The organism is Enterobacter cloacae complex sp. P42RS, assembly GCF_014930595.1.
Lineage (GTDB): Bacteria > Pseudomonadota > Gammaproteobacteria > Enterobacterales > Enterobacteriaceae > Enterobacter > Enterobacter bugandensis.
In genome coordinates, this window is the sequence record NZ_JADBRK010000023.1 from 1 (window position 1) to 56,710 (window position 56,710).

56 protein-coding genes, 1 tRNA gene and 1 pseudogene are annotated in these 56,710 nt (G+C 56.0%); 41 read left to right on the forward strand and 17 right to left on the reverse strand.

Features of this window, described 5'->3' with window-relative positions; genetic code table 11:
* The 4 genes from IM314_RS19805 to IM314_RS19820 all read right to left on the reverse strand — a co-directional run.
* The coding region (locus tag IM314_RS19805; RefSeq protein WP_193359403.1) for a hypothetical protein at positions 1-620 on the reverse strand (620 nt) is incomplete at its 3' end.
* Positions 617-1,909, reverse strand: a complete 1,293-nt coding sequence (locus IM314_RS19810) for an integrase arm-type DNA-binding domain-containing protein (RefSeq protein ID WP_193358984.1) — start codon at positions 1,907-1,909, stop codon at positions 617-619. The genes IM314_RS19810 and IM314_RS19805, both read right to left, overlap by 4 nt.
* A gap of 186 nt (positions 1,910-2,095) precedes the next feature.
* Positions 2,096-2,167: transfer RNA gene (locus tag IM314_RS19815), tRNA-Arg, on the reverse strand.
* Positions 2,168-2,242: 75 nt separating this feature from the next.
* Complete coding sequence (locus tag IM314_RS19820) at positions 2,243-3,172, reverse strand: formate/nitrite transporter family protein (protein ID WP_041908869.1); 930 nt, start codon at positions 3,170-3,172, stop codon at positions 2,243-2,245.
* 315 nt (positions 3,173-3,487) lie between these two features.
* On the opposite strand from IM314_RS19820, the gene mlaA reads away from it, so the two are divergent.
* Positions 3,488-4,240, forward strand: a complete 753-nt coding sequence (gene mlaA / locus IM314_RS19825; protein ID WP_041908870.1) for a phospholipid-binding lipoprotein MlaA — start codon at positions 3,488-3,490, stop codon at positions 4,238-4,240.
* Between the two features lie 106 nt (positions 4,241-4,346).
* Positions 4,347-5,676 (forward strand): annotated as a pseudogene (locus IM314_RS19830) (IS4 family transposase).
* Positions 5,677-5,722: 46 nt separating this feature from the next.
* On the opposite strand, the gene fadL reads toward IM314_RS19830, so the two are convergent.
* Entirely contained in the window at positions 5,723-7,003 is a 1,281-nt protein-coding gene (fadL, locus tag IM314_RS19835) for a long-chain fatty acid transporter FadL (RefSeq protein WP_041908871.1), read from the reverse strand.
* Between the two features lie 372 nt (positions 7,004-7,375).
* Between fadL and IM314_RS19840 the strand changes: the two genes are divergently transcribed.
* From IM314_RS19840 to sixA, 4 genes are all read left to right on the forward strand, one after another.
* Entirely contained in the window at positions 7,376-7,660 is a 285-nt protein-coding gene (locus tag IM314_RS19840) for a YfcZ/YiiS family protein (protein WP_023336445.1), read from the forward strand.
* 246 nt (positions 7,661-7,906) lie between these two features.
* A complete protein-coding gene (gene fadI, locus IM314_RS19845) occupies positions 7,907-9,217 on the forward strand; it encodes an acetyl-CoA C-acyltransferase FadI (protein ID WP_126345370.1) in 1,311 nt (436 codons plus the stop codon).
* Positions 9,217-11,364 (forward strand): fatty acid oxidation complex subunit alpha FadJ, encoded by a 2,148-nt coding sequence (gene fadJ, locus IM314_RS19850; protein WP_193358986.1) that lies wholly within the window; start codon positions 9,217-9,219, stop codon positions 11,362-11,364. The genes fadI and fadJ overlap by 1 nt, the downstream gene beginning before the upstream one ends.
* A 209-nt stretch (positions 11,365-11,573) precedes the next feature.
* Positions 11,574-12,059 carry a phosphohistidine phosphatase SixA gene (sixA, locus tag IM314_RS19855; protein ID WP_003861375.1) on the forward strand — a complete coding sequence of 162 codons (486 nt, stop codon included), beginning with the start codon at positions 11,574-11,576 and terminating at the stop codon, positions 12,057-12,059.
* 46 nt (positions 12,060-12,105) lie between these two features.
* Here sixA and smrB read toward each other — a convergent pair whose 3' ends face one another.
* The gene (smrB, locus tag IM314_RS19860) at positions 12,106-12,657 is read right to left on the reverse strand and encodes an endonuclease SmrB (protein WP_008502613.1); all 552 of its coding nucleotides are present in this window, start codon (positions 12,655-12,657) and stop codon (positions 12,106-12,108) included.
* Positions 12,658-12,802: 145 nt separating this feature from the next.
* Between smrB and prmB the strand changes: the two genes are divergently transcribed.
* The 6 genes from prmB to IM314_RS19890 are packed head-to-tail and all read left to right on the forward strand — an operon-like array spanning position 12,803 to position 17,360.
* Positions 12,803-13,735: a 50S ribosomal protein L3 N(5)-glutamine methyltransferase gene (gene prmB / locus IM314_RS19865; protein WP_023312578.1), complete on the forward strand. Its 933-nt coding sequence runs from the start codon at positions 12,803-12,805 to the stop codon at positions 13,733-13,735.
* A gap of 60 nt (positions 13,736-13,795) precedes the next feature.
* Positions 13,796-14,881 (forward strand): chorismate synthase, encoded by a 1,086-nt coding sequence (gene aroC, locus IM314_RS19870; RefSeq protein WP_193358987.1) that lies wholly within the window; start codon positions 13,796-13,798, stop codon positions 14,879-14,881.
* Positions 14,882-14,883: 2 nt separating this feature from the next.
* Positions 14,884-15,717 (forward strand): penicillin-insensitive murein endopeptidase, encoded by an 834-nt coding sequence (gene mepA / locus IM314_RS19875; protein ID WP_193358988.1) that lies wholly within the window; start codon positions 14,884-14,886, stop codon positions 15,715-15,717.
* Positions 15,717-16,526 (forward strand): sulfite exporter TauE/SafE family protein, encoded by an 810-nt coding sequence (locus IM314_RS19880; RefSeq protein WP_041908882.1) that lies wholly within the window; start codon positions 15,717-15,719, stop codon positions 16,524-16,526. The genes mepA and IM314_RS19880 overlap by 1 nt, the downstream gene beginning before the upstream one ends.
* Positions 16,526-17,071 (forward strand): elongation factor P hydroxylase, encoded by a 546-nt coding sequence (locus tag IM314_RS19885; protein WP_045631487.1) that lies wholly within the window; start codon positions 16,526-16,528, stop codon positions 17,069-17,071. The genes IM314_RS19880 and IM314_RS19885 overlap by 1 nt, the downstream gene beginning before the upstream one ends.
* A 13-nt stretch (positions 17,072-17,084) precedes the next feature.
* Positions 17,085-17,360 (forward strand): YfcL family protein, encoded by a 276-nt coding sequence (locus IM314_RS19890; protein WP_028013966.1) that lies wholly within the window; start codon positions 17,085-17,087, stop codon positions 17,358-17,360.
* Between the two features lie 53 nt (positions 17,361-17,413).
* Here the strand turns inward: IM314_RS19890 and mnmC are convergent, their stop codons facing one another.
* Complete coding sequence (gene mnmC, locus IM314_RS19895; RefSeq protein WP_193358989.1) at positions 17,414-19,411, reverse strand: bifunctional tRNA (5-methylaminomethyl-2-thiouridine)(34)-methyltransferase MnmD/FAD-dependent 5-carboxymethylaminomethyl-2-thiouridine(34) oxidoreductase MnmC; 1,998 nt, start codon at positions 19,409-19,411, stop codon at positions 17,414-17,416.
* A gap of 158 nt (positions 19,412-19,569) precedes the next feature.
* Here mnmC and fabB point away from each other — a divergent pair, with 158 nt between their 5' ends.
* Positions 19,570-20,787 carry a beta-ketoacyl-ACP synthase I gene (fabB, locus tag IM314_RS19900; protein WP_023336433.1) on the forward strand — a complete coding sequence of 406 codons (1,218 nt, stop codon included), beginning with the start codon at positions 19,570-19,572 and terminating at the stop codon, positions 20,785-20,787.
* A gap of 68 nt (positions 20,788-20,855) precedes the next feature.
* The gene (locus IM314_RS19905; RefSeq protein ID WP_153656567.1) at positions 20,856-22,034 is read left to right on the forward strand and encodes an MFS transporter; all 1,179 of its coding nucleotides are present in this window, start codon (positions 20,856-20,858) and stop codon (positions 22,032-22,034) included.
* An 89-nt stretch (positions 22,035-22,123) separates the two neighbouring features.
* Here the strand turns inward: IM314_RS19905 and flk are convergent, their stop codons facing one another.
* A complete protein-coding gene (gene flk, locus IM314_RS19910; RefSeq protein WP_028013964.1) occupies positions 22,124-23,128 on the reverse strand; it encodes a flagella biosynthesis regulator Flk in 1,005 nt (334 codons plus the stop codon).
* 113 nt (positions 23,129-23,241) lie between these two features.
* On the opposite strand from flk, the gene pdxB reads away from it, so the two are divergent.
* The 15 genes from pdxB to hisP all read left to right on the forward strand — a co-directional run bounded on the left by pdxB (position 23,242) and on the right by hisP (position 37,240).
* Entirely contained in the window at positions 23,242-24,378 is a 1,137-nt protein-coding gene (pdxB, locus tag IM314_RS19915) for a 4-phosphoerythronate dehydrogenase PdxB (RefSeq protein WP_045631484.1), read from the forward strand.
* A gap of 67 nt (positions 24,379-24,445) precedes the next feature.
* A complete protein-coding gene (locus IM314_RS19920; protein ID WP_028013962.1) occupies positions 24,446-25,459 on the forward strand; it encodes an aspartate-semialdehyde dehydrogenase in 1,014 nt (337 codons plus the stop codon).
* Positions 25,459-26,271 (forward strand): tRNA pseudouridine(38-40) synthase TruA, encoded by an 813-nt coding sequence (gene truA, locus IM314_RS19925; protein WP_041908896.1) that lies wholly within the window; start codon positions 25,459-25,461, stop codon positions 26,269-26,271. Before IM314_RS19920 ends, truA begins: the two co-directional genes overlap by 1 nt.
* A 28-nt stretch (positions 26,272-26,299) precedes the next feature.
* On the forward strand, positions 26,300-26,959 hold the full coding sequence (locus tag IM314_RS19930; protein ID WP_008502599.1) for a DedA family protein: 660 nt from the start codon (positions 26,300-26,302) through the stop codon (positions 26,957-26,959).
* Between the two features lie 154 nt (positions 26,960-27,113).
* On the forward strand, positions 27,114-28,019 hold the full coding sequence (gene accD, locus IM314_RS19935; protein WP_003861408.1) for an acetyl-CoA carboxylase, carboxyltransferase subunit beta: 906 nt from the start codon (positions 27,114-27,116) through the stop codon (positions 28,017-28,019).
* A 70-nt stretch (positions 28,020-28,089) separates the two neighbouring features.
* Positions 28,090-29,358, forward strand: a complete 1,269-nt coding sequence (gene folC / locus IM314_RS19940; RefSeq protein ID WP_193358990.1) for a bifunctional tetrahydrofolate synthase/dihydrofolate synthase — start codon at positions 28,090-28,092, stop codon at positions 29,356-29,358.
* A complete protein-coding gene (dedD, locus tag IM314_RS19945) occupies positions 29,348-30,040 on the forward strand; it encodes a cell division protein DedD (RefSeq protein WP_045631481.1) in 693 nt (230 codons plus the stop codon). Before folC ends, dedD begins: the two co-directional genes overlap by 11 nt.
* Positions 30,041-30,204: 164 nt before the next feature.
* On the forward strand, positions 30,205-30,693 hold the full coding sequence (cvpA, locus tag IM314_RS19950) for a colicin V production protein (protein WP_000262116.1): 489 nt from the start codon (positions 30,205-30,207) through the stop codon (positions 30,691-30,693).
* A gap of 33 nt (positions 30,694-30,726) precedes the next feature.
* The gene (gene purF / locus IM314_RS19955) at positions 30,727-32,244 is read left to right on the forward strand and encodes an amidophosphoribosyltransferase (protein ID WP_014884664.1); all 1,518 of its coding nucleotides are present in this window, start codon (positions 30,727-30,729) and stop codon (positions 32,242-32,244) included.
* An 88-nt stretch (positions 32,245-32,332) separates the two neighbouring features.
* On the forward strand, positions 32,333-32,902 hold the full coding sequence (locus IM314_RS19960; RefSeq protein ID WP_193358991.1) for a UbiX family flavin prenyltransferase: 570 nt from the start codon (positions 32,333-32,335) through the stop codon (positions 32,900-32,902).
* 290 nt (positions 32,903-33,192) lie between these two features.
* The gene (gene argT, locus IM314_RS19965; RefSeq protein WP_028013956.1) at positions 33,193-33,975 is read left to right on the forward strand and encodes a lysine/arginine/ornithine ABC transporter substrate-binding protein ArgT; all 783 of its coding nucleotides are present in this window, start codon (positions 33,193-33,195) and stop codon (positions 33,973-33,975) included.
* Between the two features lie 213 nt (positions 33,976-34,188).
* A complete protein-coding gene (hisJ, locus tag IM314_RS19970; protein WP_047367997.1) occupies positions 34,189-34,971 on the forward strand; it encodes a histidine ABC transporter substrate-binding protein HisJ in 783 nt (260 codons plus the stop codon).
* A gap of 87 nt (positions 34,972-35,058) precedes the next feature.
* Positions 35,059-35,745, forward strand: a complete 687-nt coding sequence (locus tag IM314_RS19975; protein WP_028013954.1) for a histidine ABC transporter permease HisQ — start codon at positions 35,059-35,061, stop codon at positions 35,743-35,745.
* Positions 35,742-36,458 carry an ABC transporter permease gene (locus IM314_RS19980; protein WP_028013953.1) on the forward strand — a complete coding sequence of 239 codons (717 nt, stop codon included), beginning with the start codon at positions 35,742-35,744 and terminating at the stop codon, positions 36,456-36,458. The genes IM314_RS19975 and IM314_RS19980 overlap by 4 nt, the downstream gene beginning before the upstream one ends.
* A gap of 8 nt (positions 36,459-36,466) precedes the next feature.
* Positions 36,467-37,240: a histidine ABC transporter ATP-binding protein HisP gene (gene hisP, locus IM314_RS19985; RefSeq protein ID WP_010433274.1), complete on the forward strand. Its 774-nt coding sequence runs from the start codon at positions 36,467-36,469 to the stop codon at positions 37,238-37,240.
* Positions 37,241-37,339: 99 nt separating this feature from the next.
* Here the strand turns inward: hisP and IM314_RS19990 are convergent, their stop codons facing one another.
* The 4 genes from IM314_RS19990 to yfcG form a co-directional block, all read right to left on the reverse strand.
* The gene (locus IM314_RS19990; protein WP_045631479.1) at positions 37,340-37,849 is read right to left on the reverse strand and encodes a GNAT family N-acetyltransferase; all 510 of its coding nucleotides are present in this window, start codon (positions 37,847-37,849) and stop codon (positions 37,340-37,342) included.
* 44 nt (positions 37,850-37,893) lie between these two features.
* Positions 37,894-38,787, reverse strand: coding sequence for a TIGR01777 family oxidoreductase (locus tag IM314_RS19995; protein WP_028013951.1), 894 nt, complete (start codon positions 38,785-38,787; stop codon positions 37,894-37,896).
* A gap of 13 nt (positions 38,788-38,800) precedes the next feature.
* On the reverse strand, positions 38,801-39,169 hold the full coding sequence (gene folX / locus IM314_RS20000) for a dihydroneopterin triphosphate 2'-epimerase (protein ID WP_028013950.1): 369 nt from the start codon (positions 39,167-39,169) through the stop codon (positions 38,801-38,803).
* Positions 39,170-39,244: 75 nt separating this feature from the next.
* Positions 39,245-39,874, reverse strand: a complete 630-nt coding sequence (gene yfcG / locus IM314_RS20005; RefSeq protein WP_028013949.1) for a GSH-dependent disulfide bond oxidoreductase — start codon at positions 39,872-39,874, stop codon at positions 39,245-39,247.
* A 140-nt stretch (positions 39,875-40,014) separates the two neighbouring features.
* Between yfcG and yfcF the strand changes: the two genes are divergently transcribed.
* Genes yfcF through yfcD form a run of 3 tightly spaced genes read left to right on the forward strand, consistent with a single transcriptional unit; the run spans position 40,015 to position 41,888 of the window.
* On the forward strand, positions 40,015-40,659 hold the full coding sequence (yfcF, locus tag IM314_RS20010; protein WP_041908907.1) for a glutathione transferase: 645 nt from the start codon (positions 40,015-40,017) through the stop codon (positions 40,657-40,659).
* Positions 40,660-40,714: 55 nt separating this feature from the next.
* The gene (gene yfcE / locus IM314_RS20015; protein WP_193358992.1) at positions 40,715-41,266 is read left to right on the forward strand and encodes a phosphodiesterase; all 552 of its coding nucleotides are present in this window, start codon (positions 40,715-40,717) and stop codon (positions 41,264-41,266) included.
* 55 nt (positions 41,267-41,321) lie between these two features.
* A complete protein-coding gene (gene yfcD, locus IM314_RS20020) occupies positions 41,322-41,888 on the forward strand; it encodes an NUDIX hydrolase YfcD (RefSeq protein ID WP_006811396.1) in 567 nt (188 codons plus the stop codon).
* Between the two features lie 3 nt (positions 41,889-41,891).
* Here yfcD and IM314_RS20025 read toward each other — a convergent pair whose 3' ends face one another.
* Positions 41,892-42,911: a LacI family DNA-binding transcriptional regulator gene (locus tag IM314_RS20025; protein WP_041908911.1), complete on the reverse strand. Its 1,020-nt coding sequence runs from the start codon at positions 42,909-42,911 to the stop codon at positions 41,892-41,894.
* Between the two features lie 232 nt (positions 42,912-43,143).
* On the opposite strand from IM314_RS20025, the gene IM314_RS20030 reads away from it, so the two are divergent.
* The 5 genes from IM314_RS20030 (at position 43,144) to IM314_RS20050 (ending at position 47,126) form a co-directional block, all read left to right on the forward strand.
* Positions 43,144-43,587: a PTS sugar transporter subunit IIA gene (locus IM314_RS20030; RefSeq protein ID WP_028013945.1), complete on the forward strand. Its 444-nt coding sequence runs from the start codon at positions 43,144-43,146 to the stop codon at positions 43,585-43,587.
* An 80-nt stretch (positions 43,588-43,667) separates the two neighbouring features.
* Complete coding sequence (locus IM314_RS20035) at positions 43,668-43,940, forward strand: PTS sugar transporter subunit IIB (RefSeq protein WP_041908914.1); 273 nt, start codon at positions 43,668-43,670, stop codon at positions 43,938-43,940.
* Between the two features lie 21 nt (positions 43,941-43,961).
* Positions 43,962-45,353, forward strand: coding sequence for a PTS ascorbate transporter subunit IIC (locus IM314_RS20040; RefSeq protein ID WP_193358993.1), 1,392 nt, complete (start codon positions 43,962-43,964; stop codon positions 45,351-45,353).
* A complete protein-coding gene (locus IM314_RS20045; protein WP_028013942.1) occupies positions 45,350-46,180 on the forward strand; it encodes a transketolase in 831 nt (276 codons plus the stop codon). Before IM314_RS20040 ends, IM314_RS20045 begins: the two co-directional genes overlap by 4 nt.
* On the forward strand, positions 46,173-47,126 hold the full coding sequence (locus IM314_RS20050; RefSeq protein WP_193358994.1) for a transketolase family protein: 954 nt from the start codon (positions 46,173-46,175) through the stop codon (positions 47,124-47,126). Before IM314_RS20045 ends, IM314_RS20050 begins: the two co-directional genes overlap by 8 nt.
* A 107-nt stretch (positions 47,127-47,233) precedes the next feature.
* Here IM314_RS20050 and pta read toward each other — a convergent pair whose 3' ends face one another.
* Together pta and ackA are read right to left on the reverse strand one after the other, a co-directional pair.
* Positions 47,234-49,375 carry a phosphate acetyltransferase gene (gene pta / locus IM314_RS20055; RefSeq protein WP_041908921.1) on the reverse strand — a complete coding sequence of 714 codons (2,142 nt, stop codon included), beginning with the start codon at positions 49,373-49,375 and terminating at the stop codon, positions 47,234-47,236.
* A 75-nt stretch (positions 49,376-49,450) separates the two neighbouring features.
* Complete coding sequence (ackA, locus tag IM314_RS20060; RefSeq protein WP_041908924.1) at positions 49,451-50,653, reverse strand: acetate kinase; 1,203 nt, start codon at positions 50,651-50,653, stop codon at positions 49,451-49,453.
* A 337-nt stretch (positions 50,654-50,990) separates the two neighbouring features.
* Between ackA and yfbV the strand changes: the two genes are divergently transcribed.
* From yfbV to IM314_RS20080, 4 genes are all read left to right on the forward strand, one after another.
* Positions 50,991-51,446, forward strand: coding sequence for a terminus macrodomain insulation protein YfbV (gene yfbV, locus IM314_RS20065; RefSeq protein ID WP_028013938.1), 456 nt, complete (start codon positions 50,991-50,993; stop codon positions 51,444-51,446).
* 92 nt (positions 51,447-51,538) lie between these two features.
* Positions 51,539-52,033, forward strand: coding sequence for a YfbU family protein (locus IM314_RS20070; protein WP_003861461.1), 495 nt, complete (start codon positions 51,539-51,541; stop codon positions 52,031-52,033).
* Between the two features lie 11 nt (positions 52,034-52,044).
* Complete coding sequence (locus tag IM314_RS20075) at positions 52,045-52,704, forward strand: sugar phosphatase (protein WP_193358995.1); 660 nt, start codon at positions 52,045-52,047, stop codon at positions 52,702-52,704.
* 75 nt (positions 52,705-52,779) lie between these two features.
* Positions 52,780-54,612 carry an SLC13 family permease gene (locus IM314_RS20080; RefSeq protein WP_193358996.1) on the forward strand — a complete coding sequence of 611 codons (1,833 nt, stop codon included), beginning with the start codon at positions 52,780-52,782 and terminating at the stop codon, positions 54,610-54,612.
* A 52-nt stretch (positions 54,613-54,664) separates the two neighbouring features.
* On the opposite strand, the gene yfbR is transcribed toward IM314_RS20080, so the two are convergent.
* Together yfbR and alaA are read right to left on the reverse strand one after the other, a co-directional pair.
* Positions 54,665-55,264, reverse strand: a complete 600-nt coding sequence (gene yfbR / locus IM314_RS20085; protein WP_028013935.1) for a 5'-deoxynucleotidase — start codon at positions 55,262-55,264, stop codon at positions 54,665-54,667.
* 94 nt (positions 55,265-55,358) lie between these two features.
* On the reverse strand, positions 55,359-56,573 hold the full coding sequence (gene alaA, locus IM314_RS20090; protein WP_003861471.1) for an alanine transaminase AlaA: 1,215 nt from the start codon (positions 56,571-56,573) through the stop codon (positions 55,359-55,361).
* Positions 56,574-56,710 lie beyond the last annotated feature (137 nt).

Below are 56,710 nucleotides of genomic sequence, written 5' to 3' on the forward strand. Positions count from 1 at the left end.
TATGGTAGTGACTTTCCACTTATAGCGTGCGTATAAATTTTATCAATTGTTTCTTTTGTTATGTATATATTATCTAGATTTATGATTGGTCTTTCGTCTAACTCTGGTTGAAACGTATTTGACAATATGGAATCAGAGGGAGATACAGCACTCAATATTCTCTCTTCATATGCATTTTTTTCATCTTTTAATAGAATAGAGATATTTCTGGATTCTATCGACCATAGATCACTGATAAAGCATTTGAGTTCATACGTGGTTGTCAATGGTCCTGTCTGGATTGAGGGGGGGACGAGGCCATCTTTTGTAGTTAGCAGCTTATAAACTTTTGAGTGTCGAGACCATGTTTTATATATCCGAGTCAGCTCATTAAACGTCAATGTCCCATCGAAATAAAATTTGAGTGGGCTTTCATCTGCATTTTTATTATCGATCTTTATTTTTAAAGTACCTTTAATTTCTTGTAAGTTTATACATAAGGTTATAGACCCCACATCATGCCAATGAAGGAAGTCCTCAATTTCACAATTGAGTAATTTTGCTGCTCTTGATAACGAGCAGTATTCTAAAGGTGGCATTTTATTTAATGCCCATATATTTTTTTGAATTTTATTATTCATAAAAATTCCTTTCCTACCAATGTGAAATTTTCAGACCCCATATCATATGGAGCAACATAATTTTCTGAATTAATCGACAGGTAATTAGACCACCATTGCATCATTCTGCGGCGTTCCTGCATGTGCTGTGCAAGATGTACATATGCTGCCCGCACTTCGTTTCTTTCTTGATGACTCATCTGCCGTTCAACCGCATCACGTGACCAGAGTCCTGATTCGGTCAATGCAGAGCAGGCCATTGCCCTGAACCCATGCAAGCAGACATCAGTTTGAGTGTTGTAACCCATCGTTCGCAGGGCTTTATTAACTGTGTTTTCGCTCATCGGTTTATATGGGTTGCTGTCACCGGGGAAAACCAGCAGATATTTACCACTGATTTTTCTTATATCCTCCAGCACCGCGATAGCTTGACTAGATAGCGGGACATAATGGGCAGCTCCCATTTTTGCGCCCCGGTCTGAGAATTTAACCCCCACAATTTCTTCACGTTGTCCCGGTATCGTCCATAGCCCATTTTCAATGTCAATCTCTTCCCATCTGGCATGTCGTAGTTCACTGGATCGTACAAAAGTGTGCAGGGAAAAGAGAACAGCCAAGCGAGTCAATGGTCTTCCCGTGTAATTTCTCGTCTTCGCTAACAGATCAGGTAAACGTTCAAGAGGTAGAGCAGGGCGATGTCGTACTTTGGGATTCGTAATTGCGCCTTTCAGATCGTGGGCAGGGTTGTAATCGACAATTCCATGTTGCACGGCATAACGGAAGACGCTCGCCATCGTGGTTTTTACCCGGCTCGTTGTGGCACCAATTCCTTTCTCAGTCATCTTGACCAGCATCGGCAGCAAGTCACGGGTTTTGAGCGTATCGATAGGCTTTGAACCGATGGCAGGAAAGAGGTGGTTTTCCATTTCCCGGAGAATTTTGGTACGGGTGATCTCTTTCCACTCAGGATGCCCCATCGTTCCACTATGCCACTCTCTGGCTACACTCTCGAACGTGGGGGAAGTTGGATCTTCCTTTTTTAGTTTCTTTGCTTCGCGAGGATCACGTCCATCGGCTAGCAGTTGTCTGGCTTCATCACGTCGCTTTCGCGCTGTTGCAAGTGGGACGTCCGGGTAAACCCCTAATGCCAAGGTGGCTTGTTTTCCATCAAAACGATAATTCATACGCCAGTATTTCCCACCAGTCTTTCGTACCAGTAAATACAAACTCCCTCCATCGGTAAGTTTGTAATCATTGGTCTTCGGCTTGGCATTTTCGATCTGTTTGGGGGAAAGCACATTTATGGCCATACCTGCACTCATTTAAGTAAATTGATGGTATCTCTATATCGAACTGCACAATACCATCCCTTATACCATCACAAGGATGTAATGTCATGAAATTAACTGAAATGAAAATTAGGCTGATTTGGTATTAACTTGCTGTTTTTATGTGGATTAAGTGATGAAATGAAATGTAGTGAAAGGTCTTTAAAGTGTCCCCTGCAGGAATCGAACCTGCAACTAGCCCTTAGGAGGGGCTCGTTATATCCATTTAACTAAGGGGACGAGGCGGCACGAGTATAGCGTTATTTACACTTTGCGTTAAGCGCGTTGCCGCCTGACTGCTCAAAGAGTCACCATTCAGGTTGATTTTTTTGCTGCTTTATCCTTTTCTGCCTGCGCCTTAAGCTCGGCTTTGCGTTTATTCGACATGTCGTTACGGATTTGGGCATGGCTTAACAGCGCGAAGATAAACGTTCCACCGCAGATATTCCCCGCCAGCGTCGGAATGGCGAACGGCCAGAAAAAATCGCTCCAGTGAAGCGTACCGTTAAAGACCAGGTAAAGTATCTCAACGGTACCGACCACGATATGCGTGGTATCCGCCAGCGCAATTAGCCAGGTCATCAGTATGATCACCACGATTTTAGCGCTACCGGCAGAAGGGAACATCCACACCATTGTGGCGATAATCCACCCAGAGATAATGGCATTTGAAAACATTTCGACTGGCGTGTTTTTCATCACATCCATACCGATCTTCACAAATGCGTCCCGGGTGGGTTCATCAAATATCGGCATATATTCAAATGCCCAGGCCGCGATGCCCGTGCCGATGATATTTCCCAGCAGAACCACGCTCCAGAGCCTCATCAATAAACCAAAATTGCCGAGGGTAGGGTTTTGCATCACCGGCAGTACGGCGGTCACCGTGTTCTCAGTAAACAGCTGCTGGCGGGCCATGATGACGATAATAAAGCCGAAGGTGTAGCCGAGGTTCTCCAGTAAAAATCCGCCGGGCACGCCCTCCAGCTGCACATGAAATATCCCTTTAGCAAGCAGCGAGGCGCCCATTGACAGTCCAGCCGCGATAGCTGACCAGAAGAGGGCCATGGCATCGCGCTCCATCTCCTTTTCGCCGTCCTGGCGTATATGCTCGTGGATTGCCATCGCGCGGGAGGGGAGGCGATCTTCATCAATCTCTATCTCCTCCCCGCGCGCTTTCTCCTCGCTTTCAATTTCATGTTCCTCATTACTTTCGCCAATTTTGTCTTCACCCACTTCTTTCATATCTGCTCCCGGAGGTTGATCTTTCTTTTAAGCGTAGCGGCTTTTATCGGGATGCCTGTGGGGATGCTCTTAAATTGGCGGGAATGACAACAAAGGTGATACATCTTGTTCAAAGACATTATAAAATTGCCAGCGAAACGAATTCCAAAAGTCAGGCTATGCTGAGATCAGAGTCACGGTGATTATTGCCCATAACTGTACTCATAGACATCGGTAAACGTGCTGTTACAATCACTTGCACGTTTTCAGACGGAGCGCCAGATGCTCCGTTACGGATGGCAATCAACGATAGCCATACTGAACAGGGAGATATTTATGAAACTTCGGCTGTCGGCGCTTGCGCTGGGCGCGACGATGCTTGTGGGCTGCGCCAGCTCCGGGGAGCAAACGGGACGCTCCGATCCTCTCGAAGGATTTAACCGCTCTATGTATAGCTTCAACTACAACGTGCTGGACCCGTATGTGGTTCGCCCGGTGGCAGTAGCATGGCGCGATTACGTTCCACAGCCCGCGCGTAACGGGTTAAGCAATTTTACCAGCAACCTCGAAGAGCCTGCGGTGATGGTCAACTATTTCCTGCAGGGCGATCCGTATCAGGGGATGGTGCACTTTACGCGCTTCTTCCTGAACTCCCTGCTGGGGATGGGTGGTTTTATCGATGTTGCAGGTATGGCAAACCCGAAACTGCAGCGTGAACAGCCGCACCGTTTCGGCAGTACGCTGGGGCATTATGGTGTCGGTTACGGCCCTTACGTCCATCTGCCGTTCTATGGCAGCTTCACCGTGCGTGATGATGGCGGCGATATGGTCGATACGCTGTATCCGGTTCTGTCGTGGCTGACCTGGCCGCTGTCGGTGGGTAAATGGACGGTGGAAGGGATTGAAACCCGTGCGCAACTACTTGATTCAGACGGTCTGCTGCGCCAGTCGTCCGATCCGTACATTATGGTGCGTGAAGCGTACTTCCAGAATCATGACTTTATCGCCAACGGCGGCAAGCTGAAGCCGGAAGATAATCCAAACGCGAAGGCTATTGAAAACGAACTCAAAGATATTGATTCGGAATAAATAAAAAAGGTGAGCAACGCTCTAATGCCGATCAGTTAAGGATCGGTTGACCGATCCAGTGGCTGTGTAAGAATCCGGAAATGTTTACCCGTTTCCGGATTTTTTTATGCACATTGGACAGGCTCTTGAGCTGGTATCACGTTACGATTCTCTGCGTAACCCTCTGACTTCTCTGGGCGACTGTCTTGACCCGGAACTGATTTCCCGCTGCCTTGAAGAATCCGGCACCGTCACGTTACGCAAACGGCGCCTTCCTCTGGAAATGATGGTCTGGTGCATTATCGGTATGGCCCTTGAGCGTAAGGAGCCGCTTCATCAGATAGTTAACCGGCTGGATATCATGTTACCCGGCAACCGTCCGTTCGTTGCCCCCAGTGCCGTGACCCAGGCCCGTCAGCGGCTGGGAAGCGAAGCCGTCCGCCGCGTGTTCACGCAAACAGCGCAGCTCTGGCATAACGCCACACCGCATCCGCACTGGTGCGGCCTGACCCTGCTGGCCATCGATGGTGTGTTCTGGCGCACACCGGATACGCCGGAAAACGATAGCGCCTTTCCCCGCCAGACGCATGGCGGAAACCCGGCACTCTACCCGCAGGTAAAAATGGTCTGCCAGATGGAACTGACCAGCCATCTGTTGACGGCAGCGGCCTTCGGCACGATGAAAAACAGCGAAAATGAGCTCGCGGAGCAACTGATAGAGCAGACCGGCGATAACACCCTGACGTTAATGGATAAAGGCTATTACTCGCCGGGGCTGCTGAATGCGTGGAGCCAGGCGGGAGAACACCGTCACTGGATGCTCCCTCTCAGAAAGGGAGCACAGTATGAAGAGGTCAGAAAGCTGGGTAAAGGCGACTATCTGGTGAAGCTGAAAACCAGCCCACAGGCACGAAAAAAATGGCCGGGTCTGGGAGATGAGATGACAGCCCGCCTGCTGACCGTAACGCGCAAAGGGAAAACCAGCCATCTGCTGACGTCGATGACGGACGCCATGCGCTATCCCGGAGGAGAAATGGCAGACCTGTACAGCCATCGCTGGGAAATAGAGCTGGGGTACAGGGAGATAAAACAAACGATGCAACTGAGCAGGCTGACGCTGAGGAGTAAAAAGCCGGAGCTTGTGGAGCAGGAGTTATGGGGCGTGTTACTGGCGTATAATCTGGTGCGATATCAGATGATTAAAATGGCGGGCCATCTGAAAGGATACTGGCCGAATCAACTGAGCTTCTCAGAATCATGCGGCATGGTCATGAGAATGCTGATGACGCTGCAGGGCGCTTCACCAGGGCGTATCCCGGAGCTGATGCGTGATCTTGAAAGCATGGCGCAACTGGTAAAGTTGCCGACAAGAAGGGAAAGGGCCTTCCCGAGGGTGGTAAAGGAAAGGCCCTGGAGATACCCCACAACCCCGAAAAAAAAGCCAGTCAGTTGCTTAACTGACTGGCATTAGAGCAACGCTCACCTTTTTTGATCCCTGCGCGATTAGAACGCGTAGTTGAAGTTAGTACCGAACAGCCAGGCTTTACCTTCAGAGGTAAATTCGTACGGGCCTTCCTTGAAGGTCACTTTCTGGCCATGCATATAAGATACGCCCGCATCGACAGAAGCATTCTCGTTGAACGCGTAGGTTGCACCAGCACTCACCCAGAAGCGGTCCTGATCCGGAATGGAAATGGAGCGCTTATCAGCCGGTACCGGGCTGTCATCGAATGCGATACCGGTACGGAATGTCCAGTTATCATCCATATAATAGGTGGTACCCAACGCAATGCGATAGGCGTCGTGGAAGCTCTCGTCCTTATAGAACAGCGTTTGACCGTTGGTGCCGGTCGCTTTCAGCTCCTGGAACTGGCTCCAGCTGGTATAGGCCAGGCTATAGTGAATAGCCCACTGTGGCGCTACGCGGTTGTAACCCGAGACTTCCCACATTTCTGGCAGATGCAGTGACAGTGAGCCAGGGACAGTTTGACCGGAAGTCCCCCACGGGATAGTGGTACCCGCACCAGGGACCAGGCTGTTGACCGGCGTCAGGATGCCGCTCTTGTAATCACCGTCGAAGTCAATTTTTACTTCGGAACGATAGGTCAGGCCCCAGCGGTTGTTTTTGTCCAGCTCGTACAGAATACCGGCGTTCCAGCCATAGCCCCACTCATCGCCCTTCAGGCTGGCAATTTTGTTGCTGTTTTTCGGCAGGCGAGCCGTTTGTTCACCGGCGTAACGCTCAATTTTTGCATCGGCGTAGACGGCATCAAAGCCCAGACCGAAGCTCCAGCTGTCGTTCAGACGATAAGCACCGCTCAGGTTCAGGTTTAGCGTTGTCAGGTCTGTTTTACCGCCGTATTCGCCTGCCGGGTAGTTGTTATTGAACTCGGTAGCAAGGCCATAGTTAGACGTGACGGATGCGCCCCAGCCAAATTGTTCATTGATTGGTGCAACGAAGTGCAGGTTAGGTACCCACGCCGTTGGCGCAATGTTATCTGCTTTCAGGCTCGCACCAGAAGGTGACGTGCCGGAAATGTTGACATCAGGATCGATATACACCGCACCAGCAGAGAAGGTCGGGCGATCGAACATCATGATTAATGCAGGGTTACGGCTTGCGTTACCCGCATCATCAGCGATTGCACCTTCCCCTGAATACGCGCGGCCAAGGCCAGAGGAAGAAAATTCGTTTAGCTGAAAGCCCGCTGACCAGGCGGAAGTAGAGACGATTGCCACTGCGACTGCCAGCGCAGTCTTGTTGAACAGGGTTTTCTGGCTCATGACCATAACCTCATTGAGTTATTTTTATTCAATAATTGTTACATACCGTAACAGGAGCGCGAAGTGTAGGGTCTGAGGTATGACAGACAAATCAGACCAGTGGCCAGAGTATAGGTCCGACCAGCCTGAATGTTGCAAGTTTGTTTATTAATATTTTCAAACATGTTTCTTGAAACGAGATCTGGTTGGCAAAATTGTGACCATCGCGGCTCACTCAAAAGGGTGGTTTTTGTTTTAGATCATTTTTTAGTGTGATATCGGTCACTTATCCGATTTTGCGCCATTAACGGCTGGAGAGAGCCAGCGCTGGGGCGTAAAATATCAGCATCGTGTTTATCTCGCGCGCTGCGCGAATACAGAGGAAATTGAGCTATGAGTAAATGCAGTGCTGATGAAACCCCGGTTTGCTGCTGTATGGATGTTGGCACCATCATGGACAACACCGATTGCACCGCGTCTTACAGCCGTGTGTTCACCAACCGCGCCGAAGCCGAAGAAACGCTGGCCGCGCTGAGCAAGCGCGCGCGTGATGTGGAGTCCGATCCGTGTGAAATCAAATCTACCTTCACGGAAGTGGAGGGCGGCGTGAAGCTGGATATCGACTTTGTGTTTGCCTGCGAAGCTGAAACGCTGATTTTCCAGCTCGGTCTGCGTTAATTCTTTTTGCCCGGCGGCGCTTCGCTTGCACGGGCCTACGATCGTGTAGGCCGGGTAAGGCACCGTCGCCACCCGGCAACAAACCGCACAATTGCCTCTGCCATGCAGGGGCATTTTCTTTTTCTTCTCTGTGTTTTACCTCGCATTTTTAAGCTTCCCCGATTGGCTGAATGTAAAAAAATGGTTAAGACTGTTATCAGGTCAGACCACTTTATAGTCATGTAAAATTTTTCACAGGGGAAGGTTATGAGTCAGGCATTACCGCTAATCACCCGACAAGGTGACCGCATTGCCATTGTCAGCGGTCTGCGTACGCCGTTTGCACGTCAGGCGACGGCGTTTCACGGTATACCGGCTGTCGATCTGGGGAAAATGGTAGTGGGGGAGATGCTGGCTCGCAGCGAAATTCCGCCTGAGGTCATCGAACAGCTGGTCTTCGGCCAGGTGGTGCAGATGCCTGAAGCCCCTAACATTGCGCGGGAGATTGTTCTCGGTACCGGCATGAACGTTCATACCGATGCCTACAGCGTCAGCCGCGCGTGCGCGACCAGCTTCCAGGCGGTAGCAAACGTGGCGGAAAGTCTGATGGCGGGCACCATTCGCGCCGGGATCGCAGGTGGCGCCGATTCTTCCTCCGTACTGCCGATTGGCGTCAGTAAAAAGCTGGCCCGCATTCTGGTGGATGCTAATAAAGCCCGCACCACCGGTGCGAAGCTCAAACTCTTCTCGCGTTTACGCCTGCGCGATCTCTTGCCCGTGCCACCTGCCGTCGCGGAATATTCGACTGGCCTGCGAATGGGCGATACCGCCGAGCAGATGGCCAAAACTTACGGCATCACCCGCGAGCAGCAGGATGCGCTGGCGCATCGCTCGCATCAGCTGGCAGCGAAAGCCTGGTCGGAGGGCAAACTCACCGACGAGGTCATGACCGCCTACACGCCTCCCTATCGAGAGCCTCTTACTGAAGACAACAATATTCGTGGCACCTCGACGCTGGCGGATTACGCCAAACTGCGCCCGGCGTTTGACCGCAAGCACGGCACCGTGACGGCGGCCAACAGTACGCCGCTGACCGATGGTGCTGCTGCGGTGATCCTGATGACGGAGTCGCGTGCAAAAGAGCTGGGCATCACGCCGCTGGGCTATTTGCGCAGCTATGCCTTTACCGCCATTGATGTCTGGCAGGACATGCTGTTAGGTCCGGCGTGGTCCACGCCGCTGGCGCTGGATCGCGCGGGGCTAACCCTGGCGGATTTAACCCTGATTGATATGCACGAAGCCTTTGCAGCGCAAACCCTGGCAAACGTCCAGCTGCTGGCAAGCGAGCGTTTTGCACGCGACGTGCTGGGCCGCGCCCATGCCACCGGCGAAGTGGATCAGAGCAAATTCAACGTGCTGGGTGGGTCGATCGCCTACGGCCATCCGTTTGCGGCCACGGGTGCGCGAATGATCACCCAGACACTACACGAACTCCGTCGCCGCGGCGGCGGGTTTGGTCTCGTCACCGCCTGCGCGGCGGGCGGCCTTGGTGCAGCAATGGTTCTGGAGGCTGAATAATGGATATGCCATCTGCATTTAATCTGACGGTTCGCCTCGATAACGTCGCGGTTATCACTATTGCTGTGCCTGATGAAAAGATGAATACCCTGAAGGCTGAATTCGGCACTCAGGTTCGCGCCATGCTCAAGCAGATCCGCGAAAATAAAGCGATTCGTGGTCTGGTCTTTATCTCGGCTAAGCCGGATAACTTTATTGCCGGGGCCGATATCAACATGATCGCCCGAGCGAAAAGCGCGCAGGAAGCTGAAGATCTGGCGCGTCAGGGACAGCAGGTAATGGCTGAAATCAACGCTCTGCCGATTCCGGTTATTGCCGCGATCCACGGTGCCTGCCTGGGCGGCGGGCTGGAGCTGGCGCTGGCCTGTCACAGCCGTATCTGCACTGACGATCCGAAAACCGTTATAGGGTTGCCAGAAGTGCAGTTAGGCCTGCTGCCGGGATCGGGTGGAACACAGCGTCTGCCGCGTCTGGTTGGGGTTAGCACCGCCCTGGAGATGATCTTAACCGGCAAGCAGCTACGCCCCCGTCAGGCACTGAAAGTGGGGTTGGTTGACGACGTCGTTCCGCACACCATACTACTGGACGCTGCTGTTGAGCTGGCGCTGAAGGGACGTCAGGCAAAACGTCCTCTCCCCGTACGCGAGCGCGTGCTGGCAGGGCCACTGGGGCGCGCGCTCCTGTTCAACATGGTAGGCAAAAAAACCGAGCAAAAAACCAAAGGCAACTACCCGGCGGCAAAGCGCATTCTGGAAGTGATGGAAACCGGGTTGTCGCAGGGCAGCAGCAGCGGCTATGCCGCTGAAGCCAAAGCCTTTGGCGAACTGGCGATGACGCCGCAGTCGCAGGCGCTGAGCAGCATCTTCTTCGCCAGTACTGAGGTGAAAAAAGATCCGGGCAGCGAGGCAGAGCCTGCTCCGCTGCGTGCCGTTGGCGTGCTGGGCGGTGGGCTGATGGGCGGCGGAATCGCGTTTGTTACCGCCAGCAAAGGCAAATTGCCCGTGCGTATCAAAGACATCAGCGCAAAGGGCATCAACCACGCGCTGCAGTACAGCTGGCAGAACCTTGATCGGAAGGTCAAACGCCGCCATATCAAGGCAAGCGAGCGTGATAAAACCCTGGCGACGATCTCCGGCACGACGGATTACAGCGGTTTTGCGCACCGGGACCTGGTGATTGAAGCCGTATTTGAAGACCTGGCGCTTAAGCAGCAGATGGTGGCTGACGTAGAGCAGCATTGCGCGCCGCACACTATTTTTGCCTCAAACACCTCGTCTTTACCGATTGGCGATATCGCGGCGAAAGCTGCTCGTCCGGAGCAGGTCATTGGTCTGCACTTTTTCAGTCCGGTCGAAAAAATGCCGCTGGTGGAGGTGATCCCGCACGCCACGACCAGCCCGCAGACCATCGCCACCGTGGTGAAGCTGGCGAAAAAACAGGGTAAAACCCCGATTGTGGTCGCGGACAAGGCTGGCTTCTACGTCAACCGTATTCTGGCACCCTATATCAACGAAGCGATGCGGCTGCTGACGGAAGGGGAGAAAATCGAGTACGTCGACGAGGCGCTCGTAAAGTTTGGCTTCCCCGTCGGTCCAATCCAACTTTTGGATGAGGTGGGAATAGACACCGGCACTAAAATTATACCTGTGCTGGAAGCGGCTTATGGCGATCGTTTTACCCCGCCTGCAAACATTGTTTCTGCAATTTTGAAGGACGATCGCAAAGGCAGAAAAAATGAACGCGGTTTCTATCTTTACGGCGCGAAAGGGCGTAAAAGCAAGAAACAGGTCGACCCTTCGGTTTATGGGCTTATTTCGGCCACCGGTCAGGGAAGACTGTCTGCCGTTCAGTGCGCAGAACGTTGCGTGATGATGATGCTCAATGAAGCGGCGCGCTGCTTTGGTGAACAGGTGATCAAGAGCGCACGCGATGGCGACATCGGCGCGGTATTTGGTATTGGTTTCCCGCCGTTCCTTGGCGGCCCGTTCCGTTACATGGATACGCTCGGTGCGGGTGAAGTGGTTGTCATTTTGCAACGTCTGGCCTCGCAATACGGTCCGCGGTTTACACCGTGTGACGAATTATTGCAGATGGCGGAGCGGGGCCAGACATTCTGGCCTGCAAGGGAAACTGATTTCGTAAACTGAAGTCAAAGAAGGGTAAATCCTGAGCTGAATGAACCTGTTCTGGCGATTTTGTAAACAGAGATTGACTATACTTACGCCATTGAGGTAAAAAACAGCGTTTCATTCACCGAATGGATCAGGCACAATGCCCGGCCATCGGGTTTTCTACCTCAGAGCATTAATCGCGGGTAGTTAACGCCGGTGATTCTGGTTAACAAAAGCGGTGCAATATGCAAGTTTTTATCATGCGTCACGGCGACGCGGCACTCGATGCCGCCAGTGACTCAGTACGTCCTTTAACCGTCTGTGGCTGTGACGAATCCCGTCAAATGGCGACGTGGCTTAAAGGTCAAAAAGTGGACATTGAACGCGTTCTGGTGAGTCCGTTCCTGCGTGCAGAACAGACGCTGGACGTGGTAGGGGAGTGTATGAACCTGCCATCCAGCGTGGACGTTCTCCCTGAGCTGACGCCATGCGGCGATGTCGGTCTTGTCAGCGCTTACCTTCAGGCGCTGTGCAATGAAGGTGTCGCTTCCGCACTGGTCATTTCCCACCTGCCGCTGGTCGGCTATCTGGTATCTGAGCTGTGCCCGGGCGAAACGCCGCCAATGTTCACCACTTCCGCCATTGCCAACGTCACTCTCGACGAAACCGGCAAAGGGGTCTTCAACTGGCAAATGAGCCCGTGCAACCTGAAGATGGCAAAAGCCATCTGACGTGACGTGTGACAGGGCGGGGTACTACGTGTTTCCCGCCCTTCTGTCAGGGCAACTCTGGCGGCTGCCACTCCTCAACTTCAATCAACACCAGCAATGCGGCATCGCCGCCGTACTCTTTCGGTGCCTGATGAAACGCCATTACGTGCGGGTGCTGAGCCAGCCACAGCGGCGTCTGTTGCTTCAGAATGTGCTTACCGTGGCCGTGCATCACGCAGGCGCAAAAAACGTGTTCGCGGCGACAGGCGGCAATCAACGCCCCCAGCTCCTGTTTCGCCTGCATCTGCGTTAAGCCGTGCAGATCGAGAAACAGCTCCGGCGAATAATCTCCGCGTCGTAACTTTTTCAGCTCAAAATGGCTGACGTCTTCGCGCACGTACTTCACAGCCCCTTGCGTATTGAGCAGCGGCTGAAATTCATCTGAAAAATAGTGGCTGTTATCCGCCTGCTCCTGGAGCAGCCGTTTGACCGGAACTTCGCTGATTTTTTTACGCTGCGGACGGTGGACAATCGTGTCCTGCGCGATTTTACGCGTCCCGGTCATCAGCTGGCGGAAGAGAGCCTGATCCTCCTCGCTGAGCGATGTTTTCTTTTTCATTCGTCATTCTCATCTCGTATTTCCGATAGTGTACCCGACTAAACGCATTTTTTAACCTCAAGCGGTACGCGTCATTGCTGATTTATCGCCGTCTTCATGGCAAACTAGCCGCCGAAAATTATGCGAGCATGCCCTGGAGGAAAGAGTGGATAAAATATTTGTCGATGAAGCAGTAAACGAGCTGCATACCATACAGGACATGTTGCGCTGGTCGGTTAGCCGCTTCAGCGCCGCTAATATCTGGTACGGTCACGGTACCGATAACCCGTGGGACGAGGCCGTTCAGCTGGTGCTGCCGTCTCTTTACCTGCCGCTGGACATTCCGGAAGACATGCGCACCGCGCGCCTGACCTCCAGCGAAAAACATCGCATCGTTGAGCGCGTGATCCGTCGCGTAAACGAGCGCATTCCGGTGGCTTACCTGACCAACAAAGCCTGGTTCTGCGGCCACGAGTTTTACGTCGATGAACGCGTGCTGGTACCGCGCTCGCCGATTGGTGAGCTGATCAACAACCACTTTGAAGGCCTGATTAACCATCAGCCGCAGCACATTCTCGATATGTGCACCGGCAGCGGCTGCATCGCTATTGCCTGCGCCTACGCTTTCCCTGAAGCGGAAGTGGACGCCGTCGATATCTCCACCGACGCGCTGGCCGTGACCGAACACAACATCGAAGAGCACGGCCTGATCCATCACGTCACGCCAATCCGCTCTGACCTGTTCCGCGACCTGCCGACGCTGCAATACGATCTGATCGTCACTAACCCGCCGTACGTCGATGCAGAAGACATGTCCGATCTGCCGAACGAATATCGTCACGAGCCGGAGCTGGGCCTGGCGTCAGGCTCGGACGGCCTGAAGCTGACCCGCCGCATTCTGGCCTGCGCGCCGGATTACCTGACCGATGACGGCGTTCTGATTTGTGAAGTGGGCAACAGCATGGTACATCTGATAGAGCAGTACCCGGATGTGCCGTTCACCTGGCTTGAGTTCGACAACGGCGGTGACGGCGTCTTTATGCTGACCAAAGCGCAGCTGCTCGACGCGCGCGAACACTTCAGCATCTATAAAGATTAATCCAGCGGGCTTCGGCCCGTTTCACAACGCTCAAACACAAACAACAACATCGGAGCCGTGATGGCAGGAAACAGTATTGGACAGTTATTCCGCGTGACCACCTTTGGCGAGTCGCACGGGCTGGCGCTGGGCTGTATCGTTGATGGCGTACCGCCAGGCATCGAACTGACCGAAGCAGATTTACAGCACGACCTTGACCGCCGTCGTCCGGGCACCTCTCGCTACACCACGCAGCGTCGCGAGCCGGACCAGGTCAAAATTCTCTCCGGCGTTTTTGAAGGCCGCACCACCGGCACCAGCATTGGTCTGCTGATTGAAAACACCGATCAGCGCTCTCAGGACTACGGTGCTATCAAGGACGTGTTCCGCCCGGGCCATGCCGACTACACCTACGAGCAAAAGTACGGCTTTCGCGACTATCGCGGCGGCGGACGCTCTTCCGCGCGTGAAACCGCGATGCGCGTGGCCGCTGGCGCTATTGCTAAAAAGTATTTGCAGCAGAAATTTGGCATCGTCATTCGCGGCTGTCTGACCCAGATGGGCGACATTCCGCTGGCGATCAAAGACTGGGATCTGGTCGAGCAAAACCCGTTCTTCTGCGCCGATGCCGACAAGCTGGAGGCGCTGGACGAACTGATGCGCGGCCTGAAAAAAGAGGGCGACTCCATTGGCGCGAAAGTCACTGTGGTGGCAGATGGCGTCCCGGCTGGCTGGGGCGAGCCGGTATTTGACCGTCTCGACGCCGATATCGCCCACGCGCTGATGAGCATCAACGCGGTGAAGGGCGTCGAGATTGGCGACGGCTTCGACGTGGTGGCGCTTCGCGGCAGCCAGAACCGCGACGAAATCACGAAAGCGGGCTTCCAGAGCAACCATGCGGGCGGCATTCTCGGCGGTATCAGCAGTGGACAGCAGATTATTGCCAACATCGCGCTGAAGCCGACCTCAAGCATCACCGTGCCGGGCCACACGATTAACCGCTCAGGCGAAGAAGTTGAGATGATCACCAAAGGTCGTCACGATCCGTGCGTGGGGATCCGCGCGGTGCCGATCGCGGAAGCGATGCTGGCGATCGTGCTGATGGATCACTTCCTGCGCCAGCGCGCGCAGAACGCGGACGTGACGACCACCATTCCACGCTGGTAAACATGAAAAAAACCGCAATTGCTCTGCTGGCGCTGCTGGCGCTGCTGGCCAGTGGAGCCAGTCTGGCCGCCACGCCGTGGCAAAAAATCACCCATCCGGTGGCGGGAAGCGCGCAGTCCATCGGCGCCTTCGCTAACGGCTGTATCGTGGGTGCGCAGGAGCTGCCGCTGCAATCAGATACCTATCAGGTGATGCGTACCGACCAGCGTCGTTACTTCGGCCACCCTGATCTGGTGCTGTTCATTCAGCGACTGGGGAACCAGGTGCATAACCTGGGGCTGGGGACGATGCTGATTGGCGATATGGGGATGCCTGCCGGTGGCCGCTTTAACGGCGGGCACGCCAGCCACCAGACCGGACTGGATGTCGACATCTTCCTGCAGCTGCCGAAAACGCGCTGGACGTCTGCGCAGCTGCTGAAGCCGCAGGCGCTGGATCTGGTGTCGCGCGACGGCAAAAGCGTGGTGCCCTCGCTGTGGACGCGGGAGGTTTCCAGTATGATCAAGCTGGCGGCAGAAGATAACGACGTCACGCGGATCTTTGTGAACCCGGCGATCAAGCAGCAGCTCTGCCTGGATGCCGGAACCGATCGCGACTGGCTGCGCAAAGTGCGCCCGTGGTTCCAGCATCGGGCGCATATGCACGTTCGTCTGCGCTGCCCGGCGAACAGCCTGGAATGTGAAGATCAGCCGCTACCGCCGCCAGGCGATGGCTGTGGTTACGAACTGCAAAGCTGGTTTGAGCCGGCAAAACCTGGAACCTCTAAGCCTGAGAAGAAGACACCGCCTCCGTTGCCGCCTTCCTGCCAGGCGCTACTGGATGAGCATGTACTTTAATGGATAATTTCGTCGATCTGTTTATGGTGTCACCGCTGCTGCTGGTGGTGCTGTTCTTTGTGGCCATGCTGGCCGGTTTTATCGATGCGCTCGCGGGCGGCGGCGGGCTGTTAACCGTGCCCGCGCTGCTGGCGGCGGGCATGAGCCCGGCGCAGGCGCTTGCCACCAATAAGCTGCAGGCCTGCGGCGGCTCGCTTTCGGCGTCGCTCTATTTTATCCGCCGCAAGGTGGTGAATCTCGCCGATCAAAAGCTCAATATCCTGATGACCTTTATCGGCTCAACGTCGGGCGCGCTGCTGGTGCAGCACGTGCAGTCGGATATTTTGCGCCAGATCCTGCCGATTCTGGTTATCTGCATCGGTCTCTATTTCCTGCTGATGCCTAAGCTCGGCGAGGAAGACCGGGCGCGGCGGCTGCACGGCCTGCCGTTTGCGCTGATTGCCGGTGGCTGCGTCGGCTTTTACGACGGCTTCTTTGGCCCGGGGGCAGGCTCGTTTTACGCGCTGGCGTTCGTGACGCTGGCCGGCTTTAACCTCGCTAAATCCACCGCCCACGCTAAGGTGCTGAATGCGACCTCGAACGTCGGCGGCCTGCTGCTGTTTATCATTGGCGGCAAGGTTATCTGGGCAACCGGGTTTGTGATGATGGCAGGGCAGTTTTTGGGCGCGCGCGCAGGCTCGCGTCTGGTATTAAGCAAAGGGCAAAAGCTGATCCGCCCGATGATTGTTGTCGTCTCGGCGGTGATGAGCGCCAAACTTCTTTATGACAGCCATGGACAGGAGATCCTCACCTGGTTGGGGATGAACTAATGAACAGTACGCATAAATACGAACAGCTGATTGAGATCTTCGATAGCTGTTTTGCTGATGATTTTAATACCCGTCTGATTAAAGGCGACGACGAACCGATCTATCTTCCTGCTGATGCAGAGGTTCCGTACAACCGCATCGTCTTTGCCCACGGCTTTTACGCCAGCGGTTTGCACGAAATTTCGCACTGGTGCATCGCGGGGAAAGCGCGTCGCGAGCTGGTCGACTTCGGTTACTGGTATTGTCCGGACGGGCGCGACGCCGCCACCCAGGGCCAGTTTGAAGACGTGGAAGTGAAGCCGCAGGCGCTGGAATGGCTGTTCTGCGTGGCGGCAGGTTTCCCGTTCAACGTGAGCTGTGACAACCTTGAAGGTGACTTTGAGCCAGACCGTATCGCCTTCCAGCGCCGCGTGCATGCGCAGGTGATGGAGTATTTTGAGAAAGGCATCCCGGAACGTCCGGCGCGCCTGATCGAGGCTTTACAGAATTATTACCACACGCCGGAGATCACGGCGGAATGCTTCCCTTGGCCGGAAGATCTTTAACAGAGGAAAGAAGATGATCGCAGAATTTGAATCACGCATTCTGGCGTTAATTGATGACATGGTGGAACACGCCAGTGATGATGAGCTGTTCGCCAGCGGTTATCTGCGTGGTCACCTGACGCTGGCGGTAGCCGAGCTGGAAGCAGGTGACGATCACTCTGCCGACGCCGTTCACGCTGAAGTCACGCGCAGCCTGGAAAAAGCCATTCTGGCCGGGGAGCTCTCTCCGCGCGATCAGTCTCTGGTGCTGGGGATGTGGGACAATTTATTCCAGCAGGCTAAACGCTAAGCCGCTGCCCTCTCTTCCCTCTCCCCTTTGGGGAGAGGGGATTCGACCGCACCCTACTTAACCATTTTCCCCTTCAGCAGTTTCCGTACCCACAGTCGATTCGGGTTCAGCCCCGCAAGCGTGGTTCTGTCCAGCGGAACAGGCTCATTACTCATTTGCGCGGCTAACGTTTCAGCCAGCAGCGGCGCGGAGCACAATCCTCGCGATCCTAATCCGCCCAGCATGAACAGTTCCGGATAAACCGGGGCACTTACCGCCGTTTCCTTGTTTTCTGCCAGATCCTGATAGAGTTCAAGCGTGGCTTCATAGTCCGGCACGTTTCCCGCCATCGGCAGGTGATCGCGGGTCGCGCAGCGCACGCCGCAGCGCGCTTCGCCCTCGCTCACGTCAACCTCTTTCGCCCACGCCGCGTCCGGGAAGCAGTCAATCAGGCGCTGGCGGTTTTGCTGCTGATCCGCTTCGCTGTAGCGCATATCCGCTTCGCCACGATGGTAGCTGGCGCCGATACAGTGATGTCCGTTAGACGGATTTTGTGGCGTCAGATAGCCGTCATAGCACAGCACCTGGCGCAGCTTGCTCAGTTCGGGCGCGGTCGGGATATGGCTTACCTGGCCGCCGACCGGATAAACCGGCAACGTCTCGGTCTGGATAAACTGGCTGATGTTATGTCCGTTTGCCAGCACAACGCTGGCATGGTGTGCCGCTTTGCCATCAGCAAAATGCAGAGTCCACCGTTCTGACCGGCTAAGCGATTCAACCTTATGAGCATAATGCACCCTCAGCCCGCGTGACTGCGCCAGGCTAATCGCCGCCGCGGTCAGTTCAGCCGGGCACAGCCAGCCGCCGAGCGGATATTGAATGCCGCCACAGTCGGTTTCCACACCCGCGGTGTCTGCCACCTCTTGCGCACTGACCGCGCGGGCAATCTCCTCCGGCAGACCCAGCGACAGCATCTGGGCGATTTTTTGCTGGCTCTTTTCATCCCATCCGAGCTGCGTCACGCCGCACCAGTCATGGTCGAATGCCACCGGAATGGAATCATACAGGCGGCGAGCGAAGGTAAACGCTGCCGGGAAAAACTGGAACAGGGCCGGATCGTGCGAGCTTAAAAGCGGGTAAAGCGCGCCCTGGCGGTTGCCGGACGCGCCGTTGGCTGGTGCCTCGTCAGCGCAGTAGAGTGTCACCTGCCAGCCCCGGTGCAGCAGCGCGAGAGAGAGCAGGGCGCTGGCGATCCCTCCGCCAACGATCGCCACTTCGCGCGATGCGCTGGCGCTGCGCGCAAACCAGGGAGCCCGAGCGGGAATGTCCAGCGTCCGTTCCATCGTGCCGACCAGCATGTCGCGCTTGCGGCCAAAGCCTTTGGTCTTCTGCATGGTAAAGCCCGCGTCCTGCAGGCCGCGGCGAACAAAGCCGGCCGAGGTAAAGGTGGCGAGCGTTGCGCCGGGACGCGCCAGCCGGGCCATCGCGCTAAACAGATGCTGGCTCCACATGTCCGGGTTCTTGGCGGGCGCAAAGCCGTCAAGGAACCACGCGTCCACCGTCTGGTTCATCGCGTCGTCGAGCGTATCGGTCAGGTCGTTAATGTCGCCCAGCCATAAATCCAGCGTCACCCGTCCGCCGTCCAGAATCAGACGGTGGCAGCCGCCGATATGCGGCTGCCACTGCGCCTGAAGCTGCTCCGCCCAGGCTGCAAGCTCCGGCCAGCGTTGGTGGGCGAGCCGCAGATCGTGCGCGGTAAGCGGAAATTTTTCGAAACTGATGAAATGTAATCTTTGTAGCGTAGCCTCAGGGTGCGCAGCGTGAAACTGGTCAAACGCCTGCCAGAGGGTTAAAAAATTGAGCCCGGTGCCGAATCCGCTTTCCGCAACAACGAACAGACTGCGCGGGTGCGCAGGGAAGCGGGCGCTGAGCTGGTTTCCCTCGAGGAAAACATAGCGGGTTTCTTCGAGTCCGTTATCATTAGAAAAGTAGACGTCATCAAAATCTCGGGAAACAGGTGTACCCTCAGCGTTGAATTCGAGGTTGGCGGGTTGTATAGCGTTTTGTTTCACGTAAGTTACTCGTCTGACAGGCAGTGGCACGATCTTAACGATGTGAGTCCATCGGTGCAAATTTCCGCAGAAAATGTCTGATCGGACTTGTTCGGCGTACAAGTGTACGCTATTGTGCGACTCGAAACTTTTTATAGTGCGACTTACAGAGGTATTGAATGAAACGTGCAGTGATTACTGGCCTGGGCATTGTTTCCAGCATCGGTAATAACCAGCAGGAAGTCCTGGCATCTCTGCGTGAAGGACGCTCCGGGATCACTTTCTCTGAAGAGTTTAAAGATTCAGGTATGCGTAGCCACGTATGGGGTAACGTTAAACTGGACACCACCGGTTTGATTGACCGCAAAGTGGTTCGTTTCATGAACGATGCCTCTATTTATGCTTATCTCTCCATGCAGGAAGCGATCAAAGATTCCGGCCTGAGCGAAGAGGTTTATCAGAACAACCCGCGCGTGGGCCTGATTGCCGGTTCCGGCGGTTCCTCTAAAGCGCAGGTATTCGGTGCTGACGCCATGCGCAGCCCGCGTGGTCTGAAAGCGGTAGGTCCGTACGTGGTCACGAAAGCTATGGGTTCTGCGGTTTCCGCGTGCCTGGCGACCCCGTTCAAAATTCACGGTGTGAACTACTCCATCAGCTCCGCGTGTGCGACTTCCGCACACTGTATCGGCAACGCGGTTGAGCAGATCCAGCTGGGCAAACAGGACATCGTATTTGCTGGCGGCGGCGAAGAGCTGGGCTGGGAAATGGCCTGTGAGTTCGACGCGATGGGCGCACTGTCCACCAAGTACAACGAAACCCCAGACAAAGCCTCCCGTACTTATGACGCGCACCGTGACGGTTTCGTTATCGCGGGCGGCGGCGGTATGGTTGTGGTTGAAGAGCTGGAGCACGCGCTGGCGCGCGGCGCGCACATCTACGCTGAGATTGTGGGCTACGGCGCAACGTCCGACGGCGCCGACATGGTTGCTCCGTCCGGCGAAGGCGCGGTGCGCTGCATGAAGATGGCGATGCACGGTGTTGATACCCCAATCGACTACCTGAACTCCCACGGTACCTCTACTCCGGTAGGTGACGTGAAAGAGCTGGGTGCGATCCGCGAAGTGTTCGGCGACAACAGCCCGGCTATCTCTGCCACCAAAGCCATGACCGGTCACTCTCTGGGTGCGGCGGGCGTGCAGGAAGCGATCTACTCTCTGCTGATGCTGGAAAACGGCTTTATCGCCCCAAGCATCAACATCGACGAGATGGACGAGCAGGCGGCTGGCCTGAACATCGTGACCAAACCAACGGAAGCGACGCTGACCACCGTCATGTCCAACAGCTTCGGCTTCGGCGGCACCAACGCCACACTGGTTATGCGCAAGCTGAAAGCATAAGCGTTTGAATGTATAATAGAAGGGAGCCGAAAGGCTCCCTTTTTTTATGCCTGAACACGGAGTTATGCATGAAGGCTGTTACCCCCGAGAAGGGCACTCCTTCCGGGAACCTTTCTCTTTTCCGCATCGCCTTTGCGGTATTCCTGACCTACATGACCGTTGGCCTGCCGCTGCCGGTGATCCCGCTGTTCGTTCATCACGAACTCGGCTATGGCAACACCATGGTCGGCATTGCTGTGGGCATTCAGTTTTTAGCCACGGTATTAACCCGCGGCTACGCAGGACGGCTGGCCGATCAGCACGGTGCAAAACGCTCGGCGCTGCAGGGCATGTTTGCCTGCGGTCTGGCGGGGGGCGCGTGGCTGCTGGCCGCTCTCCTGCCGGTCGACGCCGCGTATAAATTTGCGCTGCTGGTGGTGGGCCGTTTAATCCTTGGCTTCGGTGAAAGCCAGCTGCTGACCGGCACCCTGACCTGGGGGATGGGGCTGGTGGGGCCTGCGCGCTCCGGCAAAGTGATGTCATGGAACGGGATGGCGATTTATGGCGCACTGGCTGCAGGCGCGCCGCTGGGTTTGCTGATCCACAGCCAGTTTGGTTTTGCGGTACTGGCAGCAACCACCATGGTATTACCGCTGCTGGCGTGGGCTTTTAACGGTTCGGTACGCAAGGTGCCCGCCCATAAAGGCGAACGTCCTTCGCTGTGGAGTGTGGTGGGGCAAATCTGGCAGCCAGGGCTGGGGCTGGCGCTTCAGGGAGTAGGCTTCGCGGTGATTGGTACCTTCGTCTCCCTCTATTTCATGAGCCGCGGCTGGGCAATGGCGGGCTTTACGCTGACGGCCTTTGGCGGCGCGTTTGTCGTGATGCGTGTCCTGTTCGGCTGGATGCCGGATCGCTTTGGCGGCGTGAAGGTGGCGGTGGCGTCGCTGGTGATTGAAACCGTTGGGCTGGTGTTGCTCTGGCAGGCGCCGGTCGCCTCCGTTGCGCTGCTTGGTGCGGCGTTAACCGGCTGCGGCTGCTCGCTGATCTTCCCGGCGCTGGGCGTTGAGGTGGTGAAGCGCGTGGCGCCGCAGGTCCGCGGTACGGCGCTGGGCGGCTATGCGGCGTTTCAGGATATCTCATACGGCGTAACCGGGCCGCTGGCGGGTCTGTTAGCCACCTCGTTTGGCTACCCGTCCGTCTTCCTGGCCGGCGCGGTTTCTGCGGTGGTGGGGATCGTGGTGACGCTGGTGGCGTTTCGCAGAAATTAACTGTTGTCGCCGGGTGGCTGCTGCGCCTTACCCGGCCTACGGTTCGAGCCGTTGTAGGCCCGGTAAGCGTAGCGCCACCGGGCAAATCCTCAGGCAACCAGCCAGAAAATCGCCAGCGCAATCAATAATGCAATCAACATTAATCCCGGGCGGGCAGAGAGCGTTCTGAAGGTCTCCACAACGGGCGCAAACAGCGGGCTGTAGATCGGCTGAACGTTTCTTACCTCCGGCACGCCGCCTTCCCGCTCGGCGCGGCGAACAAAGATCTGATTCAGCACATCCTGCACCTGCGCGGTGGTCAGTACCGTTTGCGGCGTGGCCTGCCAGTTCTGCTGGGCGTAATCCCGAATCACCTCGAACTCGTGCGGTTCCAGCGGCTGTTTAAGCGCCGCCTGAACGGTATGCAGGGTAGGGGCGCTCTGGGTGCTGAGCGTCTGGCGCGCCTGGAGCCAGGTCACCAGATGGGTAAACTGTTTGGCCGGAATCAGCTCGCCCGCCTTCACGCCGGACAGTTCCAGCATGGATTGCCAGATAAGCTTCGTCGACTCGCCGGTGGCGGCGGCCAGTTTGGTCACCATCTGGTTCAGCGTGTTGTGCTCGGCAGGCTGCAGCGGGCGCTCGGTTGAGGGGCGCACCTGAGGCTGCGGAATAGACAACTGATTGTTCTGCAACAGCGTCAGCACGGTTTTAAGCTGGTCTGGCGTCAGCTGGCTCAGGGCGGTCTGGCCATACTGCTGACGGATAAAGTCACTGACAGCCTGACGGTTATTTCCCTGGCCCAGCAGCTCAGTCAACTGCGTGACAATCTGACGCGTGGTGTGGTTCTGCTGCGCGGTTGTAATACGCTGGTTGAGATTTTGCTCGGCGGCAGGGAAATGGCGCGACTGCAGCGGTGCGTCGTTCCTCACGCCTAAATCATGCTTTACCCCGGCCCAGACTTCCGCGTTTTGCTGCGAAGTCAGCGCTATCAGGCGCGTGATCAGTCGCTCCAGCACGGTGCGCTGTTGCGTGGATAGTGGCTGTTCACCGGCAACGTTTGGCGTGACAGGGCCTTCACCCGGAGGGCGTGGCGGCGTACCTGAAATGGGCTGCATCGTCAAAAATCCTTAAAGTCAAAACTCAGCGTAAACCCGGCATACGTATATGCCTGGCGGCCAGATTATGGCACACTTGGCAGGTTTTCTTCCTCTCAAACAGGTACTCAGACGTGAAAATCCTCGTTGATGAAAATATGCCTTACGCCCGCGAGCTGTTTAGCCGCCTCGGCGACGTTAAGGCTGTCCCTGGTCGCCCGATCCCGGTTAACGAACTGGATGACGCAGACGCGCTGATGGTGCGCTCGGTGACCAAAGTAAATGAGGCGTTGCTTGCCGGTAAAGCGATTAAGTTTGTCGGAACCGCAACGGCAGGGACCGATCATGTGGATGATCAGTGGCTGAAGCAGGCCGGAATCGGTTTTTCCGCCGCGCCGGGCTGTAACGCCATTGCCGTCGTGGAATACGTTTTCTCCTCGCTGCTGATGCTGGCCGAGCGCGATGGTTTTGCGCTGAAAGACCGCACCGTGGGGATTGTCGGCGTGGGTAACGTCGGCGGGCGTCTGCAAAAGCGCCTTGAAGCGTTAGGTATCCGCACGCTGCTGTGCGATCCGCCGCGTAAAGACAACGGTGACGACGAGGATTTCCGCGCGCTGGATGAGCTGGTTGAACAGTGCGATGTGCTGACGTTCCACACGCCGCTGTTTAAAGAGGGGCCGTATAAGTCCCTGCATCTGGCGGACGAGGCGCTGATTCGCCGTCTGAAGGCTGGCACTATTCTGATAAATGCCTGTCGTGGCCCGGTGGTGGATAATGCCGCGCTGCTGAAATGTCTGAATGAAGGACACGATCTCAGCGTGGTGCTGGACGTCTGGGAGCCGGAGCCGGATCTCAACGTTGAGTTGCTGAACAAGGTTGACGTTGCCACCGCGCATATCGCGGGCTATACGCTTGAAGGCAAAGCGCGCGGCACGACGCAGGTATTTGAAGCCTACAGCGCCTTTATCGGCCATCCGCAGCAGGTGGCGCTTGATACTTTACTCCCCGCGCCTGAATTTGGCCGCATTACCCTGCATGGCCCGCTCGATCAGGCAACGCTGAAAAGGCTGGTGCATTTGGTGTATGATGTGCGCCGCGACGATGCGCTGCTGCGTAAGGTGGCGGGGATCCCGGGTGAATTTGATAAGCTGCGCAAGAACTACGTTGAGCGCCGCGAGTGGTCTTCCCTGTATGTGATGTGCGACGACGCAGCGGCTGCGACGTTGCTCAAGAAACTGGGTTTTAACGCCGTTCATCACCCGGCGCATTAATGTCTTCTTAATGCTCCCTGTCGGATACGCCGACAGGGACGCTTTTTTATTTCTGGAGTAAACCACCATGTCTGAAGGCTGGAACATTGCCATTTTAGGTGCCACGGGTGCCGTGGGCGAAGCCCTGCTCGAAACTCTTGCCGAGCGTCAGTTCCCGGTGGGAGATATCTATGCGCTGGCGCGCACCGACAGCGCGGGCGAACATCTGCGTTTTGGCGGTAAATCCGTGATGGTTCAGGATGCGGCCGCGTTTGACTGGACCCAGGCACAGCTGGCGTTTTTTGCCGCAGGTGCTGAAGCCACGGCGTCTTACATTGAAGAGGCGACCAATTCGGGCTGTCTGGTGATCGACCTGAGCGGTCTGTTCTCCCTGGAGCCGGACGTGCCGCTGGTGGTCCCGGACGTCAATCCGTTTGTGCTGGCTGACTACCGCAACCGTAACGTTATCGCGGTACCGAACAGCCTGACCAGCCAGCTGCTGACCGCCCTGAAGCCGCTGATTGACGACGGAGGCCTGTCGCGCATTACCGTCACCAGTCTGCTGTCCGCGTCGGCGAACGGTAAAAAGGCCGTTGACGCGCTGGCCGGGCAGAGTGCGAAGCTGCTGAACGGCATCCCGATCGACGAAGATGATTTCTTTGGCCGCCAGCTGGCGTTCAACATGCTGCCGCTGCTGCCGGATCGTGAAGGTTCCGTGCGCGAAGAGCGTCGTCTCGTCGACGAAGCGCGCAAGATTCTGCAGGACGAGGGGCTGATGATTTCCGCCAGCGTCGTACAGTCTCCGGTCTTCTACGGCCACGCGCAGATGGTCGGTTTTGAAGCCCTGCGCCCGCTGGCGGCAGAGGAAGCGCGCGACGCGTTTGGCCGCGGTGAAGATATCGTCCTTTCTGAAGAGAGCGAGTTCCCGACCCAGGTGGGTGACGCCACCGGCAGCGCGCATCTTTCCGTTGGCTGCGTGCGTAACGACTACGGTATGCCGGAACAGGTCCAGTTCTGGTCCGTAGCCGATAACGTTCGCTTTGGCGGCGCGCTGATGGCGGTCAAGATCGCCGAGAAGCTGGTGCAGGAGTATCTGTACTGATGTCCGAAGTGGATCAAAAGCCGGTTCATAAAATTGCCCTCGGTATTGAGTACGATGGCAGTAAATATTACGGCTGGCAGCGTCAGAATGAGGTGCGCAGCGTCCAGGAGAAGCTGGAGAAAGCGCTCTCACAGGTGGCAAACGAGCCGATTAACGTCCTGTGCGCAGGACGTACGGACGCGGGTGTTCATGGCACGGGGCAGGTGGTTCACTTTGAAACCACCGCCGTGCGTAAGGATGCCGCCTGGACGCTGGGTGTAAATGCGAATTTACCTGGTGACATCGCGGTGCGTTGGGTGAAATCTGTGCCGGATGATTTTCACGCGCGTTTCAGCGCAACGGCGCGTCGCTATCGCTATGTCATCTACAACCAGCGTCTGCGTCCGGCGGTGTTAAGCCAGGGCGTGACGCATTTTTATGAACCGCTCGATGCAGAACGCATGCATCGCGCGGCGCAGTGTCTGATTGGTGAAAATGACTTTACGTCGTTTCGTGCGGTGCAGTGTCAGTCCCGTACGCCGTGGCGTAACGTCATGCACATTAACGTCAGTCGTTTTGGCGCGTATGTGGTGGTGGATATCAAAGCCAATGCCTTTGTACATCATATGGTGCGGAATATTGTGGGCAGCCTGATGGAAGTGGGCGCCGGACACCAGCCGGAGAGCTGGATTGCAGAACTGCTGGCAGCGAAGGACAGAACGCTTGCGGCAGCAACGGCGAAAGCGGAAGGGCTTTATCTGGTCTCGGTAGACTATCCGGATCGGTTTGACCTGCCAAAACCGCCAATGGGCCCGCTGTTTTTAGCGGACTAAACAAAGGTGCAATTAAGGCTTAGACAATATGGACGTAATACGTTTTCTGATTGATTTCATTCTGCATATTGATGTTCACCTGGCGGAGCTGGTCGCACAGTACGGCGTCTGGGTTTACGCCATTCTGTTCCTGATTCTGTTCTGTGAAACCGGTCTGGTCGTTACCCCGTTCCTGCCGGGAGACTCGCTGCTGTTTGTGGCCGGTGCGTTGTCGGCGCTGCCCACCAATGATTTGAACGTGCATCTGATGGTGGTGTTGATGGTGATTGCCGCGATTGTCGGGGATGCGGTCAACTATACGATTGGCCGGGTGTTCGGTGAGCGGTTGTTCAGTAATCCGGACTCGAAAATTTTCCGCCGCAGCTATTTAGACAAGACCCATGCCTTCTATGAACGTCATGGTGGAAAGACCATTATCCTTGCGCGTTTTGTGCCTATTGTGCGCACATTTGCGCCGTTTGTGGCGGGAATGGGCCATATGTCCTATCGTCATTTTGCAATGTATAACGTGGTGGGCGCACTGCTTTGGGTGTTGCTCTTTACCTATGCAGGCTATCTGTTTGGCGACTTGCCGGTGGTTCAGGAAAACCTTAAGTTACTGATTGTAGCGATTATTGTGCTTTCCGTTCTGCCGGGTGTTATCGAAATCATTCGTCACAAACGCGCGGCAGCAAAGCAAGCGAAGTAAATGCACGCTGGCGGTTCGACCACTTTTTTATCCAAAGTTTCGGGCTGTTATGTTTTAATGTGCAACATTCATGGTCTGTTGGAGGCAAAAATGGCATTATTCGCCTCTTATAGCAAAACTGGCATACGACCAGGTTCAGGCAGAAAGGTTATCAATGAGCTGGATTGAACGAATTAAAAGCAACATTACCCCGACGCGCAAAGCGAGCATTCCTGAAGGGGTATGGACGAAGTGTGATAGCTGCGGCCAGGTTCTGTATCGCGCAGAACTGGAACGCAATCTTGAGGTGTGTCCGAAGTGTGACCACCACATGCGTATGTCGGCGCGCAACCGCCTGCATAGCCTGCTGGACGAAGGTTCTCTGGTAGAACTGGGCAGCGAGCTTGAGCCAAAAGACGTGCTGAAGTTCCGCGATTCCAAAAAATACAAAGATCGTCTGGCCTCTGCACAGAAAGAGACCGGCGAGAAAGACGCGCTGATCGTCATGAAAGGCACCCTGCACGAGATGCCGGTGGTTGCCGCTGCGTTTGAGTTCTCCTTTATGGGCGGCTCAATGGGCTCCGTGGTCGGCGCGCGTTTCGTGCGTGCCGTTGAGCAGGCGCTGGAAGATAACTGTCCGCTGATCTGCTTCTCCGCCTCCGGTGGTGCGCGTATGCAGGAAGCGCTGATGTCCCTGATGCAGATGGCGAAAACCTCTGCGGCGCTGGCGAAAATGCAGGAGCGCGGTCTGCCGTACATCTCGGTACTGACCGACCCAACCATGGGTGGCGTCTCCGCAAGCTTCGCGATGCTGGGTGACCTGAACATCGCTGAGCCAAAAGCGCTGATCGGCTTTGCCGGTCCTCGCGTCATCGAGCAGACCGTTCGTGAAAAACTGCCGCCGGGCTTCCAGCGCAGTGAGTTCCTCATTGAGAAAGGCGCTATCGATATGATCGTCCGCCGTCCGGAAATGCGCCTGAAACTGGCCAGCATTCTGGCGAAGCTGATGAATCTGCCAGCGCCTAACCCGGATGAGCCGCGCGAAGGCGTGGTGGTACCGGATCAGGAACCCGAGGCCTGATAACTGAAAAGGGCAGGGCCAGATGGCGCTGCCCTTTTGCTTTATAACCTGTTAATGACAACCGGGCATTATGGAAAATAAAAGCATTCCCCAAGCCACGTCGCCCCTGGCCGCGTGGCTTTCTTATCTGGAAAACCTGCACAGTAAAACCATCGATATGGGCCTTGAGCGCGTAAGCCAGGTTGCCGCGCGTCTCGACGTGCTGAAACCGGCTCCGTTCGTGTTCACCGTTGCAGGTACTAACGGTAAAGGGACGACCTGCCGCACGCTGGAGTCAGTCCTGATGGCGGCGGGGTACAAGGTTGGCGTTTACAGCTCACCGCATCTGGTGCGCTATACCGAGCGCGTGCGGGTGCAGAACACCGAGCTGGCGGAATCTGCCCATACGGCGTCGTTCGCGGCTATCGAAGCGGCGCGCGGGGAAACCTCATTAACCTATTTTGAATACGGCACCCTGTCGGCGCTGTGGCTGTTCAAACAGGCGCAGCTGGACGTGGTGATCCTGGAAGTGGGGCTGGGCGGGCGTCTGGATGCCACCAATATGGTGGATGCGGACGTGGCGGTGGTCACCAGCATCGCGCTGGATCATACCGACTGGCTGGGCCCGGACCGTGAAAGCATTGGCCGCGAGAAGGCCGGTATTTTCCGGGCGAATAAGCCCGCCGTGGTGGGCGAGCCGGACATGCCGCATACCATTGCCGACGTGGCGAAAGAGAAGGGCGCACATCTGTTGCGCCGAGGCGTTGACTGGCAGTATGCGGTGCAGGGCAACGGCTGGCGCTTTAGCGATGCGCAGGGCGTGCTGGAGAATCTGCCGCTGCCGCAGGTGCCACAGCCGAACGCGGCAACCGCGCTGGCGGCACTGCGCGCCAGCGGATTAGCTGTAAGTGAGCAGGCGATCCGTGACGGCATTCAGAATGCGCTGCTGCCGGGGCGTTTCCAGATAGTCAGCGAGTCACCGCGTCTGATTCTGGATGTGGCGCACAACCCGCATGCGGCGGCGTATCTCGCAGGACGTCTCAAATCGTTACCAAAAACCGGGCGCGTGCTGGCGGTTATCGGTATGCTTCATGATAAAGATATCGGCGGCACGCTGGCCTGCATGGAGAGTGTGGTCGATAGCTGGTATTGTGCTCCTCTGGAGGGGCCGCGCGGTGCGACTGCTGAGCAGTTGATGGAACATCTCGGTAAAGGTGCAATCTACTGTAGCGTGGCGCAGGCCTGGCATGCCGCGATGGCGGATGCAAAACCAGAAGATACCGTGCTGGTGTGTGGCTCTTTCCACACGGTAGCACATGTCATGGAAGTGATGGACGCGGGGAGAACCGGTGGCGAGTAAGTTTCAGAACCGTTTAACAGGAACCATTGTGCTGGTCGCGCTCGGGGTGATTATTCTTCCCGGGCTGCTCGACGGGCAGAAAAAACATTATCAGGACGAGTTTGCAGCCATTCCGCTGGTGCCGAAGCCGGGCGACCGCGATGAGCCGGATATGCTGCCTGCGGCGACTCAGGCGCTGCCTGCTCAGCCGCCTGAAGGGGCGGCGGAAGAAGTTCGCGCGGGCGATGCCGCTGCACCGTCACTCGACCCGTCGCGTCTGGCGGCGAATAACAACATCGAGATCGATCCGGTACCGGTAGAGAAGCCTAAGCCTGCTGAAAAACCGAAGCCGGTAGAGAAACCGCAGCCGAAGCCTCAGCAACAGCGAGATAAAGCAGCAGAGCAGCTTGCTGCAGCGTCTGAAACTCCACCACCTGCGAAGCAAGACGCAGCGCCGACCGGCAAAGCCTACGTTGTGCAGCTGGGGGCGCTGAAAAACGCCGATAAAGTCAACGAGGTTGTGGGTAAACTGCGCAGCGCGGGCTATCGCGTTTACACTTCACCTTCCACGCCGGTACAGGGTAAAATTACCCGTATCCTCGTGGGGCCGGAGGCGTCGAAAGACAAGCTGAAAGGGTCGCTGGGCGAGCTGAAGCAGATCTCCGGGCTGAGTGGTGTGGTGATGAGCTACAGCGCGAACTAAGTACGACCTGCTCCTTTAGAGAGAGGCGATAAGCCACGGCGTTGAACATTTTTTCAGCGCCTTTTTTATTTACGCGCGGGAAGGAAATCCCTACGCAAACGTTTTCTTTTTCTGTTAGAATTCGCCCCGAACTGGATGACAGGGCGTTTAATCGTGGGACACATATGGTCTGGATTGATTACGCCATCATTGCGGTGATTGGTTTTTCCTGTCTGGTTAGCCTGATCCGTGGCTTTGTTCGTGAAGCGTTATCGCTGGTAACCTGGGGTTGTGCTTTCTTTGTTGCCAGTCATTACTACACTTACCTGTCTGTCTGGTTCACGGGCTTTGAAGATGAACTGGTCCGAAATGGAATCGCCATCGCGGTGCTGTTTATCGCGACGCTGATTGTCGGCGCTATCGTGAATTACGTGATAGGTCAGCTGGTCGAGAAAACCGGTCTGTCAGGAACGGACAGGGTACTCGGGATCTGTTTCGGGGCATTACGAGGCGTGCTGATTGTGGCCGCGATCCTGTTCTTCCTGGATACCTTCACCGGGTTCTCCAAAAGCGAAGACTGGCAAAAATCGCAGCTCATTCCAGAGTTCAGCTTCATCATCAGATGGTTCTTTGACTATCTGCAAAGCTCGTCGAGTTTTTTGCCCAGGGCATAAACCCTGAGATGTGGCTTAACGAGGAAAAGACGAATGTGCGGTATTGTCGGTATCGCCGGTTTCATGCCGGTAAACCAGTCGATTTATGACGCGTTAACGGTGCTTCAGCACCGTGGGCAGGATGCTGCGGGTATCATCACCATTGATGCAAACAACTGCTTCCGTTTACGTAAGGCCAATGGCCTGGTAAACGATGTGTTTGAAGCCCGCCATATGCAGCGTCTGCAAGGTAATATGGGGATCGGTCACGTTCGTTATCCTACTGCTGGCAGTTCCAGCGCCTCTGAGGCACAGCCTTTCTACGTCAACTCACCGTATGGCATCACGCTTGCCCATAACGGCAACCTGACCAACGCTCATGAGCTGCGTAAGAAGCTGTTCGAAGAGAAACGTCGCCACATTAACACCACCTCTGATTCAGAAATCCTGCTCAATGTGTTCGCCAGCGAGCTGGATAACTTCCGTCACTACCCGCTGGAAGCAGACAATATCTTCGCTGCCATTGCCGCGACCAACCGCCAGATCCGCGGTGCGTACGCCTGCGTGGCGATGATCATCGGTCACGGCATGGTCGCCTTCCGCGATCCAAACGGCATTCGTCCGCTGGTGCTGGGCAAGCGCGACCTCGGCGATGGCCGTACCGAATATATGGTTGCCTCTGAGAGCGTGGCGCTGGATACCCTGGGCTTCGAATTCCTGCGCGACGTTGCGCCGGGCGAAGCGGTGTATATCACCGAGAAGGGCCAGCTGTTCACCCGGCAGTGTGCCGACAACCCGGTCAGCAACCCGTGCCTGTTTGAATACGTCTATTTTGCCCGTCCGGATTCGTTCATCGACAAGATTTCCGTCTACAGCGCGCGCGTCAATATGGGCACGAAGCTCGGCGAGAAGATTGCCCGCGAGTGGGACGATCTCGACATCGACGTGGTGATTCCTATCCCGGAAACCTCCTGCGATATCGCCCTGGAGATCGCCCGCATTCTGGACAAGCCGTACCGTCAGGGCTTCGTGAAGAACCGCTACGTTGGCCGCACGTTTATCATGCCGGGCCAGCACCTGCGCCGTAAGTCCGTGCGCCGCAAGCTGAACGCCAACCGCGCGGAATTCCGCGACAAAAACGTTCTGCTGGTGGATGACTCCATCGTTCGTGGCACCACCTCTGAGCAGATTATCGAGATGGCGCGCGAAGCGGGTGCGAAGAAAGTCTACCTGGCGTCTGCCGCGCCGGAGATTCGCTTCCCGAACGTATACGGCATTGATATGCCAACCGCCAACGAGCTGATTGCTCACGGCCGTGAAGTGGATGAGATTCGCCAGATCATCGGTGCCGACGGCCTGATTTTCCAGGATCTCAACGATCTCATCGACGCGGTGCGCGCCGAGAATCCGGAGATTCAGCAGTTCGAGTGCTCCGTGTTCAATGGCGTCTACGTGACGAAAGACGTTGACCAGCAGTACCTCGACTACCTTGATTCGCTGCGCAACGACGATGCGAAAGCCGTTCAGCTGCAAAACGATCTCGAAAGCTTAGAGATGCACAACGAAGGTTAATCTCTCCGCAGGTGAGGGCGCTCGCCCTCACTTGCAACTCCCCGCAAAATCCTGCACAGTCAGCCCAGAATTCAGCAAGGGCGAAATCATGAAACGACTCATAATAGGCATCAGCGGTGCCAGCGGCGCGATTTACGGCGTACGCCTGCTACAGGTTTTGCGTAACATGGCAGAAGTGGAAACGCATCTGGTGATGAGCCAGGCGGCGCGGCAAACCCTCTCCCTTGAAACGGATCTCTCCCTGCGCGATGTCCAGGCGATGGCGGACGTGGTTCACGATGCCCGCGATATCGCCGCCAGCATCTCCTCAGGCTCGTTTAAAACCGCCGGTATGGTGATCCTGCCCTGTTCAATCAAAACGCTCTCCGGGATTGTGAACAGCTATACCGACACACTGGTAACGCGCGCGGCGGACGTGGTGCTGAAGGAGCGCCGCCCGCTGGTGCTCTGCGTGCGGGAAACGCCGCTGCACCTGGGCCATCTGCGCCTCATGACCCAGGCCGCCGAGCTGGGCGCAGTGATCATGCCGCCGGTGCCGGCGTTCTATCACCGACCGCAGTCGCTGGACGATGTGATTAATCAGACCGTCAATCGCGTGCTGGATCAGTTTGACATCGACCTGCCCGAAGACCTCTTCACCCGCTGGCAGGGAGCCTGATTCTGTGCACAAATGCTGTGCATGAAAAGAGACGTTGCCCTGTTTCAGGGCAATTATGCAACGGCGATCATATCCTCGACATTTAATTCGCTTTTTCCCTTTTTCTCTTTCCGGTTCGTTCGGCAGACCTGCTATCTTTCACCATTAAGGCAATATCGCAACGTTTTATTAACATATTTAACGTCGAACTTTTGACCAGACGGCAATGTGGCATAAGACCTGCAAGAGAAGCCTGCAACACAACACACAACACAATACATAATAAAATCACGGTACTTGAGGGTAAATGTATGAAGAAGACGGTTCTGGCTCTGTCTTTGCTGGTGGGGTTAAGTGCGGCGGCAGGTAGCTACGCAGCGCTTCCACAGACGGTTCGTATCGGTACAGACGCAACCTACGCGCCATTCTCTTCCAAGGATGCGAAAGGCGATTTCGTGGGGTTTGATATCGATCTGGGAAATGAAATGTGCAAACGTATGGAAGTGAAATGCACATGGGTGGGCAGCGACTTCGACGCGTTAATCCCGTCGCTGAAGGCAAAGAAAATCGACGCCATTATCTCTTCTCTCTCCATCACCGAAAAACGCCAGCAGGAGATTGCCTTCTCTGACAAGCTCTACGCTGCGGATTCGCGTCTGATTGCCGCGAAAGGTTCCCCGATCCAGCCGACCATCGACTCGCTGAAAGGCAAGCATGTGGGCGTGCTCCAGGGCTCGACCCAGGAAGGTTACGCGAATGCCAACTGGCGCGAGAAGGGCGTCGACGTGGTGGCTTACCAGAACCAGGATCTGATCTACTCTGACCTGGCGGCAGGCCGTCTGGATGCCGCATTCCAGGATGAAGTCGCGGCGAGCGAAGGCTTCCTGAAGCAGCCGGCCGGTAAAGATTACGCCTTTGCGGGCCCGTCCGTGAAAGACAAAAAATACTTTGGTGACGGCACCGGCATCGGCCTGCGTAAGGACGATAAAGAGCTGAAAGCCGCCTTTGACAAAGCATTCACGGAGCTGCGCAAAGACGGTACCTACGACAAACTGGCGAAGAAATACTTCGACTTCAACGTCTACGGTGACTAACGCACCAGCGTGGTGCGTCGCGGGTGTGGATGATTCAATATGGTGCAATTTGTGCACCATATTGGGTCGCTACGTGCATACTTAAGCATTTATAATGCAAAAATTCCCGTCTGAAAGGCATTATTCTTTGCCTGACAGCGTGGATTAATGGCACATTAACCCCACCCTGTCGTCGTAAAAAAACCGTATGAAGACAGTTTGTTGAGGACAAATATGAAAAAACTCGTGTTGTCATTATCTCTGGTACTGGCCTTTTCCAGCGCCACCGCGGCCTTCGCAGCCATTCCGCAGAAAATTCGTATTGGTACCGATCCAACCTACGCGCCGTTTGAATCGAAGAATTCTAAGGGTGAACTGGTGGGTTTTGACATCGATCTGGCCAATGAGCTGTGCAAACGCATCAAAGCACAGTGTACTTATGTAGAGAACCCGCTGGATGCGCTGATCCCTTCCCTGAAAGCTAAGAAAATAGACGTGATTATGTCCTCGCTTTCCATCACCGAGAAACGTCAGCAGGAGATTGCCTTCACCGACAAGCTCTATGCGGCCGATTCACGTCTGGTAGTGGCTAAGTCTTCTGACATTCAACCGACCCTCGAGTCGCTGAAGGGGAAACGCGTAGGCGTGCTGCAGGGCACCACGCAGGAGACCTACGGTAACGAACACTGGGCGCCGAAGGGGATCGAAATCGTCTCCTATCAGGGCCAGGAAAATATTTACGCAGACCTGACGGCAGGCCGTATTGATGCGGCATTCCAGGATGAAGTCGCGGCAAGCGAAGGTTTCCTGAAGCAGCCGGTAGGCAAAGATTACAAGTTCGGCGGTCCGTCCATTAAGGACGAGAAGCTCTTTGGCGTGGGTACCGGTATGGGCCTGCGTAAGGAAGACAACGAACTGCGTGAGGCGCTGAACAAAGCGTTTGCTGAAATGCGCGCTGACGGTACCTACGACAAACTGGCGAAAAAGTACTTCGATTTCAATGTGTACGGCGGCTAATCGCTCCGTCAAATAACGTGCGGCCCCTCCCGCTGGGGGAGGGGATAAGACACGGTTTACCACTCACGATACGACAGGGCTCGCGGTATGCTGTACGGATTTTCTGGCGTTATTTTACAGGGCGCGCTTGTCACCCTTGAGCTGGCTATCAGCTCCGTGGTGCTGGCGGTGCTGATAGGTCTGGCGGGCGCAGGGGCGAAGCTTTCGGCAAACAAACCGCTGGCGCTCATTTTCGAAGGCTATACCACGCTCATTCGCGGCGTACCCGATCTGGTGCTGATGCTGCTTATTTTTTACGGCCTGCAGATTGCCCTGAACAGCGTGACGGATGCGATGGGCATGGGACAAATTGATATCGACCCGATGGTGGCCGGTATTATCACCCTCGGTTTTATCTACGGTGCCTACTTCACGGAAACCTTCCGTGGCGCTTATATGGCGGTTCCCAGAGGACACATTGAAGCGGCAACCGCATTTGGTTTTACCTCTTCACAAACGTTTCGCCGGATTATGTTCCCGGCCATGATGCGCTATGCGCTGCCGGGCATCGGCAACAACTGGCAGGTTATCCTCAAAGCAACGGCGCTGGTCTCGCTGCTCGGTCTGGAAGACGTCGTGAAAGCGACTCAGCTGGCGGGCAAGAGCACCTGGGAGCCGTTCTACTTTGCGGTGGTCTGCGGCGCGATCTATCTGGTTTTTACGACCGTCTCCAATGGTGTGCTGCTTCTGCTCGAGCGTCGCTACTCCGTGGGTGTGAAGAGGGCTGACCTGTGATTGAGATTATTCAGGAATACTGGAAATCCCTGCTGTGGACGGATGGCTACCGCTTTACCGGCGTGGCGATCACGCTCTGGCTGCTGATTTCTTCCGTGGTGATGGGCGGCATTCTGGCGGTGTTTCTCGCCATCGGTCGCGTGTCGAACAATAAATTTATTCAGTTCCCGATTTGGCTGTTTACCTATGTGTTTCGCGGCACGCCGCTGTACGTGCAGCTGCTGGTGTTCTATTCGGGGATGTATACGCTGGAGATCGTAAAAGGCACTGAAATGCTGAATGCGTTCTTCCGCAGCGGCCTGAACTGTACGGTGCTGGCGCTAACGCTCAACACCTGCGCCTATACCACCGAGATTTTCGCCGGGGCCATTCGTTCCGTGCCGCACGGTGAGATCGAGGCGGCGCGCGCGTACGGCTTCTCCTCGGTGAAGCTTTACCGCTGCATTATTCTGCCGTCGGCGCTGCGCATTGCGCTACCGGCCTACAGCAACGAAGTCATTTTGATGCTGCACTCCACCGCGCTCGCCTTTACCGCCACGGTGCCGGACCTGCTCAAAATCGCGCGCGATATCAACTCCGCGACCTATCAGCCGTTTACCGCGTTTGGCATTGCGGCGGTGCTCTATTTAATTATCTCTTATGTTCTGATTAGCCTGTTCCGTAAGGCTGAAAAACGCTGGTTGCAGCATATAAAACCTTCTTCGACGCACTGAGAAAGATGATGGCTGAGAACAAATTAAACGTTATTGATTTGCACAAACGCTACGGCGAACATGAAGTGCTGAAAGGGGTGTCGCTGCAGGCTAACGCAGGCGACGTGATCAGTATCATCGGTTCATCCGGTTCGGGTAAAAGTACCTTCCTGCGCTGCATTAACTTCCTCGAAAAGCCGAGCGAAGGCTCGATTGTGGTGAGCGGGCAGAACATCAACCTGGTGCGTGACAAAGACGGCCAGCTGAAGGTGGCGGATAAGCATCAGCTGCGCCTGCTGCGTACGCGCCTGACAATGGTGTTCCAGCATTTCAACCTCTGGAGCCACATGACGGTGCTGGAGAACGTGATGGAAGCGCCGGTTCAGGTGCTCGGCTTAAGCAAGCAGGAAGCCCGCGAACGCGCGGTGAAATACCTGGCGAAAGTGGGTATCGACGAGCGCCAGCAGATGAAGTATCCGGTACATCTTTCCGGCGGCCAGCAGCAGCGTGTCTCCATCGCCCGCGCGCTGGCGATGGAGCCGGAAGTGCTGCTGTTCGACGAACCGACCTCCGCGCTTGACCCGGAACTCGTCGGCGAAGTGCTGCGCATCATGCAGAAGTTGGCCGAAGAGGGCAAAACGATGGTGGTGGTGACGCACGAGATGGGCTTCGCCCGTAACGTCTCGAACCACGTGATTTTCCTGCATCAGGGGAAAATTGAAGAGCAGGGGCACCCTGATGAGGTGCTGGCAAACCCGCAGAGCCCGCGTTTGCAGCAGTTCCTTAAAGGATCTCTGAAATAAAGAGGGCATCAGCCCGCAGTGCAGCCCAATCGCCCGGTGACGCTTCGCTTACCGGGCCTACAAAACCCCAGGCCGGGCAAACGCAGTGCCGCCCGGCATTCAGGCCGCACCACACTCCAGGCGATACACCCAGTCGTCATACCGCACACCGTCAATCTCATACGCCTTTTCAAGCACCTGCGTGCGCACAAACCCGGCTTTCTCAAGCACCCGCACAGACCCGCCGTTGTCCGCCAGCACGTACGCGTTAATCGCCTTCACGGCGGTCTGGTTAAACGCGTAGTCACATACCGCGCGCAGCGCCTCGCTGGCGATGCCTTTTCCCTGCGCGGCAGGCACAACCGTGTAGCCGATGTCCGCCTCTTCACGATTCTCAGGGCTGATTTGCAGGCCGATATCGCCGAGTGGCGTATCTTCATTCAGAAAGCGGATCACGAAGACATGCTCCGCCATCAGGCGTGCGGCAAACACGCGTCGGGTCTCTTTCTCAGGCGCAATCGCGGCCATATAGCGCATAATGTCGCGGTTTTCGCGCAGCGAGCGGAAGAACGCCCAGTCAGAGGGTTCGAAAGGGGTGAGATGAAGCCGGGGAGTGGTGATGGTTGCCATTGTTACGCCATTTCATCGGAACATGGCGTATCACTGTAACATATTCAGCGTACCACATCCCCCAGCGCCTCTTCTAAGTCATACCAGCGAAACGCAAACCCCGCCGCTTCCAGCCGTTTTGGCAGCGCGCGCTGACCGCCCAGCACCAGCACGGACGCTTCGCCCATCAACAGGCGAATCGCCGTCGCAGGCACGCGTAATATCGCCGGGCGATGCAGGGCATGCCCCAGCGCGTGGGCAAACTGTTCATTTCGCACCGGATACGGCGCAACCATGTTAAATGGCCCGCGCAGTTCGTTATCCAGCAGCCATATAATGCCGTTCACCATATCGTCGATATGGATCCAGGCCAGGTACTGTCGCCCGTTGCCGATCGGCCCGCCGAGCCCCAGCCTGAAGGGCGGAAGCATTTTACCCAGAATGCCGCCTTTCGGCGCAAGCACCACGCCGGTACGCAGCAGGCAGACGCGGGTATTATCGCTTTGCGCCGCGCAGGCGATGCGCTCCCACTGGGCGCAGAGTTTATGGGTGAACTCGTTGTGGGGCGGCTCTTCCTCGGTCACCACCACTTCGCCGAGATCGCCGTAATAGCCCGTTGCAGAGCCTGAAATCAGCACCGACGGCGGGGTCTGGCTGTTGCGAATCAGCTCAACCAGTTTCTCAGTGATGTTCCAGCGGCTGCTGCACAACCGCTGTTTCTGCTCTTCGGTCCAGCGCTTATCGGCGATGGGTTCACCCGCAAGGTTGATGACGGCGTCGAAGCCGTCCAGATTCTGCCGATCGGCCAGCCCTTTCCAGATATCGACCCCCGCGCCCAGCACCTGGCGCGCTTTCTCCGGGCTGCGGGTCACTACGGTAATGTCGTGATGCAGCGCCTGCAACCGCGCAATGAGATGGCGCCCAATCAGGCCTGTACCGCCGGTCAGCAGAATCTTCATACAACCTCCAGGTTTACGCCTGGCGTCGCCAGCTTAACGTCATGGAGACGGAGTCGGCATAGCGCAGGGCGTGAAGTTTATCGATCTCTACTTCAGCATAAGTGACCCAGTGATGATCGCGTGCGATATCGAGCACATCCTGGGTTAATTTCTCCAGCAGCGAGAAGCGGTTGTTTTCCACGTACTGGATGATGTTTTTAGTGATCGTGCGATAGTTCAGCGCGTCATTGATGTCTTCGCTGGCCCGCGCTTTGTCTGCCGGGTAGTGAATCACCACATTAATGACAATATCCTGACGGTTGGCAATCTCTTCCTCTTTGATACCAATGAACGTGCGCAAGCGTAAATTTTTTATACGAATAATAGCGTCTGGCTGTGACATTGCAGGTCTTCTCCGTGTCAGTATTTCCCGCCCATAATACATGAGAGCCTCTCAGCCACCCAGCCTCATAGGTGATTAAACCTGCTGGATTTTTTGCATTGCGCGTTCGGTGGCTGGGCGGGTCCGGATACGCTCAAACCAGTTGTTCACCGCCGGGTAAGACGCTAAGTCAATCCGGTGTTTATCATGCGTATTTACCCACGGCCAGCAGGCGATATCGGCAATGCTGTAATGGTCGCCCCCGAGCCACGGCGTTTTCTCCAGCCGCTGGTTCAGAACGCCGTAAAGACGCTGGGTTTCAACCTGATATCGCTCAATGGCGTAGGGAATGGTCTGCGGCGCGAAGGCGGTGAAGTGGTGGTTCTGCCCCAGCATCGGCCCAAAGCCGCTTGACTGCCAGAAAAGCCACTGCAGAGTGTGGTGACGCTCGCGCAGTTCACCGCTCAGCAGCTTGCCGGTTTTCTCTGCCAGATAAAGCAAAATTTCACCGGATTCAAACAGGCTTAACGGCCTGCCTCCGTCCGCCGGCTGGCTATCAATAATGGCCGGAATTTTATTGTTGGGCGAGATAGCCAAAAACACAGGGTTGAACTGTTCGCCTTTGCTGATATCCACGCGGATGATTCTGTAATCCAGTTCGGCTTCTTCGAGAAAGAGGGTGATCTTGTGGCCATTTGGGGTAGGGGCGTAATAAAGGTCAATCATTCTCAACTCCTGTCCATGCGAATAGTGGTGCCATGACAAATGAGTATAGGTGCTTGTTGTAAATCGTGAGTTTTCATCAAGTGACAGCGAAGCAAAGAGATTATATGTTGAGTAAAAACCGATCAGCCGATGAGGATGTTATGAACCAGCCCGTAATTACGTTGTGGTCCGATGCAAATTTCTTTTCTCCCTATGTTATGAGCGTTTACGTCGCGCTGGCCGAAAAGGGGCTCTCTTTTACGCTGAAGACCGTCGATCTCGACGGTGGTGAACACCTCAAACCCCAGTGGCAGGGTTACGACCTGACGCGACGCGTGCCGGTGCTGGAACTGGATGGTTTTGCACTGAGCGAATCCTCGGCGATCGATGAATATCTGGAAGATCGTTTCGCGCCGCCGGAGTGGGAGCGCATCTATCCTCACGATCTGCAAAAGCGCGCCCGCGCCCGGCAGATCCAGGCGTGGCTGCGTAGCGACCTGGTGCCGATTCGCGTCGAGCGCTCCACGGATGTCGTGTTTGCCGGTGTGAAAAAGCCAGCGCTCAGCGCAGAAGGCGTCGATAGCGCGCAAAAGCTGATTGAAACTGCAACCTCGCTGCTCGCTCACGGCAACCCGAACCTGTTCGGTGAATGGTGTATTGCCGATACCGATCTGGCGCTGATGCTGAACCGTTTGATCCTCAACGGCGATGAGATCCCTCAACTGCTGGTGGACTATGCGGCGTTCCAGTGGCAGCGAGCCTCCGTACAGCGCTATGTGGCACTCTCCGCTAAGCGCGCGGGCTGATAAGCCCTGACGCTTCAGGTATGATAAGGGGAATTTTTTTACCAGGGAGTGACGGATGAAACTGATGTTTGCGTCAGATATCCATGGATCGCTGCCCGCGACCGAGCGAGTGCTTTCTCTGTTTTCGCAAAGCGGGGCCCAATGGCTGGTGATTCTGGGGGATGTGTTAAATCATGGTCCGCGTAATGCGCTGCCGGAAGGCTATGCCCCGGCGCATGTGGCGGAAAAGCTTAACCCGTTTGCCTCGCGCATTATCGCCGTTCGCGGTAATTGCGACAGCGAAGTCGACCAGATGCTGCTGCATTTTCCCCTTACCGCGCCATGGCAACAGGTTCTGCTGGAAAACAGCCGCCTGTTTCTGACCCACGGACACCTTTTCGGCCCGGATAATCTCCCGGCGCTCGCGGCTGGCGATGTCCTGGTTTACGGCCATACTCATATTCCGGTGGCTGAAAAACGCGGTGAGATTTATCACTTTAATGCGGGGTCGGTCAGCATCCCGAAAGGCGGATATCCTGCGAGCTATGGCCTGCTGGATGGAAATACCCTGAGCGTTATCGCACTTAATGATCAGCAAGTTATTGCGCAGGTAGCGATTAATCCGTAAGTTACACCACAACTGCAAACGCGCCGAAAGAGCGCTTAGACGAGAAGGTTTCCCGATGGTGGAGCAGAATCATTTGGCAAGTACTGAATGGGTTGACATTGTCAGCGAAGAAAATGAAGTGATCGCGCAGGCGAGCCGCGAACAAATGCGTGCAGAGCGTCTGCGTCACCGCGCAACGTACATCGTTGTGCATGACGGCATGGGCAAGATTCTGGTCCAGCGCCGCACGGACACCAAAGATTTTCTTCCGGGCATGCTTGATGCCACCGCAGGCGGCGTCGTGCAGGCCGATGAAGTACTGCTGGACTCCGCACGTCGTGAAGCGGAAGAAGAGTTAGGTATCGCCGGGGTGCCGTTTGCCGAGCACGGGCAGTTCTATTTCGAAGACGAACATTGCCGCGTCTGGGGTGGACTGTTTAGCTGCGTTTCCCACGGGCCTTTCGCCCTGCAGGAAGAGGAAGTGAGCGAAGTCTGCTGGATGACGCCGGAAGAGATTACCGCCCGCTGCGACGAGTTCACGCCGGATTCGTTAAAAGCGCTGGCGCTGTGGATGACCCGCAACGCCAAAAACGAATCCGCTAAGCCGGAAAACAAAGCGGAAAAAGAGGAAGAGGCAGAGTAAGCCTTAACAGCTTTCCCGCAGGCACAGGCTGGACGCGATAGGTTTTTGGTCGCGCCAGTCTCCGTCATTCAGACGTTCCAGTAGCGCTTTACCTGCCTCAATCCCAATCTTTCGATGCGGTACCGCCATCGTCGTCAGCGGCGGCTGGCAGACGCGGCTCACGTCGCTATCGCCAAAGCCCACGACAGCCAGATCGTCCGGCACTTTAATGCGTCGACGCTGACACTCATACAGCGCGCCGCAGGCCAGCTCGTCTGATACGCACACCAGCGCATCCAGCTCCGGCCACGCCAGCAGGAACTCTGGCAGCTGTGCCGCGCCGGTCGAGAAGCTCGGCGGCATCGCCGCGTTAATCACCCGGTTCGGCGACAGATGATGGCGCAGCATCGCCTTGTACCAGCCCTGCAAATGCTGCTGGAAAATCCACTGCTCCTGGTTGGCGCACAGCAGGCCGATATTCTGGTAGCCGCGCCTAATCACCATTTCCGTCAGCTCGTACATGGCCGCCACGTTATCGATCCCGATATTCATATCGATCGGATCGGCGCGCATCGCACCCATCTCCATTACCGGAATCGAGGCGTTTTTCAGCCAGTGGCGAACGGTGTCGGTGTGCTCGACGCTGAGCAAAATGGCGGCGGCGATATTTGACGCCAGCAGGGTCTCAAGCAGCTTCTCTTCCTGCTCAAGCCGATGCTGGGACTCTGCCAGCATAATCTGGTATCCGGCGGGCTGCAGCACCTGCTGTAAGCCCGCAAACATTTCAGAGCAACCGGCTTCGGAAAGGTTGGGAACAACCATCGCAATCGTCCATGAGGACGCGGATGCCAGAGCGCTGGCGGCGAGATTGGGCATATAACCCAGCTCCTGCACCGCAGCTTCAATTTTTTCACGCAGTTTATCGGAAACCTGTTCGGGCGTGCGGAGCGCACGGGAGACGGTCATCGTGCCGACTCCGGCAAGCTGCGCGACATCAGCGAGCGTGACTTTTCCGGTACTGCGCCGTTTTCGGGTTAAAGACATACACCTTCCTGCTGACCAGACGCGTTCTTTTTTCCTTCATTTCAGGTGACAGGCAGTATACGCCTTAAATCCTTTTTTTTGCTGTGATTTCACACCATGATTACATTTTGATAGCGCTATCACATTTCTGCATGTTGGTAATTGGTAGCGCTATCTTTGTGATCGCGATCGCAGTCAATGATTGATGGGTTGAATAAAGTTTGCCCATCTTTAGCGTTTGGCGGGAGGGAAAATGCTCAAAAAGTGGATATATGATACAACCATCACGCTGCAGGATAGCGTGGAAAGCTGGCCACAGGCGCTGGAAATATGCGCGAAACCGCTGCTGGATCTGCAGGTGATTGCACCGGAATACGTGACGGCAATCATTCAGCAGCACCATACGTTAGGACCCTATTATGTGCTGGCACCAGGGCTAGCCATGCCGCATGCGCGGCCGGAGGAAGGCGCCAAAGGACTGGGTTTGTCATTACTAAAACTAAAACAGGGCGTCTCTTTTGGTGCCGGAGAGTTTGACCCTGTCGATCTGATTATTATGCTCGCGGCACCGGATAAACATAGCCATATCGAAATGATATCCGCGCTCGCTGAATTATTTTCCAGCGACGAAGATATGGAGAAATTACATCAGGCGAATACCCTGGAGGATATTAAAGCCATTATTGACCGCTTCTGATTTAATTTTTTAATCCGATTATTCACAACATTACGCGCCAGCGTGATGGGGCGTGCTCTACTCAAAATAAGGGGACAACAATGAAAATCATGGCTATTTGCGGTTCTGGCCTGGGCAGCAGTTTTATGGTCGAAATGAACATTAAAAAAGTGCTTAAAAAGCTGGACATTGAGGCCGAGGTTGAACACTCCGATCTCTCCTCCGCCACGCCGGGCGCGGCGGACCTGTTCGTGATGGCGAAAGACATCGCGGCCAGCGCCAGCGTGCCGGAAAGCCAGCTGGTGGTGATCAACAACATCATTGATATCAACGAACTCGAAGCGCAGCTGCGCGCCTGGTTCGACAGACAATAACCCTGATAAGGCGAGGTGGATATGTTTATCCTTGAAACGCTGAATTTCGTTGTCGATATTTTAAAAGTCCCTTCGGTGCTGGTGGGTTTAATTGCGTTAATTGGTCTGGTCGCGCAGAAAAAAGCGTTTTCTGATGTCGTAAAAGGCACAATTAAAACGATTCTCGGCTTTATTGTACTGGGCGGTGGCGCCACGGTGCTGGTGGGGTCGTTAAACCCGTTAGGCGGCATGTTTGAGCACGCTTTTAATATCCAGGGCATTATTCCAAACAATGAAGCGATTGTGTCGATCGCGCTGGAAAAATACGGTGCCTCGACCGCGCTGATCATGGCCTTCGGCATGGTGGCGAACATTGTCGTCGCGCGCTTTACCCGCCTGAAGTACATCTTCCTGACCGGGCACCACACCTTCTACATGGCGTGCATGATCGGCGTGATCCTGACGGTCGCAGGCTTCGAGGGAGTAGGTCTGGTCTTTACCGGTTCACTGATTCTCGGCCTGATCATGGCCTTCTTCCCGGCGATTGCGCAGCGCTACATGAAGCGCATTACCGGCAACGATGAGATTGCCTTCGGCCACTTCGGCACGCTGGGCTACGTGCTGTCCGGCTGGATTGGCAGCAAGGTCGGCAAGGGCTCGCGCTCAACGGAAGAGATGAACCTGCCGAAGAACCTGAGCTTCCTGCGCGACAGTTCGATCTCCATCTCCCTGACCATGATGATTATCTACCTGATCATGGCGGTAAGCGCCGGGCGTGAGTACGTGGAGTCCACCTTCAGCGGCGGGCAAAACTACCTGGTCTACGCCATTATCATGGCGATCACCTTCGCGGCGGGCGTGTTCATCATCCTGCAGGGCGTGCGCCTGATTCTGGCGGAAATCGTCCCGGCCTTTACCGGCTTCTCGGAAAAACTGGTGCCGAACGCGCGTCCGGCACTGGACTGCCCGGTGGTCTACCCGTATGCGCCAAACGCGGTGCTGATTGGCTTCCTGTTCAGCTTCCTCGGGGGAATTGTGGGGTTGTTGATCTGCGGTCAGTTTAGCTGGGTGCTGATCCTGCCGGGCGTGGTGCCGCACTTCTTCACCGGTGCGACGGCGGGCGTGTTCGGTAACGCCACCGGTGGACGCCGCGGGGCAATGATAGGCGCCTTTGCTAACGGCCTGCTGATTACCTTCCTCCCGGTCCTGCTGCTGCCGGTACTGGGTGCGATTGGCTTTGCTAACACCACCTTCTCGGACGCCGACTTCGGCGCGGTCGGGATTGTGCTGGGCAACCTGGCGCGCTTCCTGTCACCGCTTGCCATCACCGGGCTGGTTGTGGCGCTGTTCGCGCTGCTGGTGGCCTACAACATCTTCGCGAAAAACAAACCTGCGGGTAGTAACGCGCAGGAAAATACCGGAGCCAAATCATGAATGAGAACGAGATAACCGAACTGGCGCGTCAGATCCGTCTTGAAACCCTCAAATCCCTGACGCAGCTGGGCTTTGGGCACTACGGCGGCAGCATGTCGGTGGTGGAAACCCTGGCGGTGCTGTACGGCGCCGTGATGAAGATCGACCCGGCGGATCCGGACTGGCCTGAGCGCGATTACTTTGTGCTGTCGAAAGGTCATGCAGGCCCGGCGCTCTACAGCACCCTGGCGATTAAGGGCTACTTCCCGGTTGAAGAGCTGAGCACGCTGAACCAGAACGGAACGCGTCTGCCCAGCCACCCGGACCGCCTGAAAACGCGCGGCGTGGATGCCACCACCGGCTCGCTGGGGCAGGGGATCTCCATTGCGGGCGGTATGGCACTCTCGCACAGGCTGGCCGGGCGACCGAATCGGGTCTTCTGCATCGTTGGCGACGGCGAGCTGAACGAAGGCCAGTGCTGGGAAGCGTTCCAGTTTATCGCTCACCATCGTCTGAACAACCTGACCGTGTTCGTCGACTGGAACAAACAGCAGCTCGACGGCGAACTGGACGAAATCATCTGTGCCTTCGACCTGGAGGGCAAATTCCGCGCCTTTGGCTTTGATGTGGTGACGGTCAAAGGGGATGACATTCCGGCACTGCTGAAGGTGACTTCAAGGGTACCGGAGGCCGATGCGCGTCCGCGGGTGGTGATCCTCGACAGCATCAAAGGGCAGGGGGTGCCGTACCTGGAACAGCTCAGCAACTCGCACCACCTGCGATTAACCGCGGAGAGCAAAGCGGCCCTCAATGAGACCATTCGCCAACTGGAGGCTTCACATGATTAAGGTTGCACCGGCAGGACAGAAAGACGCCGTTGAGATGCGCAAGGTCTACGCGGGCTTTGTGGCAAAGCAGATTGAGGCCGGCAGCGAAATTATCGCCCTGGAAGCGGACCTGATGAGCTCAATGGCGATGGACGGCGTAGCGCGCGATTATCCGCAGCACGTGATTAACTGCGGCATTATGGAGGCCAACGTCATCGGCACTGCGGCGGGGCTGGCGCTCACCGGCCGTAAGCCGTTCGTGCACACCTTCACCGCGTTTGCCAGCCGCCGCTGCTTCGACCAGCTGTTTATGTCCCTGGACTACCAGCGCAACAACGTGAAGGTGATTGCCTCGGATGCGGGCGTGACGGCCTGCCACAACGGCGGGACGCACATGTCCTTCGAGGATATGGGCATTGTGCGCGGTCTGGCGCATTCGGTGGTGCTGGAAGTCACCGATGCGGTGATGTTCGAGGATGTGCTGCGTCAGCTTATCGATCTCGAAGGCTTCTACTGGGTGCGCACCATCCGCAAGCAGGCGCCGAGCGTCTATGCGCCGGGCTCAACCTTTACCATTGGCAAAGGCAACGTGTTGCGCGAGGGAAGCGATATCACGCTGATTGCCAACGGTATCATGGTGGCGGAAGCGCTGGAGGCGGCGCGCCAGCTTGAACAGGAGGGGGTAAGTGCGGCGGTCATCGACATGTTTACCCTGAAGCCTATCGATCGGATGCTGGTGAAAAACTATGCCGAGAAAACCGGGCGCATCGTCACCTGCGAAAACCACAGTATTCACAACGGTCTCGGGTCAGCGGTGGCGGAAGTGCTGGTGGAGACCTGCCCGGTGCCGATGCGTCGCGTGGGCGTGAAGGAGCGTTACGGCCAGGTGGGCACACAGGAGTTCCTGCAAAAAGAGTATGGCCTGACGGCGCATGACATTGTGTCGGCGGCGCGGGAGCTGCTGTAATAAAAAAAGGCGACCGTGTGGTCGCCTTTTTGTTGCCCGGTGGCGCTGGCGCTTACCGTGCCTACAGTTCTGTAGGCCGGATAAGCGAAGCACCATCCGGCAAAACATTACTGCTGCTGCGAAGACTGAATCGCCGTCAGCGCGATGGTGTAGACGATATCGTCAACCAGCGCACCACGGGACAGGTCGTTCACAGGCTTGCGCATGCCCTGCAGCATTGGCCCGATGGAGATCAGGTCGGCAGAACGCTGTACCGCTTTGTAGGTGGTGTTACCGGTGTTCAGATCCGGGAAGATGAACACGGTAGCGCGACCGGCAACCGGCGAGTTCGGCGCTTTGGATTTCGCCACGTCAGCCATGACCGCGGCGTCGTACTGCAGCGGGCCGTCGATCATCAGATCGGGACGTTTTTCCTGCGCAATACGGGTCGCTTCACGGACTTTCTCTACGTCGCTACCTGCACCAGAGGTGCCGGTGGAGTAGGAGAGCATCGCTACGCGTGGTTCAATACCGAAGGCAGTCGCGGAGTCCGCAGACTGGATAGCGATTTCTGCCAGCTGTTCTGCGGTAGGATCCGGGTTGATCGCGCAGTCGCCGTAAACGTAAACCTGTTCAGGCAGCAGCATGAAGAACACGGAGGAGACCAGAGAGCTGCCCGGTGCGGTTTTGATCAGCTGCAACGGTGGACGGATGGTGTTCGCGGTGGTGTGAACCGCACCGGAAACCAGACCGTCAACTTCGTCCTGCTCCAGCATCAGCGTGCCCAGCACGACGTTGTCTTCCAGCTGCTCGCGCGCAACGGCTTCGGTCATGCCCTTGTTCTTACGCAGCTCAACCAGACGGGCAACGTAGCTTTCGCGAACCACTTCCGGGTCAACGATTTCGATGCCTGTGCCCAGCTCAACGCCCTGAGACGCCGCAACGCGGTTGATCTCATCCGGGTTACCCAGCAGCACACAGGTCGCGATGCCGCGCTCTGCACAGATAGCCGCCGCTTTAACGGTACGTGGTTCGTCGCCTTCTGGCAGAACCACGCGTTTGCCCGCTTTACGCGCCAGCTCGGTCAGCTGGTAGCGGAAGGCTGGAGGAGACAGACGGCGGCTGCGCTCGGAGGTAGCAGTCAGGGATTCAATCCAGTCTGCGTCGATGTAGCCCGCAACGTATTCCTGAACTTTCTCGATACGCTCGTGGTCATCAACCGGCACTTCCAGGTTGAAGCTTTGCAGGCTCAGAGAGGTCTGCCAGGTGTTGGTGTTCACCATGAAGACTGGCAGGCCGGTCGCGAACGCACGTTCGCACAGCTTGCTGATGCGCGCGTCCATTTCGTAGCCGCCGGTCAGCAGAATTGCACCGATTTCCACGCCGTTCATCGCCGCCAGGCAGGCAGCAACCAGCACGTCCGGACGGTCTGCGGAGGTCACCAGCAGGGAACCTGCGCGGAAGTGTTCCAGCATGTGCGGAATGCTGCGCGCGCAGAAGGTCACGGACTTCACGCGGCGGGTGTTGATATCGCCTTCGTTAACGATGGTCGCGTTCAGGTGACGCGCCATATCGATTGCACGGGTGGCAATCAGATCGAAGCTCCATGGCACTGCGCCGAGTACAGGCAGCGGGCTGGATTCCTGCAGCTTTGCCGGATCAACCTTGATGACTTTCGCTTTGGAAGAGTCGTCGAAGATTTCGGACAGGTCAGGACGCGTACGGCCCTGTTCATCAACCGGTGCGTTCAGTTTGTTAACGATCACGCCAGTGATGCTGGTGTTTTTCGCGCCGCCGAAGCTGCTGCGCGTCAGTTCGATACGCTCTTTCAGCTGCTCTGGGGTATCAGTACCCTGAGACATCACGAAAACGATCTCTGCGTTCAGGGTTTTCGCGATTTCAAAGTTCAGGGACTGGGCAAACTGGTGTTTGCGGGTCGGGACCAGGCCTTCAACCAGCACCACTTCCGCGTCCTGCGCGTTAGCGTGGTAGTTGGCGATGATCTCTTCCATCAGCACGTCTTTCTGGTTGCTGGAGAGCAGAGACTCAACGTGGCTCATCTTCAGCGGTTCAGCCGCAGGAAGATTGGAATTCTTACGCACGATGGTGGTGGTCTGGTCTGGCGCATCGCCACCGGCACGAGGCTGGGCGATAGGCTTAAAGACGCTCAGACGAACGCCTTTGCGTTCCATAGCGCGGATCACGCCGAGGCTGACGCTGGTCAGGCCGACGCTGGTTCCGGTAGGGATCAGCATAATAGTACGGGACACGGTTTATCCTCTTTCGTTACCGCCGCGTTGGGCGGGTTACAAAACAGCACCGCCAGCATTGCTGGCGGTGTGGAATCAGGCAGTCAGGCGGCACGCGTCTTGCGCGATGACCAGCTCTTCGTTAGTTGGGATAACGATAGCCGGGCGGGTGCCTTCTTTGTTGATGAAGCCAGACTTGCCGAAGCGGGCAGCCAGGTTACGCTCGTGATCGACTTCGAAGCCCAGAACGCCCAGTTTGCCCAGGGACAGTTCACGTACCATTGCCGCGTTCTCACCGATGCCGCCGGTGAAGATAACCGCGTCCAGACGACCATCCATCAGCGCGGTGTAAGAACCGATGTACTTCGCCAGACGGTGGCAGTAAACGTCCATTGCACGCTTCGCGTCTTCTTTGCTGTCGTAGTTGTCTTCAACATAACGGCAGTCGCTGGTGACTTCGGTCAGACCCAGCAGGCCAGACTCTTTGGTCAGCATTTTGTTGATGTCGTCAACGCTCATGCCCAGAGTGTCGTGCAGGTGGAAGATGATCGCCGGGTCGATATCACCGGAACGGGTACCCATCACCAGACCTTCCAGCGGGGTCAGACCCATAGAGGTATCAACACATTTACCGTTGCGGATAGCAGAAACAGAACCACCGTTGCCCAGGTGGCAGGTGATGATGTTGACTTCTTCAACTGGCTTGTTCAGTACTTTTGCGGCTTCCTGAGTCACATAGAAGTGGCTGGTGCCGTGCGCGCCGTAGCGACGTACGCCGTGCTCTTTGTACAGGCTGTACGGCAGGGCATAGAGGTAAGACTCTTCCGGCATGGTCTGATGGAACGCGGTGTCAAACACGGCCACGTTTTTGTCTTTCAGATTCGGGAAGGACTTCAGCGCTTCAGCGATACCGATCAGGTGCGCCGGGTTGTGCAGCGGAGCAAAAGAGGCAGAGTCTTTGATGCCCTGGATAACAGAGTCGTCGATGACAACGGAGCTGGTGTATTTTTCGCCGCCGTGGACGATACGGTGACCAATCGCAGTCAGCTGAGCAGACAGTTCTGGTTTTTGTGCCAGAATAGTGTTAACGATAAAGTTCAGCGCTTCACTGTGAGCGGCGCCTGCACCTAAAGCCGCTTCTTGTTTGCTGCCGTCCATCTTCCACTTGATACGTGCTTCAGGCAGATGGAAACATTCGGCCAAACCAGAGAGGTACTCGTCACCGTTGAGCGCATCGATGATGGCGAATTTCAGTGAAGAGCTACCGCAGTTCAGAACCAGTACTAACTTACTCGACATGGAAGTACCTATAATTGATACGTGGCTAAAAAAACGTCAATGAGCCTAAAAGCGTAACGCAAGCTGACCCAGACGTTTATGATTAACATCATGCCAAACGAACATTCTGGCAGGATGGAAGAAATACCTATGATTTTAAGCCATTTTGAACATTTTTCAGACAATGGCATAATATGCGATAATTTGACGAGTTAACGCTTCTCGTCTACGGCCCTATCAGGCTGGCACAGAATACCCGATACGGGGTAGCGATGACAAAATATTTTGAACGTTGTCATAGCCTGTTGTGGTTTTGCACAAAAATTTTAATTTTTATATGTGAAGTTGAGGTACAGCCATGTCGACACCCGAAATCCCGTCCGTGAGCTTTTTCAGTCTGTTTCGTCGGGGACAGCATTACGCAAAGACGTGGCCAATGGAAAAGCGCCTTGCGCCAATGTTTATTGAGAATCGCACGATCCGCGCCACGCGCTATGCGATTCGCTTTATGCCTCCGGTCGCTATCTTTACTCTGTGCTGGCAAATCGCCCTCGGTGGACAGCTTGGTCCTGCCGTCGCAACGGCGCTCTTCGCGTTAAGTCTGCCGATGCAGGGGCTGTGGTGGTTAGGCAAACGCTCCATTACGCCGCTTCCGCCTTCAATTTTACACTGGTTTTATGAAGTGCGTGGAAAACTGGAGGAGGCCGGGCAGGCGCTGGCCCCGGTTGAAGGCAAGCCGGATTACCAGGCGCTGGCGGACACGTTAAAGCGTGCTTTTAAGCAGCTGGATAAAACATTCCTCGATGACTTGTGATTGATCATCGAAACGACTAACAAAAGAAGGCACAGTAACACACCGTTACCGTGTCTTTTTTTTACAGTGCAATGCGCTACAGGAGTCGAAAGATGGAAATGACCCATGCTCAACGTCTGATTTTGTCTAACCAGTACAAGATGATGACTATGCTTGATCCCGATAACGCTGCGCGCTACAGCCGCCTGCAAACCATCGTCGAACGCGGTTTTGGTTTGCAAATGCGCGAACTGGACCGCGAGTTTGGCGAGCTGAAAGAAGAAACCTGCCGCATCGTGATCGACATTATGGAGATGTATCACGCTCTGCACGTCTCCTGGACGAACCTCAAAGACCAGCAGACCATTGACGAACGTCGCGTGACCTTTTTAGGCTTTGATGCCGCGACGGAAGCGCGCTATCTGAGCTATGTTCGCTTTATGGTGAACACCGAAGGGCGCTACACCCATTTTGATGCGGGAACGCACGGCTTCAACGCCCAAACCCCCATGTGGGATAAATATCAACGTATGCTGAGCGCATGGCACGCCTGCCCGCGTCAGTACCATTTAAGCAGCAACGAAATTCAACAAATCATTAATGCCTGACGGAGGTGCGTGTGCAGTGTAAAGGTTTTCTGTTTGATCTGGACGGTACGCTGGTGGATTCGCTGCCGGTGGTGGAACGCTCATGGTGTCACTGGGCCGACCGGCACGGCATCGACCATCAGGACGTGCTGAATTTTATCCATGGCAAACAGGCCATTACCTCATTGCGGCACTTTTTAGCGGGGCGTTCTGAGGAAGAGATCCAGGCGGAGTTCAGATACCTGGAGCAGATTGAGGCCACCGACACCGAGGGCATTACCGCGCTGCCCGGGGCGCGCGAACTGCTTGAGCATCTGAATGAAGCGCAAATCCCGTGGGCTATCGTCACCTCCGGCTCTGTTCCGGTCGCGCATGCCCGCCATAAGGCGGCCGGTTTACCGAAGCCAGAGGTGTTCATTACGGCTGAGCGCGTTAAACGCGGCAAGCCGGAGCCGGATGCGTTTCTGCTTGGTGCAGAAATGCTGGGCTTCGCGCCTGCAGAGTGTGTGGTGGTGGAAGATGCGGCCGCTGGCGTGCTGGCCGGGCTGAACGCCGGGAGCCACGTCATTGCCGTTAACGTTCCGGCGGGATCTCCACGCCTGGACGAGGCGGACTTTGTGATTCATTCCCTGACGGCGCTGGCGGTGTCAAAAGCGCCCGACGGAGTTGTAACCGTCTCGCTAAAAATGTAATCCCATGATATAGCCCCACGCTGCTGGGGCTTTTTTATGGCAAAATTTCTCATCTTCCACTGACAAGGATAGGTTGTGAACGGTGAACTGATCTGGGTTCTGAGCCTGCTTTTAATCGCCATTATTCTCTTCGCCACAGGCAAGGTGCGCATGGATGCCGTCGCCCTGTTTGTCATCGTCGCGTTTGTGCTGAGCGGCACGCTCACGCTACCGGAAGCCTTCTCCGGGTTCAGCGACCCCAACGTTATCCTTATAGCTGCCCTGTTTATCATCGGCGACGGCCTTGTTCGCACCGGCGTGGCGACCATCATGGGCGCGTGGCTGGTTAAGGTGGCCGGCTGCAGTGAAACCAAAATGCTGATCTACCTGATGCTGACGGTCGCCGGACTGGGGGCGTTTATGAGCTCAACGGGCGTGGTCGCTATTTTTATCCCGGTGGTGCTGAGCGTTTCAATGCGGATGCAGAGCTCGCCGTCGCGCCTGATGATGCCTCTGAGCTTTGCCGGTTTGATCAGCGGAATGATGACGCTGGTGGCGACGCCGCCGAACCTGGTTGTCAACAGCGAGCTGATTCGTGAAGGGTTTCAGGGCTTCAGCTTTTTCAGCGTCACCCCGCTTGGGATGGTGATTCTGGCGATGGGCGTGGTCTACATGCTGCTGACCCGTTTTGCCCTCAAAGGCGACAAACAGGATAAGAATAAAGAGGGGTGGAAGCGACGTACCTTCCGCGATCTGATCAAAGAGTACCGCCTCACCGGGCGGGCGCGCCGTCTGGCCATTCGCCCCGGCTCGCCGATGGTCGGCCAGCGGCTCGACGACCTTAAGCTGCGCGAGCGTTATGGCGCGAACGTGATCGGGGTTGAGCGCTGGCGTCGTTTTCGCCGGGTGATCGTTAACGTGAACGGGGTATCAGAGTTCCGCGCGCGTGATGTCCTGCTGATTGATATGTCAACGGCGGAGGTGGATCTGCGAGAGTTCTGTAGCGAGCAGCTGCTGGAGCCGATGGTGCTACGCGGCGAGTATTTTTCCGACCAGGCGCTGGATGTGGGGATGGCCGAAGTGTCGCTGATACCGGAATCGGAACTGCTGGGTAAAACCGTGCGTGAAATGGGGTTCCGTACCCGCTATGGCCTGAACGTAGTGGGGCTGAAGCGTGATGGCGTGGCAATGGAAGGGGCCGTCGTCGATGAGCCGATCCTGCTGGGCGATATCTTTCTCGTGGTCGGCAACTGGAAGCTGATAAGCCAGCTCGGGCAAAAAGGGCGTGATTTTGTGGTGCTCAACATGCCGGTCGAGGAGAGCGATGCCTCCCCGGCGCACAGCCAGGCGCCCCATGCGATTTTCTGTCTGGTATTGATGGTGGCGCTGATGCTGACCGATGAAATCCCTAATCCGGTCGCGGCCATTATCGCCTGCCTGCTGATGGGGAAATTCCGCTGCATTGACGCCGAAAGCGCGTATAAAGCCATTCACTGGCCGAGCATTATTCTTATCGTCGGGATGATGCCCTTTGCCCTGGCATTGCAAAAAACCGGCGGGGTGGATCTGATCGTAAAAGGCTTGATGGACGTGGGCGGCGGGTATGGACCGTACATGATGATGGTCTGTCTGTTTGTCATGTGCGCCACGATAGGGTTATTTATCTCGAATACCGCGACGGCGGTGCTGATGGCGCCCATTGCGCTGGCGATGGCGAAATCCATGGGGGTGTCGCCGTACCCGTTTGCGATGATGGTCGCGATGGCGGCATCCGCGGCGTTTATGACGCCGGTTTCATCGCCGGTGAACACGCTGGTGCTGGGGCCGGGGAATTATGAGTTCAGCGATTTCGTGAAGCTGGGCGTGCCGTTCACCGTGCTGGTGATGGTGGTGTGCGTGGTGTTAATTCCGGTGTTATTCCCGTTTTAGCGTGAGCGCAGAAACGTAGGCCGGGTAAGGCAAAGCCGCCACCCGGCTAAAATTACAACGGTGAATCCTGGCTAATCTCGTCCAGCGATAGATGGAAGCTCGGCACAAATACCTGCATGAAGTAGTCCATCTCTTCGCTGCGGCGGGATTCCAGCGTTTTTTCCAGACGCGTTTTCGCCAGTAAAAACTCATTATTGCCCGCAGACAGCTCTTCCAGACACTTCAGATAGGCGCACAGCGCGTCGGCTTGCTTGACCAGCGACTTTTCATCTTCCGTATACTGATGCTCGTCGATGAGCGGTTCAAAGATATCGCGCAGCTCTTCGGGCACCATCTCGATAAGCTTTTGCTGGGCAATCTTCTCGATAGCCTTATATTCCTGAGCAATCTGAGAATTGAAATATTTCACTGGGGTAGGCAGGTCGCCGGTCAGCACCTCTGATGCGTCGTGGTACATCGCCAGCAAAGCGATGCGCTCGGCATTCACCTGCCCGTTAAATTTGCGATTCTTAATGGCAGCCAGCGCATGAGCAACCATAGCAACCTGCAGGCTATGTTCAGACACGTTCTCTGTACGCACGTTGCGCATCAGCGGCCAGCGGTTGATCAGTTTCAGGCGGGAGAGGTGGGCAAAGAAATGGCTCTGACTCATAGGTTACCTTTTGTCTTCACTGCGACAGGACTTCATTGTGCGGGGCGGGGAGGGAAGATGCAAATCAGGCTACCGAAGTAGCCTGATTTTAAGATTACTGATGGTATCCAGAGAGGAATCGCCCGAAGCGGCTGATGGCCATTTCGAGATCGTCTTCACGCGGCAGGGTCACGATACGCACGTGGTCCGGCCACGGCCAGTTAAACGCCGTCCCCTGAACCAGCAGCACTTTTTCCTGCAACAGGAAATCGAGCACCATTTTCTGATCGTCGTGGATATTGAAGCGCTTCGCGTCAATTTTCGGGAACATATACAGCGCCCCGTTCGGCTTCACGCAGGAGACGCCCGGGATATCGTTGATCAGTTCCCATGCGCGGTTACGCTGTTCGTACAGGCGACCGCCAGGGACGATAAACTCGCTGATGCTCTGGTAGCCGCCCAGCGCCGTCTGGATCGCGTGCTGCGCAGGCACGTTGGCGCAAAGACGCATCGACGCCAGCATCTCAAGCCCTTCAATATAGCCTTTTGCGTGCTTTTTCGGGCCGTTCAGCACCATCCAGCCCTGACGGAAACCGGCCACGCGGTAGGTTTTAGACAGTCCGTTAAAGGTGACGGTCAGCAGGTCAGGTGCCAGCGCGGCGATAGAGTGGTGCTGCGCCGCGTCGTACAGGATCTTGTCGTAGATTTCGTCAGCGAAGATGATCAGGTTGTGCTGGCGGGCGATCTCCACGATCTCCATCAGCAGCTCTTTTGAATAGACCGCGCCCGTCGGGTTGTTCGGGTTGATGATCACAATCCCACGCGTGCGAGGCGTGATTTTCGCGCGAATGTCATCCAGATCCGGGAACCAGTCAGAGGATTCGTCGCAAAGATAATGTACCGCTTTACCGCTTGAGAGCGATACGGCAGCGGTCCACAGCGGATAGTCCGGCGCGGGAACCAGCATTTCGTCACCGCTGTTCAGCAGCGCCTGCATGGCCTGAACGATAAGTTCGGAGACGCCGTTGCCGATATAGATATCTTCGACGGTAACGTCACGCATACCGCGCGCCTGGTAGTGCTGCATAATGGCTTTACGGGCGGAGTAAAGTCCCTTTGAGTCACAATAGCCTTGTGCCGTAGGCAGGTTGCGGATCACATCAACCAGAATTTCATCCGGCGCTTCAAAACCAAATGGCGCGGGGTTGCCGATGTTGAGCTTCAGAACCTTGTTGCCTTCTTCTTCAAGGCGTTTTGCCTCTTTCAGAACCGGGCCACGGATGTCATAACAGACGTTATCTAGCTTGCTGGATTTTTCGATAGGGGACATGAACCTTTAACCTTTTCGCTATTATTGCCACTCCCTGCCGTGGAAGTCAGCACGGAATAATGTACTCCCCCCACGCTTCGTTTTGAAGGGTGTGCAGAAGAAGATTTTGTGCTCATAGCGAAATTGTGATGAATCTT

Coding starts and splice junctions, on each gene's coding strand:
- fabB (WP_023336433.1), top strand. CDS start 19,570: ATGAAACGTGCAGTGATTACTGGCCTGGGCATTGTTTCCAGCATCGGT.
- IM314_RS20070 (WP_003861461.1), top strand. CDS start 51,539: ATGGAAATGACCCATGCTCAACGTCTGATTTTGTCTAACCAGTACAAG.
- IM314_RS19840 (WP_023336445.1), top strand. CDS start 7,376: ATGAGTAAATGCAGTGCTGATGAAACCCCGGTTTGCTGCTGTATGGAT.
- IM314_RS20045 (WP_028013942.1), top strand. CDS start 45,350: ATGAATGAGAACGAGATAACCGAACTGGCGCGTCAGATCCGTCTTGAA.
- cvpA (WP_000262116.1), top strand. CDS start 30,205: ATGGTCTGGATTGATTACGCCATCATTGCGGTGATTGGTTTTTCCTGT.
- IM314_RS19905 (WP_153656567.1), top strand. CDS start 20,856: ATGAAGGCTGTTACCCCCGAGAAGGGCACTCCTTCCGGGAACCTTTCT.
- yfcD (WP_006811396.1), top strand. CDS start 41,322: ATGGTGGAGCAGAATCATTTGGCAAGTACTGAATGGGTTGACATTGTC.
- IM314_RS20025 (WP_041908911.1), bottom strand. CDS start 42,911: ATGTCTTTAACCCGAAAACGGCGCAGTACCGGAAAAGTCACGCTCGCT.
- ackA (WP_041908924.1), bottom strand. CDS start 50,653: ATGTCGAGTAAGTTAGTACTGGTTCTGAACTGCGGTAGCTCTTCACTG.
- yfcE (WP_193358992.1), top strand. CDS start 40,715: ATGAAACTGATGTTTGCGTCAGATATCCATGGATCGCTGCCCGCGACC.
- mlaA (WP_041908870.1), top strand. CDS start 3,488: ATGAAACTTCGGCTGTCGGCGCTTGCGCTGGGCGCGACGATGCTTGTG.
- IM314_RS19885 (WP_045631487.1), top strand. CDS start 16,526: ATGAACAGTACGCATAAATACGAACAGCTGATTGAGATCTTCGATAGC.
- IM314_RS20030 (WP_028013945.1), top strand. CDS start 43,144: ATGCTCAAAAAGTGGATATATGATACAACCATCACGCTGCAGGATAGC.
- IM314_RS19820 (WP_041908869.1), bottom strand. CDS start 3,172: ATGAAAGAAGTGGGTGAAGACAAAATTGGCGAAAGTAATGAGGAACAT.
- mepA (WP_193358988.1), top strand. CDS start 14,884: ATGAAAAAAACCGCAATTGCTCTGCTGGCGCTGCTGGCGCTGCTGGCC.
- smrB (WP_008502613.1), bottom strand. CDS start 12,657: ATGAAAAAGAAAACATCGCTCAGCGAGGAGGATCAGGCTCTCTTCCGC.
- folX (WP_028013950.1), bottom strand. CDS start 39,169: ATGTCACAGCCAGACGCTATTATTCGTATAAAAAATTTACGCTTGCGC.
- fadI (WP_126345370.1), top strand. CDS start 7,907: ATGAGTCAGGCATTACCGCTAATCACCCGACAAGGTGACCGCATTGCC.
- IM314_RS19880 (WP_041908882.1), top strand. CDS start 15,717: ATGGATAATTTCGTCGATCTGTTTATGGTGTCACCGCTGCTGCTGGTG.
- sixA (WP_003861375.1), top strand. CDS start 11,574: ATGCAAGTTTTTATCATGCGTCACGGCGACGCGGCACTCGATGCCGCC.
- IM314_RS20040 (WP_193358993.1), top strand. CDS start 43,962: ATGTTTATCCTTGAAACGCTGAATTTCGTTGTCGATATTTTAAAAGTC.
- IM314_RS19890 (WP_028013966.1), top strand. CDS start 17,085: ATGATCGCAGAATTTGAATCACGCATTCTGGCGTTAATTGATGACATG.
- IM314_RS20035 (WP_041908914.1), top strand. CDS start 43,668: ATGAAAATCATGGCTATTTGCGGTTCTGGCCTGGGCAGCAGTTTTATG.
- yfcG (WP_028013949.1), bottom strand. CDS start 39,874: ATGATTGACCTTTATTACGCCCCTACCCCAAATGGCCACAAGATCACC.
- truA (WP_041908896.1), top strand. CDS start 25,459: ATGTCCGAAGTGGATCAAAAGCCGGTTCATAAAATTGCCCTCGGTATT.
- aroC (WP_193358987.1), top strand. CDS start 13,796: ATGGCAGGAAACAGTATTGGACAGTTATTCCGCGTGACCACCTTTGGC.
- accD (WP_003861408.1), top strand. CDS start 27,114: ATGAGCTGGATTGAACGAATTAAAAGCAACATTACCCCGACGCGCAAA.
- argT (WP_028013956.1), top strand. CDS start 33,193: ATGAAGAAGACGGTTCTGGCTCTGTCTTTGCTGGTGGGGTTAAGTGCG.
- IM314_RS20050 (WP_193358994.1), top strand. CDS start 46,173: ATGATTAAGGTTGCACCGGCAGGACAGAAAGACGCCGTTGAGATGCGC.
- fadJ (WP_193358986.1), top strand. CDS start 9,217: ATGGATATGCCATCTGCATTTAATCTGACGGTTCGCCTCGATAACGTC.
- IM314_RS19995 (WP_028013951.1), bottom strand. CDS start 38,787: ATGAAGATTCTGCTGACCGGCGGTACAGGCCTGATTGGGCGCCATCTC.
- yfbR (WP_028013935.1), bottom strand. CDS start 55,264: ATGAGTCAGAGCCATTTCTTTGCCCACCTCTCCCGCCTGAAACTGATC.
- alaA (WP_003861471.1), bottom strand. CDS start 56,573: ATGTCCCCTATCGAAAAATCCAGCAAGCTAGATAACGTCTGTTATGAC.
- purF (WP_014884664.1), top strand. CDS start 30,727: ATGTGCGGTATTGTCGGTATCGCCGGTTTCATGCCGGTAAACCAGTCG.
- yfcF (WP_041908907.1), top strand. CDS start 40,015: ATGAACCAGCCCGTAATTACGTTGTGGTCCGATGCAAATTTCTTTTCT.
- IM314_RS19990 (WP_045631479.1), bottom strand. CDS start 37,849: ATGGCAACCATCACCACTCCCCGGCTTCATCTCACCCCTTTCGAACCC.
- IM314_RS19960 (WP_193358991.1), top strand. CDS start 32,333: ATGAAACGACTCATAATAGGCATCAGCGGTGCCAGCGGCGCGATTTAC.
- IM314_RS19810 (WP_193358984.1), bottom strand. CDS start 1,909: ATGGCCATAAATGTGCTTTCCCCCAAACAGATCGAAAATGCCAAGCCG.
- IM314_RS19920 (WP_028013962.1), top strand. CDS start 24,446: ATGTCTGAAGGCTGGAACATTGCCATTTTAGGTGCCACGGGTGCCGTG.
- IM314_RS19930 (WP_008502599.1), top strand. CDS start 26,300: ATGGACGTAATACGTTTTCTGATTGATTTCATTCTGCATATTGATGTT.
- yfbV (WP_028013938.1), top strand. CDS start 50,991: ATGTCGACACCCGAAATCCCGTCCGTGAGCTTTTTCAGTCTGTTTCGT.
- hisJ (WP_047367997.1), top strand. CDS start 34,189: ATGAAAAAACTCGTGTTGTCATTATCTCTGGTACTGGCCTTTTCCAGC.
- IM314_RS19975 (WP_028013954.1), top strand. CDS start 35,059: ATGCTGTACGGATTTTCTGGCGTTATTTTACAGGGCGCGCTTGTCACC.
- fadL (WP_041908871.1), bottom strand. CDS start 7,003: ATGAGCCAGAAAACCCTGTTCAACAAGACTGCGCTGGCAGTCGCAGTG.
- folC (WP_193358990.1), top strand. CDS start 28,090: ATGGAAAATAAAAGCATTCCCCAAGCCACGTCGCCCCTGGCCGCGTGG.
- hisP (WP_010433274.1), top strand. CDS start 36,467: ATGGCTGAGAACAAATTAAACGTTATTGATTTGCACAAACGCTACGGC.
- flk (WP_028013964.1), bottom strand. CDS start 23,128: ATGCAGCCCATTTCAGGTACGCCGCCACGCCCTCCGGGTGAAGGCCCT.